We start from the raw sequence: 55,943 nt of genomic DNA on the forward strand, positions 1-55,943 counted from the left end.
TCCGCCCAGGCCGTCCAACAGCGGGRCAGTCAGTCCCACCAGGGCCAGCAAGGGCAGGACGATCGCCAGGATGAGCTGCTCCCCGTTGCGGAGCATTGTCAGTGCTTCGTACTTTCCCTGGAGCAGGATGCGACGAAGCAGCGGGGCAGGAGCGCTGCCGAGGACCCGGCTCATCGGATCTCCCTTCCCGAGATGTCCAAAAATACGTCTTCGAGGCTACGGGCCTCCAGGCTCATGGAGCCGGGCATGATGCCGTGGGCAGCCCACCAAGCCGTCAGCGAGGCAAGGTCTTCCGGGGTCAGCGCGCCGGTTGCGGCATAGCTCCCGGCTCGGGTTTCGCGGACGTCCACGGCGGGGGGCAGCACGCCAGTGAAGTCCAGGCCGGGCCGTGCCTCGAAAAGAAGCGTCCGGACATGTTCCTGGGCGGCGTCCGCACCCAGATTGCGCTGCAGCAGCTGCGCCACCGTGCCCTCCGCGACGTTCCGGCCCGCATCAATGATGTACACATAGTCGGCCAGCCGCTGGGCATCGTCCATAAGGTGGGTCGTCAGGACGATTCCCATCCCGGCATCCCGCAGTTCGGAAATCAATTGGAAAACCAGCTGGCGTGACTGTGGATCCAGGCCCGCACTCGGCTCGTCCAGGAAGAGGACTTCGGGGTTTCCCACCAGGGCAGCGGCAAGTGCCAGCCGCTGCCGCTGGCCGCCGGAGAGGCGCCGGACCGTGGTCCGGCTAAACGTGTCAATGCCTAGGCGCCCGATCAATTCATCAACAGGCCATGGATCCTGGTACATACCGGCGATATGCTTCAGCAGGGGGATGGGACGGGCCGACGGCGGCAACCCGCCGTCCTGCAGCATCACACCCACGCGGGAGCGGAGCGAGGCCCCTGAAATGTCCGGGTCCTGGCCGAGCAAGGAGACCGTACCGCCGGACCGCCGCTGCAATCCCTGCGCGCATTCAATGGTGGTCGTTTTGCCGGCGCCGTTGGCTCCCAGCAGGGCGGTGACCTGTCCGCGTTCGGCGGCCAGGGAGACGCCGCTGACCACCCGGAGCATCTTGCCGTCAAGGGAAGCCAGCGGGCCAACGTCCTTGATGAGTCCGGTAATGGACAGGACGGGAGAATCGGGAGATCGCACCAAAGCATTCTACGGGATGTAGTACGCGCGCCACCCGACGGGATGTGACCGCAGGTCAGCCTCGCCTTACTGGAACAGGGGAGTAAATTACGACATGATTGTGTTGTGTATTCCATGAGCACTCGACTTTCTGCGCCCCGAACCGGGCAAGCCGCGCCCGATGGCGCCGCCGGTTCGCTCCGGCCCGGGATTTCTGCGCCCGCAACAAGGCCGGCGCCGGCGCCGCACACGTTGCCGGCGGACTCGGAAGAGCGTACGCGCGACCGCGTACTGAATGCTGTGCTGGAGCACGGGCCTGTCAGCGCTGCCGAGCTCGGTGACCTGCTGGGATTCACTCCCGCAGCCGTACGCCGCCACTTGGACCACCTGTCCCGCAGCGGAGTCATTGAGGTCAAACGCGTGGCGAGAGCCGGCGCCGGCGCCGGACGCCCGGCCCGCCGCTACGTCCTCAGTTCGCAGGGCCAGTCCAGCCTGGGCGACGACTACCTCGACATTGCCGGCCAGGCCCTCCAGCGCCTGGGCGAAATTGCCGGACCCGACGCCGTCCGTGAGTTCGCCGTCGAGCGTTTTGCCGACATGGAGCGCAGGTACGCGCCGGAGATCGAGGCCGCCGGCCAGGACATCACCGCCCGGGCGCAAGCACTGTCCGCAGCGTTGAGCCGGGACGGGTTCGTTGCCTCCGCAGCGTCCATTGAAGCCAAAGCGCCGCTCCCCGCTGCGCTTTCAAGCGTCCAGCTCTGCCAGGGACACTGCCCCATCCAGCAGCTGGCCACGAAGTTCCCGGTGTTCTGCGACGTCGAAACCGAGGTCTTCTCCCGGCTCGTCGGCGTCGACGTGCGACGACTGTCCACGCTGGCACGCGGCGGACACGTGTGCACCACCCACATACCTACAGGCCGTCCGGCCGCGAAGGGGCCAGCCGGTCCCGGACACACCACGGACAGCCTGGGCGAAGTATCCAACCATCTGCAAGAAAGGCCGTGATGACGGACCAACTATCAGAGAACAAGGTTGCTGAAACTACTGTGATTTCGGAGATTCTGGAGAAGAACCCCGAGCTCCACGGTATTGGCACCTACGAGTACGGCTGGGCCGACAAGAACGATGTCGGAGCCAACGCGCGTCGTGGCATCAACGACGAAGTTGTCCGGGACATTTCGGCCAAGAAGAACGAGCCGGAGTGGATGCTGGATCTCCGCCTCAAGGGCCTGAAGTACTTCGACCGCAAGCCCATGCCCACGTGGGGTGCAGACCTCTCCGGCATCGACTTCGACAACATCAAGTACTTCGTGCGCTCCACCGAGAAGCAGGCCGCCACGTGGGAGGACCTCCCCGAGGACATCCGGAACACCTACGAGAAGCTGGGCATTCCGGAAGCCGAGCGCAGCCGCCTGGTTTCGGGTGTGGCAGCGCAGTACGAATCCGAGGTTGTGTACCACCAGATCCGCGAGGACCTCGAAGCCCAGGGCGTTATCTTCCTGGACACGGACACCGCCCTGCGCGAGCACCCGGAGATCTTCCAGGAGTACTTCGGCACCATCATTCCCGTGGGTGACAACAAGTTCGCGTCGCTCAACACGGCCGTATGGTCCGGCGGATCGTTCGTGTATGTTCCCAAGGGCGTCCACGTGGATATCCCGCTGCAGGCGTACTTCCGCATCAACACGGAAAACATGGGCCAGTTCGAGCGCACGCTGATCATCGCCGACGAGGACTCCTACGTCCACTACATCGAAGGCTGCACGGCGCCGATCTACACCTCGGACTCGCTGCACTCCGCCGTCGTGGAGATCATCGTGAAGAAGGGCGCCCGCGTCCGCTACACGACCATCCAGAACTGGTCCAACAACGTGTACAACCTGGTCACCAAGCGCGCCATCTGCGAAGAGGGCGCCACCATGGAGTGGATCGATGGCAACATCGGCTCCAAGGTCACCATGAAGTACCCGGCCGTCTACCTTGTGGGCGAGCACGCAAAGGGCGAAACGCTGTCCATCGCGTTCGCCGGCGAAGGCCAGCACCAGGACACGGGCTCCAAGATGGTGCACATCGCACCGAACACCAAGAGCTCCATCATCTCCAAGTCGGTGGCCCGCGGCGGCGGCCGCGCCGCCTACCGCGGCCTGGTCCAGATCCGTGAAGGCGCCAAGCATTCGGCCAACACGGTCCGCTGTGACGCCCTGCTGGTGGACACGATCAGCCGTTCGGACACCTACCCGTACATCGACATCCGTGAAGATGACGTCCAGCTGGGTCACGAGGCAACCGTCTCGCGGGTATCCGAAGAGCAGCTCTTCTACCTCATGTCCCGCGGCATGCGCGAAGACGAGGCCATGGCCATGATCGTGCGCGGCTTCATCGAGCCGATCGCCCGCGAGCTGCCGATGGAATACGCCCTCGAGCTGAACCGCCTCATTGAACTCCAGATGGAAGGATCCGTCGGTTAATGACTGCCGAAATTACTACTGAAAAGGCCCGCATCGGAGCGCCTTCCATCGCAGGCTTCACCGAGGAGGGCGAGGGGCTGGTCGCCGCCAAGGTGGACCACACCCACAACCACGGCGTTACCGTGATGTCCTCCCGCGCTGAACGCCTCACCAGCTTCAACGTTGCCGACTTCCCGCTGCCCACGGGCCGCGAGGAGGAATGGCGCTTCAGCCCGGTCCGCGGACTGGCCAACCTGCTCTCCGACACCGCAACGGACCTCGATCCCGTGCCGGCCGCCGGCTACACGGTCGAAGCGCCGGAAGGGTACGTCCGCGCTCCGCTCGCTCCCGGAGCCGCACCCCGCGGAACCGCCCTGGTCCCGGCGGACCGGGCCGCCGTCGTCGCCTCCGCCAACACGGACGAGGCGCTGCATGTGGTCATCCCGGCGGAAGCCGAACCGGCCGAGCCGCTGCGGATCCTGGTCCACGGCGCGGCCGCCGGCCACCGTTCCAACGCGCACTTCGTGCTGGAAGCGGGCGCCAACTCCCGCAGCGTTGTGATCCTGGAACACACCGGTGCCGCCGACCACAACGGCAACCTGGAAGTCATCGTCGGTGAGGGCGCCAAGCTCACCGTGATCTCAGTACAGCTCTGGGAAGACGATGCCAAGCACCTGGCGCAGCACGACGCGCAGGTGGGCAAGGACGCTGTGTACAAGCACATCGCCGTGTCCCTGGGCGGATCCATCGTGCGCCTGAACTCCAACGTCCGTTTCTCGGGCGAGGGTGCCGAGGCCGAGCTGCTGGGCCTGTACTTCGCCGACGCGGGACAGCATCTGGAGCACCGCTCCTTCGTTGACCACAACATGGCCAACTGCAAGTCCAACGTGCTCTACAAGGGCGCCCTGCAGGGTAAGGACGCACACACCGTCTGGGTCGGCGACGTCCTGATCCAGAAGCAGGCCCTGGGCACCGACTCGTACGAGAAGAACCAGAACCTGGTACTGACGGACGGCTGCCGCGCGGACTCGGTCCCGAACCTCGAGATCGAGACCGGTCTGATCGAGGGTGCCGGCCACGCGAGCTCCACCGGGCGTTTCGACGACGAGCACTTGTTCTACCTCATGGCCCGCGGCATCCCCGAGGATGTTGCCCGCCGCCTGGTTGTCCGCGGCTTCCTCAACGAGATCATCCAGAAGATCAAGGTTCCGGCACTCGAAGAGCGCCTGACCGACGCAGTTGAGCGCGAGCTCGCCGCGAGCGAGAACTGAAACAGGCAGGCAGGAACGCATGAGTGAACAACCCAAGGGTGAACTGGTCTGCAATGCCAACGACATCCAGGTGAAACAGGCACTGCGGATCCTGATCGATGACTACCCGGTTGCCATCGTCAAGGATTCAATGGGCGAAATCCACGCCATCGGCGACACCTGCTCGCATGCGGACATTTCGCTGTCCGAAGGGGAAGTGGAAGGCTGTGCCATCGAGTGCTGGGGCCACGGCTCGCAGTTTGACCTGCGCAATGGCCAGCCTCTTCAGCTTCCTGCCTACGATCCCGTGCCCGTCTTCGCCGTTGAGCTTCATGGCGACGACGTCTACGTGGACGTGACCAATGTTCTGAACGGCGCCACGGTCAGCAACTACTGAGCGCCCGGCTTCACAAGACTTACGAACGAAAAGAAAGAAGAGCATGTCAACTCTTGAGATCAAGGACCTGCACGTCAGCATTGAGACGGAGCAGGGCACCAAGGAGATCCTGAAGGGCGTCAGCCTGACCATCAGGACCGGCGAGACGCACGCCATCATGGGCCCCAACGGCTCGGGCAAGTCCACCCTGGCGTCGACGATTGCCGGTCACCCGCGCTACAACGTCACCAGCGGCACCATCACCCTGGACGGCGAAGACGTCCTGGCCATGAGCGTGGACGAGCGCGCCCGCGCCGGCCTGTTCCTGGCCATGCAGTACCCCGTGGAGGTTCCCGGCGTCAGCATGACCAACTTCCTGCGGACCGCCAAGACCGCCATCGACGGCGAAGCGCCCAAGCTGCGCACCTGGACCAAGGACGTCAAGGCCGCCATGGAGAAGCTGCGCATCGACGCCGACTTCACCCAGCGCAACGTCAACGAAGGCTTCTCCGGCGGCGAGAAGAAGCGCGTGGAGATCCTCCAGCTGGAGCTCTTCAAGCCGAAGTTCGCCGTCCTGGACGAGACCGACTCCGGCCTGGACGTCGACGCGCTGAAGGTCGTTTCCGAAGGCGTTAACCGCGCCCACGCCGAGGGCAACATGGGCACCCTGCTCATCACGCACTACACGCGGATCCTGCGCTACATCAAGCCTGAGTTCGTCCACGTATTCGTCGACGGCCAGGTTGTCGAAGAGGGCGGCCCGGAACTTGCCGACCGCCTCGAAGAAGAAGGCTACGACCGTTACGCCAAGGGTGCGGGCGCAGCCACCATCGCTGCAGCCGACGCTGCAGTCCAGGGCTAGTTAGGACAACGCCATGACCGAAATCAAAGCGGCCCGCACGGGCCTCGAAGATGTCGAAGAGGCACTGAAGGACGTCATTGACCCCGAGCTGGGAGTCAACATCGTTGACCTCGGCCTGCTGTACGGCCTGAAGTACTCGGACGACGACGGCGCCCTGCTGATCGACATGACGCTCACCACGGCGGCGTGCCCCCTCACGGACGTCATCGAAGAGCAGGTGGGCAAGGCCCTCGACGGCGTCGTGGACGACTGGCGGCTGAACTGGGTCTGGATGCCGCCATGGGGTCCGGAGCGGATCACCGAAGACGGACGCGACCAGATGCGTGCGCTGGGCTTCAACATCTAGCCAACGGAGCACCCGCTAACAGCACGACGCGCGGCCGGTCACCTTCCCGAAGGGGGAAGGTGACCGGCCGCCGTCGTTTCGTTTCTGTTCAGCCGAAGCGTCCTGTCAGCTAGAGCGTGGCGGCGCTAAAGGTATCGCATTTGTTGATGTCGCCGGTCTGGTAGCCCTGGTAGAACCACTTCTGCCGCTGGGCGCTGGAGCCGTGCGTCCAGGCCTCCGGCGAAACCCGGCCGGTGGCTGCCTTCTGGATGCGGTCGTCACCAACCGCGGACGCGGCGGACAGGGCATCGTTCAGGTCCTGCTGGGTGAGCGGTTCGAGGAAGGGCTGGCCGGTGTTGGGGTCCTTCTGCGTTGTGGCGTAGCGCACCCAGAGTCCGGCGTAGCAGTCTGCCTGTAGTTCGACGCGGACGGCACCGGATTCGGGGCCCTGCGGATCCTGCTGGGCGCGGTCAAGGTTGCCCATGATGTTCTGGACGTGGTGGCCAAATTCGTGCGCCACGACGTACTCCTGGGCCAGCGGACCGCCGGAGGATCCGAAACGGTCCACCAGGTCCTGGAAGAAGCCGGGATCGAAATACGCGGTGGTGTCGGCCGGGCAATAGAACGGCCCCACTTCGGAGGTCGCCCCGCCGCAGCCGGTGTTGGTGGCCTGGCTGAAGATCACCGTGGTGGGACGCGGATACTCCGTGTTGTACTGGGCGAGGTAGGCCGGCCAGAACGCATTGAGGCTGTTTACCGTTCCGGTGATGCGGCAGTCGAGCCGGGCGTCCGCGTCGGCGCCGGTCTGGCAGGCCGGCGCGCTGCCCGTGCTCTGCGGCTCCTGGACTGTGCCAGTCAGGCCTTCCAGCAGTTGCGGGTTGACCCCAAACAGGGCGGCCAGCAGGAGGATGATTCCGCCGCCGATGCCGCCGCCGATCTTGGTTCCGCGGCCCATCCCGCGCCGGTCCTGGACCTGCGACGGGTCCAGCTGAACGTTGTCATTGAAACTCATAAAGTCACAATAGCCGTACCGGCCCCGCCGGGAGCCCTGGACGCCGGTAAAGTTGATCCGATGCCTTTCCTCAACAGACTCCAACGCTGGGCCGATGACCGCCCCGACGACACTGCCGTCGTCGTGGCGGGCCGGCACCTCAGCTGGGGCGCGCTTCGGGACGCCGCCGCGGCCCGGACTGCGGACGCCGGACAGGTCAGCGTCCTGGCCGAGCCGAATTCCGTGGACTTTGCCGTGTCCTATGCCGCCGCGGTGGCAGGCGACCGGCAATGTGCCGTCCTCGACCCCACCTGGCCCGAGCAGCTCAAGGCAGACATCGCGGCCAGGTTGCAAACTGGCGCCACTGCGGAGCCCGGTCCGCCGGCATCCGCGGAACTCTGCGACGGCACTCCGGAATCCGCCTTCCTGATCGGGCTGACCTCCGGGACCACGTCCGTGCCCAAGGCGTTCACGAGGTCCAGGCGGTCCTGGCAGCTTTCCTTCGATGCGTCCATCGAGTTTTTCGGACTGACCCAGGAGGACAAGACCCTCGCCCCGGGACCGCTGGCGGCCAGCCTCAACCTGTACGCGCTCTCCGAATGCCTGTACGCCGGCTCCGAGTTCCACACGCTGGAGTCTTTCGACGTCGGCGACGTTCACTCGGCCATCACCCATGACGGCATCACCCGGCTTGTGCTGGTGCCCACCATGCTCCGGCTGCTCAGTGAACGCGGACTGGCCGGCTGCGTGGACGCTTCCGGCGTCACGTCCATCATCTGCGCCGGGTCCAAGCTGGACGCCCGTACCCTGGAGGCCGCCCGCCGCTGGGCACCCCGGGCCACCATCTTCGAGTACTACGGAGCCTCCGAACTGAGCTTCGTTTCAGGTGCGGGCCTGCGGGCAGGAGCGCCGCTGGACGCGGGCGGAACGGGAATCGGCAAACCTTTCCCCGGCGTCGAGGTCCGGATCCTGGCCGACGACGGCGCGCCGCTTCCGGACGGCAGGGACGGCAACATCTGCGTCCGCAGCGGAATGGTCAGCAACGGCTACCTCTGGGGCGACGACGGGCAGGCACTGCGCTGCTTCGACGGCTGGTACACCGTGGGGGACCAGGGTTACCTGCAGGACGGCGAGCTCCATATCCTGGGCCGCCGCTCGGACATGATCATCACGGCCGGCAAGAACGTCTACCCGCATGAGGTGGAACTGGCCCTCGCGTCCGTCCCTGGCGTTGCGGCCGCCGTCGCGTCAGGCATGGCGGATGACGTCCGCGGCCAGCGGGTGATCGCCGGTGTGGTCCCTTCCCATGGTGGAATCACCGCTACGCAGCTGAAGGCGGGGCTGGACGATGTCCTGCCCAGGGACAAGCGGCCGCTGCAGTATTTTGCCCTCGCGGAACTGCCTGTGACGGACCGCGGCAAAGTCAGCAGGCAGCTGCTGCTCGACTGGATAGAGTGCGGCGACACCAGGGTCCGCCGCCTTGGCTGAGCCAGCCGCAGACCAGCTGCCGCCCCACCGGCAGCCGGTGGTCATCGCGGCCCTCCGGACTCCCGTCCGGAAGGTCAATGGCGCCTTCAAGGAGCTCCGCGCGCATCAGCTCCTAGCCCCCGTGCTTCGGGGCCTCCTGACAGAATCCGGCCTGCCGGACCACGCTGTTTCGGACGTGGTGATCGGCAATGCCGTGGGAGGCGGCGGCAACGTGGCGCGGCTGGCTTCCCTGGAGGCCGGCCTGCCGGTCAGCGTTCCCGGCCTGACCGTGGACCGGCAGTGCGGATCCGGGCTGGACGCCATCGTGCTCGCATCGCGGCTGGTGGCAGCCGGCGGCAATGGCGCCTACCTCGCGGGCGGTGTGGAGAGCATCAGCACCGCGCCGCTGCGCGCGCACAGGTCCGCCGACGGCAGTCCCGATTTTTTCCGGCGGGCCCAGTTCGTCCCGCTCAGCTACGGCGACCCGGACATGGGAAACGCTGCTGAAAACGTGGCAGCCACTTTCGACATCAGCCGGGACCGGCAGGACCGGTTCGCGCTGCGGAGCCACCGCCTGGCGGTGGCGGCAGCAGCGGCAGGACGCTACATCGGCGAGACGGTGCCGCTGCAGGCCGTGTCAGGAACCGTGGCGTACGACGACGGTCCGCGGGCCAGTATGTCGGCCGCCTTGCTCTCGCGGTTCCGGCCGGCGTTCGCAGCGGGCGGCACCGTCACCGCCGGGAATTCCTGTTTCGACGCGGACGCCGCGTCCGCCGTCGTCATCACGTCCCTGCAGCGCGCGCAGGAGCTGGGCGCAGCAGACGGGCTCCTGGTGCTCGGCACCGACACCGCGGGCGTCGACCCCCGTCTTCTGGGCATGGGTGCCGCGACGGCTGCCGGCCGCCTCCTCGCGGAGCGCGGCATTCAGGCCGCCGACATTGACCTGGTGGAATTCAACGAGGCCTTCGCCTCGCAGACGCTCGCCTGCCTGGACGCGCTCGGCATCGACCCGGAGCGGGCAAACCTCGACGGCGGTGCGCTGGCCTTGGGGCACGCGTACGGGGCCTCGGGCGCTGTTCTGGTGACGCGGCTTCTCGCGCAGGCCCGCGCAGGCACCGCGCAGACGCCCGGGAACACTGCGCAGGCGCGCGGGGCCGGACAGCTGGCGCTTGCCATGATCAGCATTGCGGGCGGTATGGGAACTGCTGCCCTCTTCCGGTACGAACGGCTGGACGGTGTCCCGCGCAGCAGCTAGCTGCTTGCCTGCCCGTCGTCGTCATCTGTCCCCGGTTCGCCGAGCCCCCGGGCGGCGAGGGCATCGCCGGTCTGGCGGGCGTAGGCCACAGTTGTGATGAAGACCGGCAGGACCAGTGCCCGCGGGTTGCGTTCGAGGCCGCGTGCCCGGGCCGAATCCCGGACGTCCGAGTATGCCCCGGCGATGAACGGAATGCTGCGGAGCATGATCGCGATGGTGAGGGCGAAGCGTTCGGGATCCGCCCCAAAGCGCCGGAACGGCACCGCAAGGGACACGACGCCGTCAAGGAGCCGTTGCATGGGCGTGGTGGCGGTCAGTATGGAAGCGGCCACCACGCACACCAGGATGTTGAGGACGATCCGGGCCGCGACCGGGCCGCCCAGCTGCCACCACTGGAACAGTCCGACGGCCAGCAACACGGGCAGGATGGGCCGGACAGCCTTGAACAGACGCCTCACGCCGGCACCGCTGGAGAGGAACAGGGCGCACATGAGGACCAGCGCCGCCGCGGCAACCGCCCAGTCCACCACCAGGAACGAGGCCATCCCGCAGCCGACCACCACCAGGAACTTGAGCCAAAGCGGCGCCCGGTGGACCGGCGACGTGCCGGGAACATAATTGACCAGCAGGAAGTCGTGGCCGCTCACGCGGGCTCCGCTTTGTGCGGCGCCACCGAGGCACTGACCCGCGGAGCGGCAGTGTCCACCGGCGGGAGTCCTGCTGCGGACAGCGCCCGGTAGTGGTCGACGGCGGCGTCCGCACCGCCGTCGAACACCACCCGGCCGGATTCCACCACCAGGACACGGTCCATGTCCCGGACCAGTTCGAGGTCGTGCGTGGACATCACGATCTGCTGGCTGAGGCCCGCCAGGGTCCGGCGGAGGAGTTCCCGGTTCCGCAGGTCCAGGAGGGTGGACGGTTCGTCCAGCACCAGTACCGCGGGCTCAACGGCAAGGACAGCGGCCAGGGCCATCAGTTGCCGTTCGCCGCCGGACAGCTCGTAGATGCTTTGGTCGGCCAGCGGCATCAGCCCAAAGCGGTTGAGGATGGCCGCGGCCGCTTCCTGGCGCTCCCGCGGCTGACGGATGGACCGCCGCAGCGAGAGTTCCACGTCCTCCCGGCCGGTGGGCATCACGAGCTGGGACAGCGGGTCCGTGAACACAAAACCGACTGTGCGGCGGACGGCACGCACGGCATGGACGGTATCGTCACCGTCAACGGTCACTGTTCCGTGGCTCGGTGCAACGAGTCCGTTCAGGAGCCGGAGGAGGGTGGACTTCCCCGATCCGTTCGCTCCGATCACGCCGACCCGCTGTTCGGTGAGGTTCAGCGAGATTCCGTCCAGGAGGGTCTTGGGTTGCGGCCGTCCATCCACCGCAACCCGGACGTTGACTCCGTCCAGCAGGATGCTGCCCATGCTAGTTACGGGCTCCGCCCTTTGGGGCCGTGACCGTCCCGGGCTTCCGGACACCGGCGCGGCGGATCAGGAGATCCGGGAACGCCTTGTGCAGGGCGAGTGCGATGGTGACGGCCAGGACGTTCTTGATGATGTCGCCGGGGTAGTAGGCAAGGTCAAGGATGAACGCCTTGGAAAGGTCCAGCTTGCCGTTGACCATCATGCCCAGCACGCCCAGGCCGTGGACCACCACGATGCTTGTGGCCATGGTTGCAGCGAAGAGGAACAGCCCCCGGTGCTTCAGGGTGCGGCGGAGCACGATGGTGGTGAGCCAGCCGACCGCAAGGGCCGCGAACGGAAAGGCGATGATGTAGCCGGCGGAGGGACCGGCGAGGATCCCCAGTCCGCTCCTGCCGCCGCTGAAGATCGGCAGGCCGGCCAGCCCCAGCAGGGTGTACAGGCCGACGGCGGCGAACGCCCGGCCGGGGCCCAACGCCAGCCCGGTCAGCATCACGGCGAGTGTCTGCAGGGTGATGGGGACCCCAAGTCCGCCGACCGGAATGGCCGCAATGAGTGCGGAGCCGGCCACGAGGGCGGCGAAGACGGCGATGAGGCCGAGGTCCGTGGCATTCCAACGGTTCCGGGCCGGTTTGCCGCCCGGTTTACGGCCGGCACCAGCCTGGCTGGTGACGGCGTTGTCTGTCTTGGTCATGGGGAGATCCTGTCGGTGGGTGCAAGTGCTGGGCAACGGGGATAGGGAGGCAGCCTGCACGGGCCGTTTCCCTGCAATTCCGACGATACGTCTCCGGCAGCGGCCCCATTTTGTAGGGGATCCACTAACAGCGTGCGCTGACTCTGGACGTGGTGGCCAATGAAGGCCTGGCGGGGCGCGGGGGCCGGGGTAATCCGGAAGGAGCGGTGCCGGTAGACTGGTAGAGGCCGTTCTCTCGGCCACACTGCCCCGGCCCCGCCCAGACTCCATCCGTTGTGCCGCGGCGTTCCCTGTTGTGAAAGGCCTTAGCTGCATTGATTACCGTCCAGGATCTCGAACTTCGCGCCGGCGCCCGCCTCCTTATGGACCAGGTGAGCTTCCGGATCGACAAGGGGGACAAGATCGGCCTTGTGGGCCGTAACGGTGCAGGCAAGACGACGCTGACCCGGGTTCTCGCCGGCGAGGGACTGCCCGCTGCCGGCAAGGTCACCCGCAGCGGTGAGATCGGTTACCTTCCCCAGGACCCGCGCACGCCGGACATGGAGCAGCTCGCACGCGACCGGATTCTGTCCGTCCGGGGCCTGGACATCGCCGTCGGCAAGCTCCGCCTGGCCCATGAAGAAATGGCCAGCGAGGACGCCGCCGTCCAGCGTAAGGCGATGAACCGCTACGACCGGCTTGAATCCGAGTTCCTGGCGGCCGGGGGTTACGCCGCTGAAGCCGAGGCAGCAGCGATCTGCTCGAACCTCGCCCTCCCGGACCGTCTGCTGAACCAGCCGCTTAAGACGCTCTCCGGCGGTCAGCGTCGCCGCGTGGAGCTCGCCCGCATCCTCTACTCGGATGCCGAGACCATGCTCCTCGATGAGCCCACCAACCACCTCGACGCCGACTCCATCGCCTGGCTGCGCGACTTCCTGAAGAACCACCAGGGCGGCCTGATCGTGATCAGCCACGACACGGAACTGCTCGAAGCCACCGTCAACAAGGTCTTCCTGCTGGACGCCAACCGCGCCCAGATCGACTTCTACAACATGGACTGGAAGCGCTACCTCCAGCAGCGTGAAACCGACGAACGCGCCCGCAAGCGGGAACGCGCCAACGCGGAAAAGAAGGCCCAGGTCCTGTTCGACCAGGCCAACAAGATGCGGGCGAAGGCCACCAAGGCCGTTGCCGCCCAGAACATGGCCAAGCGTGCCGAACGCCTGCTCAGCGGGCTGGAGGCTGTGCGCGAAAACGACCGCGTGGCGGCGCTGCGCTTCCCCGATCCCTCGCCCTGCGGGAAGACCCCGCTCACCGCGGACGGGCTCAGCAAGTCCTATGGCTCGCTCGAAATCTTCACCGACGTGGACCTGGCCATTGACCGCGGCTCCAAGGTTGTCATCCTGGGCCTCAACGGTGCCGGCAAAACCACACTGCTGCGAATGTTGGCCGGCGTCGACAAGCCGGACACCGGCGAAGTGATCGCCGGCCACGGGCTCAAGGTGGGCTACTACGCCCAGGAGCACGAGACGCTCGACGTCGACCGCACGGTCCTGCAGAACATGCGTTCCTCCGCCCCGGACATGAACGACTCCGAGGTCCGCGGCATCCTGGGCTCGTTCCTGTTCTCCGGTGACGACGTCGACAAGCCTGCCGGTGTACTCTCCGGCGGCGAGAAGACCCGGCTCGCCCTGGCCACGATCGTGGCGTCCAGCGCCAACGTGCTGCTTCTCGATGAGCCCACCAACAACCTGGACCCGGCCAGCCGCTCCGAGATCCTGGGTGCCCTGCGCAACTACACCGGCGCAGTCGTGCTGGTGAGCCACGATGAAGGGGCCGTCGAAGCCCTGAACCCTGAGCGCGTTGTCCTGCTTCCCGACGGCGTCGAGGACCACTGGAACGAAGACTACCTGGACCTGATTACGCTGGCTTAGGCCGCTCGTGTCGCAGGCGTCCTGCTTGCGTCCGCTCCGTCCTTGCGTGTGTTACCTGTGCGCTCGGTGATGCCGGCGCCCTAGCGGACGGGCATCTCTTCTGCGCTGGTGATCTTTTGTAGCTCGTTGTAGGTGATGCTGAACATCGAGTGGTGGTCGCCTGCTCCGGCCCAGAGGAGGCTGTGGGCTTTGAGGGACTCGTCCAATAGTGTCCTGATCTTTTCCGGGTGGCCTACCGGGGCTACTCCGCCTACTTCCTGGCCGGTGTGTTCCAGGACGTAGGCGGGGGAGGCGCGGCGGATCTTTCCTGTTCCCAACCGGGCTGCTACCAGCGCCGTGTCCACCCTCGCCGCACCGCTGGCCAGGATCAGCAGGGGAGTGCCGTCGACGTCGAACACCAGGCTGTTGGTGATGGCCGCTACCTCGCAGCCGAGCGTCGCGGCCGCTGAAGCCGCCGTCGGCACTTTTGAGTCGAACACCGTCACGGTGTCCTCGGCGCCAAGAGCGGCGAGGACGCGCTTGACGTTGGCAACCGGGCCGGGAATACCGTCAGGGCTCATCACTCAGTACCCCTGGGCATCCAGGATGGCGTCTTCCTCTTCCTCCGCCGTCGGATGCTTGCGCTTCCGGGGCGCCGGGCGGCGCCGGTTGGCGGCCATGGCGTACTCGGGCGTACCGTCCCCGGCAGCGTCCTGGGCGTCGATCTCAGCGTTGCGTGCCTGCTGGCGCGCCGCGTAGCCGAAGCCAATGAACATCAACACACCGAAGGCGAACCACTGCAATGAGTACGACAGATGTGTTCCTTCCTCCACGGAGGGTTTCGGGAACGGGTAGGGCATGGTGGCGGCGGCCGGTGTTTCGGAGGCAAGCTGCCCGTAGGCACCCGTCAGCACAGGGTAGCCGAGCTGGGCGGCGTAGGCCGGCAGGTCGATGGAGGCGAGCTGCCCGTCGGGTGCGCCGCGCTGAAGCTCAGGCTCACCCGGCTTGAGCCGCACCACAACTGTGACGTCGCCCGACGGCGGCTCCGGAACAGAATCGGGGCGGCCGGGAGTGTCGTTCCCGATGGGGAGCCAGCCGCGGTCCACCACCACCGTCTGGCCGGTGGTAAGCCTGAAGGGAACCACCACCTCGTAGCCGGGCTGGCCGTTGAGCGGCCGGTTGCGCACCACGCGCTGGCCACCGACGTCGTACCGGCCCTTCAACTCCACCTGGGTCCACTCCTTGTCGGCGTCCAGCCGGGAGAACTGCGCTTCGGCTGCCTCGAAGGGCAAGGGAGTGGCCGAATAGTTGGACGTGACCCGGTTGATCTCCGCCAGGGTCTCGGCCCTGCGGTCCATCTGCCAGCGGCCCAGGAACACGCAGGCAGTGGCAAAGATCGCAGCCAGCAGGAGATAACCCAGCCATTTGCTGGAGAAGAGGAAGCGGTACATTCAGGTGTCCCTGCCCGGTGCGGTGGAAAGAGCCAGCGGCAGGGTCTCTTTCCAGAGGCCCCGGGTCTGCAGGTAGTCTTCCAGCCAGAGCCGGTGCTCCTCGCAGGCCAGCCAGGTCTTACGGCGTTCGGGCGTATGGATCTTCGGGTTGTTCCACAGCAACTGCCAGGCAGCCCCGGCCCGGCAGGCCTTCCGTGAACACATGGGTGCAGCCGTCTCGGCAGGCCCGGCGTCGCCGCCGGCCAGGTCAAAAATGTTCATGAAGCTGCCCGTTCCTGGCCGTCGATATCGTCTTCGTCCTCGATGAGTTCGCCCTGGAGAATCGTGGGCCCTTCGTCCGCGACGGCTGCCCGCGTTTCCGGTGCCTCGAGCTCCGCCAGCGGGGCCGCGTCCAACAGGTAATCGCTGTGAATCTCTGCTTTGTCGCTCCCGTTGGCGATGACCACGGCAATCCACGGAAGAAACACCGCGCCGGCAATCGGCAGGACCTTGAACCAGCCATCAACAACGAACACCAGGATCAGGCAAACCATGCGGATGCCCATGGCCACGGCATATTTGATCATCCGTACGCGCATCTCTTCCGAATGCGCAGTGGCGGCATCCGTAATGCTGTGCACCTCGGCGTCACCGGAGACGGCGTCCGGTTCACCGGACGTCGAAGGTCCGGGTCGTTTTGCAAGTGTCACGGCTGATTCATCACGCTCCCAAGGCTTAATCCAATTCTCTCACCCTCACCAGTGCCGCCCAAACGGACGCTAAGATCGGAGGCAGTAAAAATCCCGCCCCTCACCGCGGTGCCCCATGCCGCAGAATCCCGGAGCAAACTTATGACTGAAGCAGCATCGACAGGCCGCAGCGTCCTGATCACCGGCGGCAACCGCGGCATCGGCCTGGCCATTGCCGAGGCCTTCCTGGCCAACGGCGACAAGGTTGCCGTGACCTACCGCAGCGAGTCGGCACTCCCGGAGGGAATCCTGGGCGTCAAGGCCGACGTCACTGATGAGGCGTCCGTGGATGCCGCCTTCGCAGCGGTCGAGGCTGCGCACGGCCCGGTAGAGGTGCTCGTGGCCAACGCCGGTATCACCAAGGACACCCTGCTGATGCGCATGAGCGAGGACGACTTCACCTCGGTGATCGACACCAACCTGACCGGTGCCTTCCGTGTCATCAAGCGGGCCTCCAAAGGAATGATCCGGATGCGCAAGGGCCGGGTTGTGCTGATCTCCTCCGTTTCGGGGCTCTACGGCGCCCCGGGCCAGATCAACTACTCCGCCTCCAAGGCCGGCCTGGTGGGAATTGCCCGCTCGCTGACCCGCGAACTCGGCGGCCGCGGCATCACGGCCAACGTGGTGGCTCCTGGCTTCATCAACACCGACATGACGGCGGAGCTGCCGGAGGCCACCCAGAAGGACTACCTGTCCAAGGTACCGGCGGGGCGCTTCGCCGAAGCCGCCGAAGTGGCGAACGTGGTGCGCTGGATTTCCAGTGATGAAGCGTCCTACATCTCCGGCGCCGTCATCCCCGTTGACGGCGGCCTGGGCATGGGCCACTAACCCTCCGCGTACTCCCTGACCCGCTCCAAACGCCCGGCCATGAAGGGACCTTTTGCCCATTACACGCCCCTGGTGCGGGTGTGTAATGGGCATACCGGCCGGTGCTGCACCCGGGCCGGCCACACACCACGGGGAACAACACTAGGGAGCTATCATGGCCGATCTCAACAAATGGACGCCGTCGGACGTTCTGGAACCCATCCGGCGTTTCCTCGACGGGGACATGACAATGTCGTCAATCCGTGTGGAACAGTTCATGGACGGAAACACGCTCGTGGTGCGGGCAGAGGTGCCCGGCCTCGATCCCGAGAAGGACGTAGACGTCTCGGTGGCAGACGGCATGCTACACATCAAGGCCGAGCGCGAGGAAAAGACCGAGCATAAGAGCAAGACCGGCTACCGCTCGGAGTTCCGGTACGGCTCGTTCGCACGAAGTGTTTCGCTGCCCCCGGGTGCCCGGGAGGAAGACGTGACGGCATCCTACAAGGACGGCGTCCTGGAAGTTCGGGCGCCAGCGCCCGAACAGGCACCGCAGGCAGCCGGCACGCGCAAGATCCAGATCACCACTGAGCCGGGTAACCGCCCTGACGAACCACGGCAGAACCCCGTCTAAACCGTAGCGCGCGGCGGGCCGGACGGAAACGCCTGGACCTCCGCCCGTCAGCCCGCTTCCCTGCGTGCGTCACCCAGCCAGCCGGCCACTTCGTCGTCGAGGTCGGCCATGGAACGAAGTTCCAAGTGGTGCATCCACACGCCGGGGGCCGGGCTGACCACTTCCTTGAAGCGGCCCGACTCTATCCGACGCGGCAGGGCGATGGACAGGACGGCCGGAACCTCCGACTTTATGTACCGGGCGGGCCACCACATGTAGGCAAATCCCCGGCGTCCCTTGAAGGCCACCTGGCTTTTGGTGGCCCTTATGGTCGACGGCGCGTACCCGGCCAGCATGCGCTCCACCTGCCGCAACAACTCCAGCCCCAGCGGGGAACCGCGGAAGACTTCCTCCGGGGTCGAATCCTCGGCGGTGCCGCGGGTCACGGCCTGCCCGCCGATCGGTGGTCCCTCAAGCCCATGGCGGTGAGCCTACGCCGGGAGGCCCGGGGCGGCAATGACCGGAACTAGCCCGGGTCCGCTTCTTTGTTGACGTCAAACAACTGGATTCTCCCCGTCCGCTGGCATGATGGATGGCAGACCCACAGATTTTGGACGTTTGGAACAAAGGAGCTCGAATGGGATTGCTGGACAACAAGACTGCTATTGTGACCGGTTCGTCGAGGGGGATCGGCGCTGACGTCGCCAAGCTCCTCGCAGCCGAAGGTGCCGCCGTCGTGGTGAACTACCGACAGAAGGCCCCGCGGGCCAACAAGGTTGTCGCTGAAATCGAGGCGGCCGGGGGCCGTGCCGCTGCGGTCGGCGCCGACCTCACCACGCAGGAAGGTGTCCAGGCCCTGGCCAGCGCGGCTATGGAGAACTTCGGCTCGCTCGATGTCCTGGTCCTCAACGCTTCCGGCGGGATGGAGTCGGGCATGGAAGAGGGCTATGCCCTGAAGTTGAACCGTGATGCCCAGGTCAACATGCTGAACGCTGCCGTGCCGCTGATGCGTGAAGGCTCCCGCGTGGTCTTCGTGACCAGCCACCAGGCCCACTTCATCGACTCCGTGCCCACGATGCCGGAGTACGAGCCCGTGGCACGCAGCAAGCGCGCCGGCGAGGACGCCCTGCGCGCCCTCATTCCGAACCTTGCGGACAAGGGCATCTCCTTCGTGGTGGTTTCCGGCGACATGATCGAAGGAACCGTTACCGCAACGCTGCTTGACCGGTCCAACCCGGGCGCCATCGAAGCCCGCCGGGCCGAAGCCGGCAAGCTGTATTCGGTTGCCGAGTTCGCCGCGGAGATCGCCAAGATGGTGACTGCCGACGTCGAGACCGGCCACACCGAGTACGCCGGCGGAGCCGATTACTTCGGCAAGAGCACCGGCCAGGCAGGCTGACACCGCCGCCCGGAAGCATGACCGGGCAGCATGAAAGAAGGCCGGGCATCTGCCCGGCCTTCTTGCTGCCACCTCAATCTTTCGTTACCCGGGCGCCACGCCTGTTTGCGCGTGCGTGGCCGTAGCCTTACACCCCGGCGATGTGGCGCACGGCGTCCAGGTAGGGCAGGTTTACCGCCGCATCGGCGGCAGCGCGCACGGCGGGTTTCGCGTTGAAGGCTATGCCGATCCCGGCGGCACTGAGCATGTCCAGGTCGTTGGCCCCGTCACCCACCGCGATCGTGTGCTCCATGGGGATGCCCTCGGCGGCAGCCCACTCGCGGAGGTACTTTTCCTTGGCCGCACGGTCGATCACCGCTCCGAGGACCTTGCCGGTCAACGCGCCGTCGACAATTTCCAACTCATTGGCGATCCAGTAGTCCATCCCGAGGTCCTCCGCAATGGGGCGCAGGATCTGGTTGAACCCGCCCGACACCACTGCCACGGCGTGGCCTGCCGCCTGGAACGCTGCAACCAGATCGGCAGCGCCTTCGCTGAGCTTCACTTCAGCCCGCACGGAATCGACGACGTCGGCCGGCAGCCCGGCGAGGACCGCCACACGCGCATGCAGGCTCTGGGCGAAGTCGAGTTCCCCGCGCATGGCCGCTTCGGTGACCGCCGTCACCTCTTCCTTCTTGCCGGCGTAGGCAGCCAGGAGCTCAATGACCTCCTGCTGGATCAGCGTGGAATCGACATCCATGATGAGGAACTTCCGCGGTGCATCCCGGAGCGACGCCGGGACGATCGCCGTGTCCATTCCGGTGAAGCCGGCAAAAGCCACCTCCTGACGCAGCGCGGCGATCTCGGCCGCCGTGCCGGATTCCACGGAGAAATCCACCGTGCACACCTCAAAGCGGGTGTCGCCGGCACGGGTTTCGGCGGAGAAGGAAGCGCCTGACCAGGTCAGCAGGGACCGGAGCTGCTCCAGTTCCGAAGGGGACAATTTCACGCCGTAGCTGACCGCAGTCACGTTCGAACTCATGGCTGCAATCTTAGCCAGCGCCATCCCGGCGCCCGAATTCGTTTCATCGCGCCTGGTGCAGCGGCCGCCCACGGTGTATCAGTTATCAGTCGCACCCGGTTTTGTCCTAGTGTCTACTCCTATGAGTGATGTTCTTGAAATGGCTGGCGTCAGCGTTGTCCGCGGAGCCAAAACGCTCCTCAACAAAGTGGACTGGCAGGTCAAAGAAGGCGAACGCTGGGTAATCCTCGGCCCCAACGGCGCCGGCAAGACCACTCTGCTCCAGATTGCGGCGGCACGGCTCCACCCCACGAGCGGCATGGCCGGCATCCTGGAAGAAATGCTGGGGGCTGTTGACGTCTTTGAACTCCGGCCCCGCATCGGTCTTTCCTCCGCCGCCCTGGCCAACCAGATTCCCGAGCATGAGAAAGTGCTCAACGTTGTCGTGACTGCTGCCTACGGAGTGACCGGGCGCTGGCGTGAAGGCTACGAAAAAGACGACGAACGGCGTGCGTTCCGGCTCCTGAACGACTGGGGGATGGGCCCGCTGCTCAACCGTCCGTTCGCTTCCCTGTCAGAAGGTGAACGAAAGCGGGTCCAGATCGCCCGGGCCCTGATGACTGACCCCGAGCTGCTCCTCCTGGACGAACCCGCGGCCGGGCTGGACCTTGGCGGCCGTGAAGACCTGGTGCACCGCCTCAGCGAGCTGGCACGCGACGAAACGGCCCCCGCGATTGTTCTGGTGACCCACCACCTGGAAGAGGTCCCGCCGGGCTTCACCCACGCCATGCTGATGCGGGACGCCCAGGTGGTGGCCGCGGGCCCTATCGCGGAGGTCCTGACGTCCGAGCACCTGAGTGAGACGTTCGGGCTGCCCCTCGACGTCACGGTCAACGCGGGACGCTACGCCGCCACCGCCCGCCGCTGACCCGGCAGTCTTCCGAGCGTGGAGTTACTCAACGGCGTCTTCATTTTCTTTGCCGGGCTGTGGGCCGGAACCATCAACAGTGTTGTGGGTTCGGGCACCCTGGTCACCTTCCCGGTGCTTATTGCCCTGGGCATTTCCCCGGTAACTGCCTCCATCAGCAATGCGATGGGCCTGGTGGCGGGCAACGCCGCCGGCGCGTGGGGATACCGCAAGGAACTGGAGGGGCGGGGCAGGCAGCTGCTCCGCCTGCTGCCTGCATCCCTGCTGGGCGGCATCAGCGGGGCCTGGCTGCTGCTGCACCTTCCGGAGAAGGTGTTCCACTACGCGGCACCCGCCCTGATTGTGCTCGCGCTGCTGATGGTGGTCTTCCAGCCCCGGCTCCAGCACTGGGTAAGGAACCGGGAGGCCAACCCGGAGCACGCCATCAGGGACAAACGACACGGCGTGCTGCTGATCGTGCTGGTGTACCTGGCCGGCGTCTACGGCGGCTATTTCGTGGCCGCGCAGGGCATCCTCCTGGTGGGGATCCTGGGCGTATTCATGACGGGAACCATCCAAAACGCCAACGCCATGAAGAACATCCTGGTGCTTGGCGTCAACATCGTGGCAGCGGCGTCCTACCTGCTCTTCGCGTTCGGGCGCATCAACTGGACCGTAGTGGGCATCATTGCGGTGAGCTCGCTCATTGGCGGTGTCATCGGCTCCAAGGTGGGCCGGCGGCTTTCCCCGCCGGTCCTGCGCGGGGTCATCTTTGCGCTCGGTCTCGTGGCGCTGGGCTTCATGATCACGAACCTGTTCAAATGACCGGCACCTACGCCCCCGATGAATTGATTTCCAGTGACTTTCCACTATCTTGAATCCGCTGACGATCCGCGTGTTTCCGACTACACGCGCCTAACGGACGTACACCTTCGCAAGCTCCGGGAGCCCGCCGAGGGCATGTACATCGCGGAGTCGTCGCGTGTGCTCCGGCGTGCCCTGGCGGCCGGTCACCGGCCGCGGTCCTTCTTCCTTGCGGAGAAGTGGCTTGAGGACCTCAGTGACGTCTTCGACCGGTTCCCGGACGTGCCGGTGTACATAGGCAGCGCCGCCCTGCTGGAGGACATCACCGGATTCCACCTGCACCGCGGCGCCATGGCCGCCATGCACCGTCCGTCGCCCGTCCCGCTGCCCGAACTGCTTGCCGGTGCCCGCCGGGTGGCTGTCCTCGAGGACATCGTGGACCACACGAATGTGGGTGCCATCTTCCGGTCCGCGGCCGCTTTGGGCGTGGACGCCGTGCTGGTGTCTCCCCGGTGCGGCGACCCCCTGTACCGGCGCAGTGTCCGCGTGAGCATGGGCACGGTGTTCCAGGTTCCGTGGGCCCGCCTGGAGTCGTGGCCGGGTGATCTTGGCGTCCTCCGGGAGCAGGGTTTCACGGTGGCCGCCCTGGAGCTCACCGGAGACGCCGTGGACCTCGACGAACTCGCAGCACGGAATCCGGACAAGCTCGCGCTGGTTCTCGGCACGGAAGGGGCAGGCATGAGCCCGGACACGCTCTCCGCCGTGGACCTCGCCGTCAAGATTCCCATGCGGGCCGGAGTCGACTCGCTCAACGTTGCGGCTGCTTCCGCCGTCGCGTTCTGGGAACTGCGCCCGAAGGACTGACGCCTGATTCGTGCCGAATCCCTGTTTGGGCTAGGATTGAGTGTTGGTCCGGACACCTGGTGTTTCGGCCGCATCCCATTCATACCTGGCAACTGGCAAAATCCAGTTGCGTGAACGAAGGTCCCATTATGAAGTCTGATATCCACCCGAAGTACGAAGCTGTTGTATTCAACGACCTGGCTTCCGGCGTCAAGTTCCTGACCAAGTCCACCGTGTCTTCCAAGAAGACTATCGAGTGGGAAGACGGAAACACCTACCCGGTCATCGACGTCGAAATCTCCTCCGAGTCCCACCCGTTCTACACGGGCAAGCAGCGCATCATGGACTCCGCAGGCCGCGTCGAGCGCTTCAACGCTCGCTTCAAGGGCTTCGGCGGCAAGAAGTAACATTCTTCTCCCAAGGTCAATTGGAAAAGCCCGCACCGGCAACGGTGCGGGCTTTTGCGTTTCCGGTCACCTGCACGGTGGGGCAGGATGGGATGCATGACATTTCCTCCTGTTGAGAGCCGTCCGGCGGACGGCATGCACGACGACGGCGGCCGGCGCCACGGTGAGTACAAGGTGCCCGGCGGCAAGCTCGTTGTGGTGGATTTCGACGTCGTCGGCGGGCACTTCGCGCATGTTTCCCTCAGTGGTGACTTCTTCCTGGAACCCGACGAAGCGCTGCTGGACATCAACCGCGCCCTGACCGGCCTTCCGGAAACAGCCGCAGCCGCAGATATCTCCACGGCTGTCACCGCGGCCCTGCCCGAGGACGCGGTCCTTTTTGGTTTCTCCGCCGATGCCGTCTCCATCGCCGTCCGCCGGGCGCTGGCGAAGGCGACCGGCTGGGCTGACCACCACTGGAATGTGATCGCCCCGTCAGTGCTGCCGACGCATGTCAATGTCGCCCTGGACGAGGTGCTCACCGAGGAAGTCGGGGCGGGGCGGCGGAATCCCACCCTCCGGTTCTGGGACTGGGAGGAGCCGTCCGTGGTGATCGGCAGCTTCCAGTCGGTCCGCAATGAGGTCCATCCCGAGGGCGTGGCACGGCACGGCATCAGCGTGGTCCGCCGGATCAGCGGCGGGGGAGCGATGTTCATGGAAGCGGGCAACTGCATCACTTATTCGCTGTACCTGCCGCAGACCCTCGTGGACGGCATCAGCTTTGCCGATTCCTACGCGTTCCTGGACGCGTGGGTGATGGCTGCGCTGGAAAAACTGGGAATCAGCGCCTTCTATGTGCCCCTCAACGACATCGCCACGGAGCAGGGCAAAATCGGCGGTGCGGCCCAGAAACGCCTCGCGAACGGCGGCATGCTGCACCACGTCACCATGAGCTACGACATCGACGCCGACAAGATGGTGGAGGTGTTGCGGATCGGCAAGGAAAAGCTCTCGGACAAAGGCACCACCAGCGCCAAGAAGCGGGTGGACCCCCTGCGCCGCCAGACCGGCCTGCCCCGGGCGGACATCGTTCAGGCCATGATGGATGTCTTCAGCGGCCGGTACGGGGCCACACCGTCAGTCCTGACGGACGCCGAACTTGCCGCCGCGCATGATCGAGTGGCGGCCAAGTTCGGCACCGAGGAGTGGCTGCACCGGGTCCCTTAGCAGATCCCCCGGGTCCGGAAGGACTAGGAGGCCTGCCGCAGCGCAGCCGCCTGGGCCGAAAGGGCTCGGTGCAGGTGGCTCCGCTGCTCGACGATGATGCGGCGCAGTGCCCGCGGGGCCTCCGGGTGCCCCTCGAGCCAGCCGTCTGTCAGGACAATCACGGCATTCGTGTCCGGACTGCCGCCGTCCAGGTCCTGCCCTGCGGGGTAAAGCCCGCGGACAATCCGGCTGGCGATCTCGATGCTGCGCTCAGCCCAAACGTCTTCCAGGCATTCGAAATACGGTTCCACGAACGGCTCCAGCAGGCCGTCAGGTGCGGTGTTGAAGCCTGCGATCGTGGCGCTCAGCAGCTGGTTGGAGAGCGCAGTGCCTTTGACGGCGGCCTCCCAGGCAGCGGCTTTGACGGCGGCATCCGGACGGGCTGCGAGTGCCGTGGCATGGCCGGCGCGGCCGGAAGCCGTGGTGTCGCGGGCAAGTTCAGCATCGAGTTCGGCCTCCGTTGCCTGCCCGTTGGCCGCCAGGGCCTGCCACAGGCTCCAGCGCAGCTCCGGGTCGACGGCAAGGCCTTCGAACACCGTTGTACCGTCCAGGATCCCCCTCACGAGGTCAAGGCGGCCTGTTGCCTGCCGGCTGGTGGTGGCGAGGGTCCTCGCCCAGGCCAGCTGGTGGTCCGAACCGGGGCGGGCTGCGCCAAGTTCCCGGGCCGCCACGTCAAGGAAACCGTCCCGGACCGTGGCCCGTTCCGAAGCGGGGACATAGCGGTCGATCGCGGTTGAGGCGTTGCCCAGCACGTTCAGCAGGACACCGATTCCCTGTTCAACAGGGCCGAAGGTTTCCACTGCCGCTACATAGCGGTCCGCCGGTGCCACACCGTCGCGTGCCGCATCCCAGAGTGCAGTCCAGCACAGCGCCCGCGCCATCGGATCCTGCAGGGCGCCGAGGGACGCGCGCGCGGTCGCTTCGGAGCGGGGATCAAGACGCACCTTCACGTAACTGAGGTCGTCATCGTTGACCAGAAGGAGCGCCGGACGTGGTTTGCCCTCCAGTTCAGCCACCACCGTGCCCTGGCCCGTCAGGTCTGTTTCCACGCTGTCCACGCGGACCAGCAGGCCCTCCGCGTCGAAGTCGTAGAGACCGATGCGCAGCCGGTGCGGGCGCAGTTCCTGGCGTCCCGTGGCGGGGTCCACCGCATCCTGGACGAGGGTCACTGAGCCCAGCACGCCGTCGTGCTCTTCGATGGTGGCAGAGACGGTTGAGATCCCCGAGGTCTGCAGCCACTGGCGCGCCCATGATGCCAGGTCCCGGCCGGACGCCTCACCCAGGGCCGCCAGCAGGTCCGCCAGCGTGGTGTTGCCGTACTCGTGCTCGCGGAAGTACCGGCGGGAGCCGGCGATGAATGCCTCGAAGCCGACGTAGGCCACGAGTTGCTTGAGCACGGATGCGCCCTTGGCGTACGTGATGCCGTCAAAGTTCTGCTTGGCGGCCTCGAGGTCGGGAATGTCGGCCACGATGGGGTGGGTGGTGGGCAGCTGGTCCTGGACGTAGGCCCAGGCCTTGCGGTTGTTGGCGAAGTTCACCCACGCCGTATCCCAGTCCGTGGCGCGGTCCACGGCCAGGGTGCCCATGTAGTCGGCAAGGGACTCCTTGAGCCACAGATCGTTCCACCATTTCATGGTCACGAGGTCGCCGAACCACATGTGCGCCATTTCGTGCATGAGGGTGTTGGCCCGGCCCTGGTACTGGGAATCGGCCGCGCGGGACGTAAAAACGTAGTTTTCGGTGAAGGTGACCAGCCCCGGGTTCTCCATGGCCCCGAGGTTGTACTCGGGCACGAAGGCCTGGTCGTATTTGCCCCAGGGGTACGGGTAGTCAAAAAGGTTGTTGAAGAAGCCGAGCCCCTTCTTGGTGAGCTGGAACAGGTGCCCGGTGTCGAAGGACCCGGCCATGGACTTGCGGCAGTACAGGGCCAGCGGGACTTCCAGTGCGGTGCCGTCCTCCAGTGTTCCGCTCCAGTGGTCCAAAGCCTTGAAGTAGGGGCCGGCCAGCACGGTGGTGATGTAGGTGGACATCCGCGGCGTCGGCGCGAAGTCCCAGCGGCTGGTGGCGGGGTCGCTCGTCAGCTGCGTGCGGCCGGCCTCGGCGCCGTTGGAGGCCACCTGCCAGTCGGACGGAGCCATCACGTGGAAGGTAAATTCCGCTTTGAGGTCCGGTTGTTCAAAGTTTGCGAACACCCGCCGCGCATCGGCGGGTTCGTACTGGGTGTAAAGGTAGCACTGGCCGTCCGCGGGGTCGAAGAAGCGGTGCATGCCCTCGCCGGAGGTGCTGTACAGCGCTGTTCCGGTGACGGTCACCTGGTTTTCGGCCTGCAGGTTGTCCAGCCGGATGCGGGATCCGTCCACGACGTCGGCGACGGAAAGCCCTTTTCCGTTCAGGAAGACACTGTGCACGTCGCTGCTGATGAAGTCCAGGAACGTGGATCCGCCGGGTTCCCGGGCCGAGAAGGTGATGACGCTGCGGCTCGTATAGCCCGTCTCCTCCGGGTCCTGCGCCTGGCGGACGTCCAGGGAAACGTCATAGCTGTGGGTGGTGATCAGGGCTGAGCGGGTTGCCGCTTCATCGCGTTGCAGGTTCTCATTCGACACCAAGCTATTGAATCATGGGCCCGGCCGGACCATCCCCGAGGCTGAGCGGGGACGCTGACGAAGCCTTCACCTGACGAAGCCGTTGAACGATCAGTGCGGCTGCATGATGAGCACTGCGGCCCCGAGGCCCAGCGCGGCGATGAGCAGCCATGCCGCGAGGGCTGCCAGCAGTGCCCGGCCGCCGGTATGCAGCAGGGTTTGCACCCGGACCGCGGAGCCGAGGCCGAAGAGCGCCGTGCCCAGCAGCAGTTCCTGCAGGGCGGCCGCTGCCTCCAGCCAGCCGGGGGACAGCCACCCTGTGGAGCGCAAACCCACCATGGCCACGAAACCGATGACGAACAGTGGAACGATCGGCGGCAGCCGGACCTCGGCGCCGTCGGTTTCGGATTCCGGCCCGGCGGCCTGAGTGCGCCCGGCTCCGTTCCGCCCAGCCATACTCCGGGCGGACCCGTTCGCGGCGCGGCCCATGGCCGCCCTCTGGTGGACGCCCCCGGCCGCCACGATCGGGGCCAGGAGGATCACCCGGGTCAGCTTGACGACGACGGCGATCGCCAAGGCGCCGGTTCCTGCGGTCTGCGCGGTGGCCACCACCTGGCCGACGTCGTGCACCGACGCCCCGGTCCAGGCGCCGAACACCTCAGGAGTGAGCTGCAAGGGGTGCAGCAGGAGCGGCATGACGCCGATGGCCAGCGTGCCGCACAGGGTGACCAGCGCTACCGGCAGGACGGTGTCAACGTGGCGGATCCTGCGGACCGCCGCCATCGCACCGATGGCGGAGGCGCCGCAGATCGAGAAACCGGTGGCGATGAGCAGGGATGCATCGCGAGGCAGGCGGAACAGCCGCGATATCCCGTAGGTTCCGGCGAAGCTTGCCAGAACAACGCCGGTGATGAGCAGCAGCGACTGCCAGCCGAGGCCGAGGACATCCATGACGCTGACTTTCAGTCCCAGGAACACGATGCCGGCCCTCATCAGGTGCTTGCCGGCAAAGTCGAGCCCGGGGCGCGCCCGCCCTGCCGCCCATGTTCCCGTGCCCGGAAGGTTCGCGGCGAGCAGGCCCAGTACGACGGCGACGGTCATGGCAGGCAGGACCGGCACCATTGCGTGTACGGTAAAGGCCACCCCGACGGCGAGAACGGCAGTGAGCAGCCCCGGCACGAGGGGTGGGATCCGTGCGGAGATCCGTCCTTGGGGGGCGGCGGGGAATCTGGGCAAGGGCACTCACATACTTTGCCGGAACAGTGCGGAAAAACACGAACCGGAGTGGGTGGCTCCAACACGCCACAATGGGCATCAGTAATGAATTCGAAACAAAAAGGTGGTTGGCTAATGACCATGTCTGACCTATTCCAGGATTACTCCGAGGCCGCCGGCCGCACCGGCGCCTACGACGAGATGTTCACCTCCGGCCAACAAGCCAGGAAGTCCTACGGGCAGGTCGCCGGGGCTCTCCGCGAGCTTTCCCTCACCGATGTCACCGCCCGGGCCGATTCAATGGCCCGCACCTTCCTGGACCGCGGTGTCACGTTCGACTTCGCAGGGGAGGAACGCCCGTTTCCGCTGGATATCGTCCCCCGCGTGATCCCCGCTGACGAATGGACCGTCCTGGAGAAGGGTGTGGCCCAGCGGGTCCGCGCCCTTGAAGCGTTCCTTAACGATGTCTACGACAAGATGACAGTGGTGGCTGACGGCGTCATTCCTCGCCAGCTCGTCACCACCAGCGCGCACTTCCACCGCCAGGTCCACGGCTTCGAGCCGGCCGGCGGCGTCCGCGTCCACATCTCCGGCATCGACGTCGTCCGTGACGCTGCGGGAACCTTCCGGGTGCTCGAAGACAACGTCCGTGTACCGTCCGGCGTCAGCTACGTGCTGGAAAACCGCCGGGCCATGGCCAAGGGCCTGCCTGAAGCATTCGGCCAGCAGCTGATCCGGCCGGTGGAGGAGTACCCGCGCCGCTTGCTTTCCGCGCTGCGCAAGACGGCGCCGTCCGGCGTCGACGACCCCACGGTGGTGGTCCTTACCCCCGGCGTGTTCAACAGCGCATACTTCGAGCACACGCTGCTGGCGGGGCTCATGGGCGTGGAACTCGTGGAGGGCCGGGACCTCATCTGCCGCGGCAACAGGGTGTACATGCGGACCACCGCCGGCGAACAGCGCGTAGACGTCATCTACAAGCGCATCGACGACGACTTCCTCGATCCGCTGCAGTTCCGCGCCGACTCCATGCTGGGCTGCCCCGGCCTGGTGAATGCGGCCCGCGCCGGCGGCGTGACCATCGCCAATGCCGTGGGCAACGGTGTCGCTGACGACAAGCTCGTCTACAGCTACGTGCCGGACCTCATCCGCTACTACCTCAACGAAGAGCCGGTCATCGCCAACGTGGACACCTTCCGGTTGGAGGAGAAGGAAGCGCGGGAGCACGTCCTGGACAGGCTGGATGAGCTGGTGGTCAAGCCGGTGGACGGCTCCGGCGGCAAGGGCCTGGTCATCGGACCCGACGCGTCCAAGGACGAACTCGAAGCGTTGCGCAAGCGCGTCATCGCCGATCCCCGCGGCTGGATTGCCCAGCCCGTCCTGCAGCTGTCTACGGTTCCCACCCTCAGCGGTGATAAGTTTGGCCCTCGGCACGTTGACCTGCGGCCCTTTGCCGTCAACGACGGCGACGACGTCTGGGTGCTTCCCGGCGGGCTGACCCGCGTGGCCCTCAAGGAGGGCTCGCTGATCGTCAACTCCAGCCAGGGCGGCGGTTCCAAGGACACCTGGGTGCTCTCTGACTCCCCGGAGGTTCCGGTCGAAGCCCTGCCACGGCCGTCCATTACCGTCCGGGAGCGGGTTTCGGTGTGGCCGGTCGAAAGCAACTGGCGCGACCGCCAGACGGAGCAGCAGCAGTGAGCCGCCGCCCGCCGGTGCAGCCCGCATCAGTTTTTCCATCTTTGTTCATGCAGATTTCGGACCCGCAGGAGGTAGCCGTAAATGCTTAGCCGTATTGCCGAGTCCCTATTCTGGATCGGCCGCTATGTGGAGCGGGCGGATGGCACCGCCCGCATCCTGGATGTCCACCTTGAGCGGCTCAACCACCTGCCCACGGAGGAGCGGGACAAAGTGGCCCGGGAACTCCTGGCGGTCATGGGAGCCCGGCCCGAGAGTGACGAGTTCGGCCTCGAGGAGCTGCTGCACGCCCTCGCCTACGACAAACAGAGCGCCACGTCGATCGCCGGTTCGCTCGGTGCTGCCCGCGAAAACGCCCGCCGTGCCCGCGAAACGGTTTCCTCCGGGCTGTGGGAAAGCCTGAACACGACGTACTACGGCCTGAACCAGCATCGCAAGGACGTAGTGGGCACCTACCGGTTCTGCCACTGGGTGCTGGAACGCACGGCCATGGTGAGCGGCCTGGCGGACACCACCGTCAGCCACGATGACAGCTGGCTGTTCCTCGCCCTGGGGCGCTCCCTGGAGCGCGCCGACATGACGGCCCGCATGCTCTCCACCCGCGACGTGCTCTCCGCCGGCATGTCCTGGGTGAACATGCTCCGTTGCGCCGGCGCCTACGAGTCCTTCCTCCGGACCCGCCGGGCTGCTTTCGGCGACCAGCATGCCGCCGAATTCCTGCTGCTGGACCGGCTGTTCCCGCGATCCATCGTCTACGCCCTGCGGGACGCGGACGAGTGCCTGGCGAAGCTTGACCCGTCCGCGCAGCGTGTCGGGTTCATTAACGACGCACGCCGGATTGTGGGACAGGCCCGCACTTTCCTGGAGTTCCACCGCACGGACGACCTCATGTCTGAACTGCCGGAGCACATGGAGCGCGTCCAGAAGGCTGTGTCGCAGGCTTCCGACGCAATTTCCCGTAAGTACTTCAATCAGGCGGACGAACTGGCCTGGGTGGGAGAAGTTTCATGACCCGGCTGAGTATCATCCACAAGACCGGCTACAAGTACAACAAGCGCGTAACGCTCTCGTACAACGAAGCCCGCATGACCCCGCTGACGGATCCGCAGCAGGTGGTGCTGGAATCGTCCATGAAGGTTGCGCCGTCGCAGGCCGCTGTCAGCAGCTACCGCGACTACTGGGGTACGCGTGTTACTGCCTTCGACATGCAGATGCCGCACGAGTACCTCGAGGTGGTCGCCACCACCACGGTGGAAGTCCACCGTGTGGAGCGTGTTCCGGCCGAGGGCGACATCGTGTCCTGGGACGTTTTGCAGGCGCCCGAGTCGCTCAACCAGTTCAGCGACTGGATCCCGCAGTCCCGGCTGAGTGGTCCCGGAGACGAAGTCCTCGGCATCATTCCGGGAATCGTCGAGGGCAGGAACCCGCACGGGGCAGCCATGGCCATCTTCGAGTGGATGCGCGGGGAGATGACCTATATGAAGGGCTCCACCGGGGTTACCACCAATGCCGCGCAGGCCTGGGGCCAGCGCCAAGGGGTATGCCAGGACCTGGCGCACCTCGCTGTCGGGGCGCTCCGCAGCTGCGGCATTCCCGCACGGTACGTCTCCGGTTACCTCCACCCGCGTTCGACGGCGGACATCGGCGAAACGGTGGCCGGTCAGTCCCATGCGTGGCTGGAATGGTGGGACGGTGAATGGCGCAGCTGGGACCCGACCAACCACAAGCCGGCCGGTGACTTCCATGTCACCGTGGCACGCGGCCGCGACTACCGGGACGTGCCGCCTCTCAAGGGCATCCTGTCAGGCGGCGGCGGTTCCGCGCTCAACGTGAGCGTGGAAATCACCCGCCTGGCGTAGGCCGGGAGGCCTACTCGTAGCCGGACCGGGTGGCGTCGTCCAGCGGCGTCCACCAAGTCAACGGGGGAGTGACCTTGAAACGCCGGCCTGTGACGATATCCGGGGTAATCCGGACGAAGTGCTCTTTCTTGCCGGCCTGCCAGGGGAAGAGCAGCAGTCCCACCGTGTCGAGAACCTCCTGCTGGTTCTTGACCGGGGCTGCCTGTCCCTTGATCACGACGCTCCAGGCGATACCGGTGTCCGCGTCCACGCCGTCAGCCTCCACAGCGACCGGTGTGTCGCCGGTGGCTGCCTGCAGCTTGGTGCCGTCCGCGGTGCGGAACACCAGAGTTCCGTGGTCCACCTTGTAATTGATGGGAAAAATGTCCGGATGGTCTTCGACCCACACGGCCAGCCGGCCCACTGAGACGCTGCGCAGCAAACGCCAGCATTCATGGTTGTCGAGGTTTTCGACCTCGTGGGGGTGGTCAGCGCCGGGTTTCGGATCAGTGCTCATGACGCCGAGCCTAAGCCAGGGAACCTCCGGAAAGCTAGGGCCCAAGGTCCCCATGACGCAGAAAACGGCAGGCTTCGTCCCACGATGAAAGGCTTAACGGTATTCTGGCCTCACGCCGCCGGAGCGGCCGTACGCGGTCAGGAGTTGGGTTGTGGATATGCATGCCGATGGCGACAGTCCCGAACGATACACGGCTGCCAGCGGCACGAGGATTGAAGACCTGCTTAAGGATTTCGTCGCCCGGGCCGGTGAACTCCTCCAGTTCCAGGAGCGCATGGGCGGCCTGCTTGAGGCCGTCGTGGCTGTCGCGGAGGATTTGAGCCTCGATGCCGTCCTGGAGCGCGTCGTCCAGTCCGCCTGCCAGCTGTTGCGCGCCCGCTACGGGGCATTGGGCGTCATCGGTGACGACCGCGCCCTCAGCCACTTCATCACGGTCGGGATTGACGGCGAGCTGGCCAAGCGGATCGGCCCCCTCCCCACGGGCCATGGCGTCCTGGGATTGTTGATCTCCGATCCGAAGCCGCTGCGGCTCCACGACCTGCGGAGCCACCCCGAGGCCTACGGCTTTCCCGCGCACCATCCGCCCATGCAGTCCTTCCTCGGAGTTCCGGTCCGGGTGCGGGATGTTGTGTTTGGCAACCTGTATCTGACGGAAAAGGAGGGCGGCGGGGACTTCACGGTCGAGGACGAGGAGCTGGCCGTCGCCCTCGCGGCCGCTGCCGGCGTCGCCATCGAGAATGCCCGGCTCTATGACGACGCCCGGCGGCGGGCACAATGGCTTGAGGCCTGCATGGATGTCGCCGGGCTGATGCTGGGGACCGACCCGGCGTCGTCGGCAGGCCTTGGACCCATTGCCGGCCGGGCGCTGCGGGAGTCCGGGTCCCGGCTGGCCCTGATCGTGGAACCCTCGGCGGACGAGGTCGGCCACGTGGTGGCGGGGGCCGACGGCGAAGATGCGGATTTGTTCGCCGGGTTGCCTCTTTGCCTGGATTCCGAAGCGCTCCGGGGGGTGCTTGCCGGCGGCGAGCCGGTGCTCATGGACAATGCCGCAGACGTGCTGGGAGTGCTGGAGGGAACAGTGGCCGGTCCGCTCCTGGCGGTGGCGCTCAGCACCCAGGGCGCCCATCACGGACTGCTCCTCCTCGTCAGGGATGCCGCGGCCGGCCCTTTCGGCCGGACGGACGTGGAGATGGGCGCTGTTTTCGGCTCCCATGTGGCGTTGGCACTTGAACTGGCACGGGTCCACCGGTTGCGGGAAGAACTGCTGGTCTTCACCGACCGGGACCGGATTGCACGCGACCTCCATGACCTCGTGATCCAGCGGCTCTTCGCCGCTGGCCTGAGCGTCCAGAGCCTTAACCGATTCACGAAGGAAGATCTGGCGCTGGAACGCATTCGTGCCATCACCGGGGAACTGGACGAAGCCATCCGCAGCCTCCGCGACACTATCTACTCGCTCAGGACCGGCAAAGGCGATGCCGAACTGCTGAGCGGCCGGCTTCGCAATGTGACGCGGAGTGCCGCCAAGTCCATGCCCTTCGCACCGGGGCTAAACCTGGAAGGGCCGATTGATTCCGTCCTCCCGGACAAGGCCGACCATGTGGTGGCCGTTGTGTCCGAAGGGCTGAGCAACGCCATCCGCCATTCGGGAGCTGATTCGATCGAGGTTTCCGTCTCCGCCCTGGACGGTAGGATGACCGTCCTGGTGACCGATAACGGCAGCGGCTTCAAGGATTCGGTCAAGCGAAACGGACTGAACAACATGGAGGAGCGTGCCAGGATGCTGCACGGCACCTGCACCGTCACCGGGGCCCCGGACACTGGAACCAGCCTGGAGTGGTCGGTTCCGCTTTAGCGCCGGTGCCCGTCGGCGTCGTTGCCGGCGTGGGCAGCGGCTGAATGGGCCCCGCCGGGGTGCCCGGAAGCTGACGGCGCCGGGACGGAGTTGTTGGCAATATACACAGCGGCCTGCGTGCGCCGCTCGAAGCCCAGTTTTGCCAGCAGCGAGGACACGTAGTTCTTGACGGTCTTCTCCGCCAGGAACATTTCCGCGGCAATCTGGCGGTTGGTGAGGCCGCCGCCCACCAGCTCAAGAACGCGCCTTTCCTGGGGGGTGAGGCCGGCAATCCGCGGGTCCACCTGCTGGGGTGCGACGAGGCTTTCCACGATGCTCGCCGCCACGCTGTCGTCGAACAGTGACTCACCGGCAGCCGCTCGGCGCAGTGCCCCGATGAGGTCGGTGCCGCCGATCTCCTTCAGGACGTATCCGCGGGCGCCGGCGAGGACAGCACCGCGAAGGGCCTGCTCATCGTCGAAGCTCGTCAGGATGAGGCAATTCAGGTTGGGGTCCACGGACCGGACGTCGCGGCACACTTCTATGCCCGTCCCGTCCGGAAGCCGGGCATCGAGCACGCTGACATCAGGATGCAGTGCAGGAATGCGCCGCGTTGCCTCGACAGCGGAACCCGAGCTGCCCACTACCTGGAAACCCTCGCCTTCCAGAAGTTCCTGGAGGCCCCGCCTGACCAGTTCGTGATCGTCGAGAATGAACACACGGATGAGGTCAGTGTGTATGTCCTGCGTAGAGGGACCTTGGTCTGCCCGAGGAATCATGGTCCTCCTGTCCGGCGGCCGGAGCTGCCATAATCGGTCCGCAACCGGCTTGCCGGTGCGGTGCAGATCCCATTATCTCTGTCCGGACCCGGTTTCCGTCATCCGGCTCTGCAATTCTCGTTGACGTTGTCACCTGCAACAAGGGTCCTTGGACCCGCCGCGGCCATGACTTTAGGCCCTAGCAACTGCGGGTCGTGGCACACATCCTTGAAGGACACCTGCCTGCCCGCCGGGGTCCTCCCGCGAAAGCCGCCCTCGAAAGGGGAAGACATGAATGAGGCCAAGGACGTCCCTACGATCATTGTTGGAGTCGACGGTTCAGAAGCCTCGGTGGAAGCCCTGAAGCAGGGACAGGGCCTCGCCGACAAACTTGATGCACATCTCGTTGCACTGGCGTGCTGGGACTACCCGCCCGTGTACGACGGCTACGTGGCCATGGGAATCAACGACTTCGACGTGCGTGCCGGGGAGATCCTCCAGGAAACAGTAGCCAAGGCATTCGGGACGGAAACACCGCCGAACGTCGAGACCAAGCTCGTCCAGGGGCATCCGAGGCATACCCTCATTGACGCCAGCCGGGACGCCGACATGCTCGTGGTCGGAAGGCGGGGCCACGGTGGCTTTGGAGGCCTGTTGCTGGGCTCGGTAAGTTCTGCCTGCGTAGCCCACGCCCACTGCCCGGTACTGGTTGTGCACACTCCCGAAAAGCGCTGATGGTCCGTAGCGAAGGGGGCTACTCGAACGCGGCGCGCCGGGGATCGGACAGCCGGGTGTTCCACATATCCGGCTTCTTGACCTTGAACCGTCGGCCAGTGAGTGCTTTGGGCGCCAGCCGAACGTAGTAGTCCTTGTCACCTGGCTGCCACGGCTCCAGGAACAGGGCGTCCACTTCGTCCTTCTCATCCTGGGTTTCGATGAGTTCGGCTTCGCCGCGGGCAACCACGCTCCAGGCCATCTCTTCATGGGCGTCATAGCCGTCGATTTCGAAAGCCACGGGCTTGGCCGTCATGGCTGCCCACAGCTTGGTTCCTCCGGCCGTCCGGAAGACGACAGTGCGGCGCTGGAGCACGAAATTTACCGGGAAGATTTCCGGGTGGCCATCAACAATGAGCGCGATCCTCCCGACCACCTCGGTGTCGAGCATAACCCAGCACTGGTCAATGGACAGCTGGCCCTCGGGCGGCGTCATGGTGTTCATGTAAACCCACGTTACGGTCCCTCCGGCATGCCCATTAGGGCCATAGGGCCCCTAGCGACACCCCGGCAGCGTCTGCTAACGGCCGGGAAGCGCCGGCTACCAGGGGCTCGGCTTGTAGTCCTTGAGGAAGACGCCGTACTGGTCTTCGCCGTTTTCGCCCATGACGATTGGATCGTAGACCCTGGCTGCGCCGTCCACGAGGTCCAGCGGCGCGTGGAAGCCTTCCTCCATGAGCCGTACCTTGGTGAAATGGGGCCGCTCATCCGTAATCCAGCCGGTATCCACCGCGGTCATAAGGATTCCGTCCGAATCCAGCATTTCCTGTGCGCTGGTGCGGGTCATCATGTTCAGCGCCGCTTTGGCCATGTTGGTGTGGGGGTGCCCAGGGCCCTTGTACGCGCGCGAGAACTGCCCTTCCATGGCGGAAACGTTCACGATGTACTTCCGGTGCGCGGTGGAGCGTTTCATGGCGCTACGCAGGCGGCTCACCAGCAGGAAGGGCGCAGTCACGTTGCAGAGCTGCACTTCCAGCATTTCCAGGGGGTCCACCTCGTCCACCACCTGGGTCCAGCTGTTGATAGTGGCCAGGTCCGGAACAAGTCCACCGGCGTCGATGGCCGTGCCGGAGGCTATCCGTTCCAGCGAAGCGGAACCCGTGGAAAGGGCCAGGGATGTGATGGCGTCGCCGGCCAGGACCGGGTGGTCCATCACGCTGCTGGCGAGGGCCAACGGGTGCTTGTCATGGGCGTGGCCGAAGGTCACCAGTTCCGGTCCGCCGTTGGCAGCCTCGAGGGCTGCAGGCAGCGGCTCGTCCTCCGCATCGACCAGGGGCTTGTAGGCGTTGCCTGACCGGCGGACAGTCTGGGCCGCGTTGTTGATGATGATGTCCAGCGGGCCCGCCGCGTCGAGCGAATCGGTCAGGGCCATCACCTGGGAGGGATCCCGAAGGTCGATGCCCACAATCCGCAGCCGGTGGAGCCAGTCACCGCTGTCCTCCATGGCCGCGAAGCGACGCGCCGCATCCTTCGGGAACCGAGTGGTGATGGTGGTGTGGGCGCCGTCCCGGAGCAGCCGCAGGGCGATGTACATGCCGATCTTTGCGCGTCCGCCCGTGAGCAGCGCGCGGCGGCCGGTGAGGTCCGTGCGGGCGTCGCGCTTGCTGTGGCTGAACGCGGCGCACTCGGGGCACAGCTGATGATAGAAGGCATCAACCTGGGTGTAATGGTTCTTGCAGATATAGCACGGGCGGGACCTGATGAGGTGCCCGGCCACCTTGCCCGTGGCAGAGGGCTCCAGCTTGTTCCCGCGGGTTTCGTCATCGATCCGGTCGGGCGCTGCCGTGGCCGTCTGGGCGATCACTGCGCGGTCGGATTCGGCGATCAGGTCGCGCTTGGTGACCCTGCGGTGGCGTTTGACAGCCTTAAACATCTTGCCGGTGGCGCGGCGAACCGAGACGTAGTCCGGGTGCTCCTCGTCGTAGGCATGGATGGTGTTGAGGACCTTGAGGCAGGCCTGGATCTCCTCAGGCGTCAAATCGGGGGTGTTCATTGGTCCAATTTTACAGCCTGGGAAACCTTCGGCCTGCCTCAGGGTTCAGCGGTGGCGGCGTGCGCGCCTAGTCGGTGGTGGATACTCCCACGGCCGCAGCGTGGGCTTCCCCTACTTTGGCCGCGGATTCCCGGGCAGACGGGTAGTTCTCCGTTGCCGCCTTGATGGCGTTGGGGACCAGGTGGAGGTTGGCGGCTGACAGCGCGCGTTCGGCCTCGTCCGGTTCAGGGACCGCCTGCCCCTTGGAAAGCACCGTGATACCCGAGTCCGTGACCTTGAAACCGCGGGCGCGGTCGCGCTCCGGGTCCAGGCCGATCGCCGCACCGGCGGGCACCTTGACGTTCTTGTCGATGATGGCGCGGTTGACCACGGCACCCTCGCCGATCTGGACCTTGTCCATCAGGACCGAGTCCACCACACGGCTCGCCGTTCCCACATAGACGTCGTTGGACAGGACTGATCCTTCCACGATGCCGCCGGAGATCACCACGCCGCTAGCCACGATGGAGTCGAGGGCCGTACCCACGGTGTTGCCCTGACCGCGGACGAACTTTGCCGGTGGGGAGATGCTCTGCCGTGTGTAGATGGGCCATTCCGAGTTGTACAGGTTGAAAACCGGCATGGGTGAAATAAGGTCCATGTGGGCGTCGTAAAAGGAATCGATAGTGCCGACATCGCGCCAGTAAGTGCGGTCGCGTTCGGTGGAGCCGGGAATATCGTTCAGCGTGAAGTCATAAACGCCTGCTTCGCCCTTATTGACGAAGTAAGGGATGATGTCGCCGCCCATATCGTGCTTGGTGTCGAGGCGCTCGGCATCCACGTGCAGGGCGTCCACCAGGGCATCCGCATCGAAAACGTAATTTCCCATGGATGCGAGGAACTGCGTGGGATCTGCCGCCAGTCCGGGGGTTGAGGACGGCTTCTCCACGAAAGCCGCAATTTTCTGGGGATCGTTCTGATCCACCTCGATGACGCCGAACTGATCGGCCATGTTCAGCGGCTGGCGGACTGCGGCCACTGTGGCTTTGGCACCGCTCTTGACGTGCTGATCAACCATCTGCGCGAAGTCCATGCGGTACACGTGGTCGGCGCCAACCACAACCACGATGTCGGGGTTGGCGTCATGAATCAGGTTCAGTGACTGGTAGATCGCGTTGGCGCTGCCGAGGAACCAGCTCTTGCCCACGCGCTGCTGAGCCGGGACGGAGGCGATGTAGTTTCCGAGCTGCGTGGACATTCTCCACGTTTCGGAAATATGCCGGTCAAGGCTGTGGGATTTGTATTGCGTGAGAACAACTATCTGCAGATAGCGGGAATTCACGAGGTTGGATAGCGCGAAGTCGATTAGCCGGTAGCTGCCGGCAAAGGGCACGCCGGGTTTGGCCCTGTCAGCCGTCAGTGGCATGAGCCGGTTGCCCTCGCCGCCTGCGAGGACAATAGCCAGGACTTTCTTATTCAACGGCATGGTGGTCGCTCCTGTACGCCTTCGTAACTTCCCCAAAAAAGTCCGGCACGCCCGGACTCCTTCACACTAGAACAGATACGCCGTAAGGACTACCTTGGGTATCGTGCGAATAGACATTGTGACTAAAGAGTTCCCGCCGGAGATTTACGGCGGCGCCGGGGTCCACGTGGCTGAATTAAGCCGAGTGCTGGCCAAGCATGTGGATTTGCAGGTGCGGGCCTTCGGGGCGCCCCGGGATCCCGACTACCACGGGGCGAAGGTGACGTCCTATTCGGTCCCGGAGGATCTGGGTGCCGCCAACGCCGCCGTCCAGACGCTTGGGGTGGACCTGCGCATCGTGCCGGACATCGCGGGAGCCGACCTTGTGCATTCGCACACCTGGTATGCCAACATGGCGGGCCACCTGGCCTCGCTGCTGCACGGCATCCCGCACGTGCTGAGCGCCCATAGCCTGGAGCCGCTGCGGCCGTGGAAGGCCGAACAGCTCGGCGGCGGTTATGCCTTGTCCTCATGGGTGGAAAAGACCGCCTACGAGGCCGCCGCGGCCATCATCGCCGTATCTGAAGGGATGCGTCAGGACATCCTCCGCAGCTACCCGGACGTCGATCCGGCCAAGGTTCGCGTGGTCCATAACGGCATCGACGTCGAACTCTGGTCCCGCGATGAGGGCGATGACGCCATCCGTGCACTGGGCATCGACCCGGATCTGCCCAGTGTGGTGTTCGTTGGCCGGAACACGCGCCAGAAGGGTGTTCCCTACCTGCTTCGCGCCGCGGCCAAGCTGCCGGCGGGCGTCCAGCTGGTCCTGTGCCTCGGCGCGGCGGACACCCCGGAACTCGCGGCGGAAACTGCCCGCCTGATCGAGGAGCTGCAGAGCCAGCGCAGCGGAGTCGTCCTGATTGAGCGCATGCTTCCCCGCCACGAACTGATTCAGGTACTGAGCCACGCAACTGCCTTTGCCTGCCCGTCCATCTACGAACCGTTGGGGATCGTCAACCTGGAGGCCATGGCCTGCGGCGCCGCCGTCGTGGCCAGCGCCACCGGCGGCATTCCCGAAGTTGTCCAGCATGGCGAAACCGGGCTGCTGGTGGAGCTGGAGCAGGTGACCGACGGCACGGGAACCCCGCTGGATCCGGAGAAGTTCGTCGACGAATTTGCCGCCGCCCTGACTGAAGTGGTGTCGGACCCGGAGCGCGCCCGTGCCATGGGCCGGGCAGGACGCCGCCGGGCGGAGGAGCACTTCTCGTGGGAGTCCATCACGGAAACCACCCTTGAGGTGTACCGCTCGGTTCTGGCCTAGAGCCGAATAGACGACGACGGCGCCGCCCCGCTGAGCGGGTGCGGCGCCGTTGTCGTATCTCAGTACCCGTAAGGCCCGGGGACCTAGCGGCGCGGTGCCTTGGCCTCACGTGCCTGCCTTGCAATGAGGACCTTCTCGTCGACAGGGGCTTTGCCGTCGGCGCGCTGGGTCCGGAAGAACGCGCGTGCCTCGTCCTGCCGGGTCTTTTCGGCGCCGGTCGCAATAGCCGCGCGGAGATGCTCCGGGCCGTATCCGAAGGCATCCACCAGGTCCACGGCGTGCGGGCGGATTTTGACCAGGAGCCGGTTGATGTAGTCGCCCACAGTGCGGGCACGCTGCATCGACAGCCGGCCGTTCATGAGGTACCAGGAGAGGTTCTTCTCGATGAGTGAGAGTCCGAACAGATCCCGGAGCCAGGTCAGCACCCGCTTGGTGCCCGGGTCATTCACATCGGCCAGCGCTTCCGTGAAGGCTTCCCACTGCAGCAGCTCCGCGTGGGCCTGCGCCGCCTCAATCAATTCGTGCTGGTGCTGGTTGAAAGCCGCGGCGGCCTTCTGCTGCGGCAGCTTATTGGTTCCCTTCAGGGCTACCCCCGCCTCGGCAACCATGGTCTGAACCCTGTCCGTCAGCAGCAACCGCTGGGTGTCCTCATCCCGGAGGGCAATGGCCGCCTTCTGCACGGAGCCGGTGTCCGCCATGAATTGCGCAACCTGGCGGAGTCCGGTCCGGTGTACTGCGGCGCCGGCTGCCTGGCTGACCACGTAGCGTGCCAGCACCCCGACGTCGACGTTGCGGAATTCCTTGGCGTAGTCCGCCAGGAGCCGTTTGGCCACCAGCTGAAGGAGCACGGTGTTGTCGCCTTCAAACGTGACATAGACGTCCAGGTCCGCACGGAGGGAGGCGAAACGGTTTTCAATCAGGAAGCCCGCTCCGCCGCAGGCTTCGCGGCACTCCTGCAGGGTATCCAGGGCGTGCCATGTGCTGAGCGGCTTGAGTGCGGCGGCCAGTGTCTCCAGGTCCTGGCGGTCCTCGTCGGTGTCGTGTGCGCCGGAGAAGACGTCGTCGAATTTCTGCAGCAGCTGCTCGTGGGCGAAGCCTGCGGCATAGGTTGTGGCGAGCCGGGTGAACAGCCGCCGCTGATGCCGCTGGTAGTCGAGCAGCACCTCTTCGTCAGTGTGCGAGGAGGCGTTGAACTGGCGGCGCTCAGTGGCGTACTGGATGGCGGTCTTGAGCGCCAGCTTGCTGGCGGCCACCGCGGCGCCGTCCAGGGAGACACGGCCCTGGACGAGGGTGCCCAGCATGGTGAAGAAACGGCGGCCCGGGCTGGCAATGGGGGAGGTGTAGGCCCCGTCGGCAGCAACATTGCCGTACCGGTTGAGCAGGTTGTCCCGCGGAATGCGGACGTCACTGAAGTGCAGCCTGCCGTTGTCGATGCCGTTCAGCCCGCCCTTGACGCCGTCGTCCTCACCACCGATGCCCGGCAGGAACTCCTTGGTCTTCGGATCCCGCAGGTCCACGTAGAAAGCGTGGACCCCGTGGTTCACGCCGTTGGTCACAAGCTGGGCGAACACCACGGCGCCGAGTCCGTCGATGGCTGCGTTGCCGATGTAGTCCTTCCACGCGGCACGGAAGGGCGTGTTGATGACGAATTCCTGCGTGGCCGGGTCAAACGTGGCCGTGGTGGCAATGCTGGCAACATCGGAGCCGTGCCCGGTTTCCGTCATCGCAAAGCAACCGGGGATATCCATGTTCATGATGCCGGGCAGCCACTTGGCATGGTGCTCCTCGGTGCCGAGGTGCATCACAGCCGATCCGAACAGGCCCCACTGGACGCCGGCCTTGATCTGCAGCGACGGATCGGCCGTGACGAGTTCCTCGAACCCGGCGATGTTCCCGCCGTGATCGTCCGAACCACCCAGTGATGCGGGAAAAGCACGGTGGACGGCACCGTTCTCCACCAGGTACTGGAGCTGGCCGAACGTGCGCTTCCGGTGCTCGGTGTGGGTGAGGCCCTCGGTCTTATGCAGTTCGGGACGGCCCGAAAGTTCGCGCGAGTGCCGGCGGATGTGCGCCCACTTGCCCAGGAGCTGCTCGCCCAGCGCAGCGACGTCGACGGCGGGTGCCGCGTCGGCGTGGTGGTGTGCGCTCCCGGCGGGGCGGCGTGCCTGGCCGGCGGCGCGGTCAACTACGTCAGTCATGTCGATTCCTTCTTTGGTTCTGACAATTCACTAAGGGTTTGGATTGTGGGGGTCCAGGGTCTCCAGCTCCGGGGCAATCCCGACGCACAGCCAGGCGGTGATCTGGCGTGCCATGGTTTCCTGGTCAGGTTTGCCGGGCGACTCCGGCGTGGCAAGCCATTGTTCGCCGGCATTCCGGACTAGCCCGATCGCGGCAGTGGGCCAGTAACCGATCACGGCTTCCTTGCCGGTACCAAGATGGGCGCGCATGGGCCGGGCGATCATGTCGCGGACTTCTTCGAAAAAGTGGCCAAGGGCGCCCGTGGCCGCCATGCCCCCGGTGGCCGCGCCGGGTTCGCCTGCCGAGTATGTCGTGACGAAGGTGTAGACGTTGGGACTGGTTTCGGCCATCTGAAGGTAGGCGGACACCATGGCCAGCAGTCCCTCGCGGGGGGTTTGGGCGCTCTGGGCGGCTTCCTGGATGCGGCGCTGCATCTGGCTTATCACCACCTCGCCGACGGCCTGCTGCAGCCCGGCCTTGTCGCCGAAGTACCGGTAGAACACGGACTTGGATGTGCCGGCCGCGGCGGCGATGTCCTCCATGGAAGCGTCGCTGCCGAGCGCATGGACGGCCTTCCGTGCGGATTTGATGAGTTCGCGGCGGCGTTCCTCCCGGTGGGACTGCCAGCGGGCAGCGCGCCCGTCAATTGCGGTGCCTTCGGGGGCGGTGCCCGGCTTTTCACCACCGGGTGAGGTTCCGCCCGCGGCAAAGGCGGGGTCAACAGGAAGGATGTTCACGATACCCAGCGTATCAGGTACGCTGGGTATCGGTAATCAGCGTTGAGCAGAAGGAGACAGCACATGTCCTTTACCGGACAGTCCGCCACAGGACCAGAGGAATCATCCACCGCCGCCGCCGCAACGCCTGGCGGGGGCCTGCTGCGCCAGGCTGTGGTGGTAGGAGGAAACCGGATTCCGTTTGCCCGGACAGGCGGCGCGTATACGAAGTCGTCGAACCAGGACATGCTGACTGCGGCCCTGGATGGCCTGATTGCCCGCTTCGGCCTCGCGGATGAACGAATCGGCGAGGTGGCCGCAGGGGCTGTGCTGAAGCACTCCCGCGACTTCAACCTCACCCGCGAGGCGGTGCTGGGTTCGGCCCTCTCCGCGGAAACCCCCGCCTATGATCTCCAGCAGGCGTGTGCCACGGGACTTGAGACGGTCCTCGGCCTCGCCAACAAAATCAAGCTTGGACAGATCGATTCGGGCATTGCCGGGGGCGTCGACTCCGCATCCGATGCGCCCATCGCTGTAAGCGAGGGCCTGCGAGAGGTCCTGCTGGACCTCAACCGCGCCAAGACCCTGCCCCAGCGGCTCAAGGTCCTGGGCCGCCTTCGTCCCAAGGACCTGGCACCGGACGCACCCAATACAGGGGAGCCGCGGACCGGCCTTTCCATGGGTGAACACCAGGCCCTCACCACCGCGCAATGGAAGATCACGCGTGAGGCCCAGGACCAACTTGCCTACACCAGCCACCGCAACCTCGCAGCCGCCTATGATGCCGGCTTCTTCGACGATCTGCTGACGCCCTACCGCGGGCTGAACCGGGACTCGAACCTGCGTGCCGACACCACCCTTGAAAAGCTTGCCACGCTCAAACCCGTTTTCGGCAGGAACCTGGGTGCGGAGGCAACCATGACCGCAGGAAACTCCACTCCGCTCACTGATGGCGCGTCCACCGTGCTGCTGGCATCGGAAGAGTGGGCGGACGCCCACGAACTCCCGAAGCTCGCAACGGTCGTCGACGGCGAAGCGGCCGCAGTCGACTTCGTCCACGGCAAGGACGGGCTGCTGATGGCGCCGGCTTTCGCGGTTCCCCGCCTGCTGGCCCGCAACGGACTGACGCTGGATGATATCGACTTCTTCGAAATCCATGAAGCCTTCGCCGGTACCGTCCTCAGCACCCTGGCTGCATGGGAAGACGAAGAATTCGGACGGACACGCCTCGGCCTGGACGGTGCCCTCGGCAGCGTCGACCGGTCGAAGCTGAACGTGAACGGTTCATCGCTGGCAGCAGGGCATCCCTTTGCCGCCACCGGGGGGCGCATCGTGGCCTCACTGGCCAAGATGCTCCACGAAAGGGGCCACGTGGACGGCCGTCCGGCCCGTGGCCTGATTTCCATTTGCGCTGCCGGCGGCCAAGGCGTCGTCGCCATTCTTGAAGCATTCTAGGGAGGCCGGCGTGACGGACAAGTACACACAATTCGTATCCCGTGGCATCGGCAAGGATGTTGCCAAAAAGCTCGGCCTGCCGCAGCCGGTGGTCCTCAGGCGCTACCAGCCTGGACAGGCCCTTGTCCCCGGCCCGATCCTGGTCCAGGGCTCCAGCGACGGCGCCGACGAACTGGCGGCCGCCCTCCTGGCCTGGGACCTTGATGTCCGCAGGCATGCGGTGCCCCGGGAGAAGTTGGGCGCGATCGTCCTGGTGCTGGATGAGCTGGACCACGCGGAAGACCTTGAACGGCCGGTCCTCTCGGCGGCAGCGTCCCTCCGGGACCTGGCTCCGAACGCCCGCGTCGTGACGGTCTCCCGGACACCGGCGAGCGCACCCGGGCCCGCGTCCGCAGCAGCGCGCCAAGGAATCGACGGACTGCTGCGGTCCCTTGCCAAAGAACTGCGGGCCGGCGCCACGGCAAACGGCATCATGCTGGCGGACGGAGTAAACACCACGAGCCCTAGCGCCCTTGGTGCCTTGCGCTTCTTCCTGTCCGGCCGGTCGGCCTTCGTGGACGGCCAGTTCCTCACTGTCGCATCGGGGGAAGGGCAGCTCCCCGCCGACCCCGAAAAACCGCTAGCCGGCAAAGTGGCAGTCGTGACCGGGGCAGCACGGGGCATCGGCGCGGCGATTGCCCGAACGCTGCACAGGGACGGTGCCACCGTGGTCGTCGTCGACATCCCCGCAGCCGGCGACCACCTCGCTGCCGTAGCGAACTCGGTCCGCGGGACGGCGCTGCAGCTGGACATCAGCCGGGAGGACGCGGGACACCGGATCATCGAGCACGCGGTGGGCAGGCACGGCCGCCTGGACATCGTGATCCATAACGCGGGCATCACCCGGGACAAGCTCCTGGCCAACATGGACCAGGGCCGCTGGAATTCGGTTCTTGCGGTGAACATCGCGGCCCAGTTGCGCATCAATGACGCGCTGCTGGCGTCCAGGGATTTCCGCGACTCACCGCGGATTGTCTCGGTCGCCTCCACCAGCGGCATTGCGGGCAACCGCGGCCAAACGAACTACGCGGCGTCCAAGGGCGGCGTCATTGGAATGGTGCGCGCTACGGCACCCCTTCTTGCGGAGCGCCATGGATCCATCAACGCCGTGGCGCCAGGCTTCATCGAAACCGAGATGACTGCCCGGATTCCGTTTGCGACCCGGGAAGTAGCCCGGCGCTTGAACTCGCTGCAGCAGGGAGGACAACCCGGAGATGTTGCCGAGGCCATCGCGTTCCTTGCCAGTGATGCCGCAGGCGGCATCACGGGCGAGGTGCTGCGGGTGTGCGGCCAGAACCTGGTGGGCGCATGACCGGTGCCCAGCCTGTAATCCTCGGAGACATGCCCTCGCTGTCCAAGCTCTACGTCAATGCCGCGGCCACCGCCGCCAGGCGGCGGGTGCTTGGTACTGACGCCGGGATTTCACTTCCTCCCTGCGGACATGAGGTCAGGGGAGTGTTGGCAGAGGTGGGCAACCTCACGGCGTTCCAGCACCTGGTGGGCGAGACGGCGAGTGACGTCCTGCCTGCCGGCTTCATTCACGCCCTGGCCTTCCCGGTGGCAATGAGTGTGATGAACCGTGACGATTTTCCGCTGCCGCTGCTGGGAATGGTGCACCTGAAAAACACGGTGGAACAGCACGGAACCATCCTGTTCACGGAGGCGCTGGACATTACATCCTGGGCCGAGAACCTGCGGGGGCACCGCGCCGGCACGCAGGTTGACATCGTCGCGCAGGTCCGGCGAACCGGGGAATCCGAAGTCCTCTGGAAGGGAACCTCCACGTACCTGGCCAAAGGAGTCTTCCTCCCCGGGATCGACAAGCCCTCGGCGCCTCCCGCACCCACGACGTTTTCGGCGCCTGACCCCACGGCACTGTGGCAGCTGGGTGTCGACACCGGACGTGCTTATGCGGCGGTGTCCGGCGATTTCAACCCCATCCACCTCAGTGTGCTCTCAGCCAGGGCTCTGGGCATGCGGCGTTCCATAGCGCACGGCATGTACCTTGCCTCGCGGGCGCTGGCCGACGTCGGCGCCGTGAAGGGGGATTCCTTCCGGTGGGATGTTGCCTTTGAGGGACCGGTGTTCCTGCCGGCGCGTGTGGCGCTGGACATCAGTTCAGTCGATTCCCTGTCCGGTGCTTGGCGGCACTCCGACTACACGGCGTGGAATCCCCGGTCCGGCCGGAGGCACTTCAGCGGGAGCGTATCGGCGCTTTAGGGTCAGGACTGCCCGGCCGTGACCACCCTGAGAATGCGGTGCAGGTTCAGCACGATGGCTTCGGCTGCGCTGGGGGCATCCGGATTCACGTCGTCGGATGCCATCCGCTCAGCGAGTGCGTCCACGGCGGCAGTGGCTTCCTCAAGCAATTCGTTTTGCCGGTCCGGATGTTCGTCTTCCATGGACCTCAGGACCTCGCTCACCGCGGTAAGTGCGTCTGCGAGCGGCTCGCTGTAGGGAAGCGGAATGACGAAGGGAACGTCCTTGTCCCAGATGACATCCGCCAGCACTTCAGTCGTGTCCTGAATGTGGAAGGTCACGCGCTCAAGTCCCCTGAGGTCCTTAAAGTCCCGGTCCAGATCGTGCGGGTGGAGCCGGCGCCGCGGATTGACCTGCCTGCTGGCGTCGGCCTTTTGGACAGCGGCCCGGACTGCACGGGCCGATTGCGCGAGCTCGTCCGATCGCACCGCCCAATCCTCGTGCTCGGGCGGCCACGCTTCCCTCATCGCTTCACCCATGTCCGAGAGCTGCTTGGCCAATGCCCAGCGCAGTTCGGCGAGGCTGAGGGCTGCGGCTTTGAAATGCAAGGGCGGGAAAACCAGCATGTTGACGGCGATACCCACCGCGACTCCTACACCCATCTGCAGGAGGTAGCCGAAGGAGAAATCGTCCGGGTTGTTTCCGCCTACAAGGAGGACCAGGAGGGCCGCCGTCGGAATCCAGTCGCGTCCGGCGCCCAGCCGCGGTAACCCGGCGAGCAGCACGCCCAAGCCTATAACGATGGCCACCGTAACGGGTGAGGGATCGGTGACGCTGACCAGCAGGAAGGCCAGGCCAATTCCCATCCCGAGTCCCACGAGCGTCTGCACGCCCTGCTTCATGGAACCCGATACGTTCTCGTACATTGCTACGAGGGCACCGAGCGGGGCGTAGTAGGGATACTGGGCCGCGGCGCCGGGCATCAGGGGCGCAATGAGGAATGCCAGGCCGGCGGCCAGCCCCGCCTTGGCGGCCAGCTGCAGCCGGGGGCCCGCCAAGGCAACGGCCACACTATCCGTGACGGACTGCCGTATTTTGCCGACCCGCGACGGCGTGGTCTCGTCCTGCTGTTTTGTATTTGCCATTTGGCTTCACCCTAAAGGTGCATCAAAGATGCTACAAATGGACAAACCTACTCGCGGGTAAGTGCCGACAGCCCTGGCTGCCCGGCGGTGGCCGCCGCCTGCCGTGCCGCATGGGCCAGCCGGTGTGCACGGCCCGGCGTTCGGCCCTCCTCCTGCGTCCCGGGAATGTAGCCGAACGCGAGATCGTAGGCGGGGTCGGCAAAGCCCAGCGCTGCATTGGCGCCTTCGTGGCCGAACGCCAGGTGGCTGCCGAAGTTGCGGCTGGGGTGGGGCTTCATGAAGACCACCGCAAAGGCGTTGTCGAGCCCGGACGCGCGGTCCAGCCCCCCACACCTGTTCCTCTGACATGGTGCTGATGGTTGCGGGTGCCAGAAAAGCCGGACCGCCGTCGAGGCCGGTGGTGGCGGCAGCGTAGAGCCGGGCCAGGCCTTCTGCGGATCCCACTCCGCCGGCGCTGCTCATTCCGTGCTTGCGGATGACCCTATGGTTGGGGAGTTCCATGACTGTGCTCACTGCAGCATTGCCGTTGAGGCCTTCAAGGCCCAGCGGGTCCAGCCACGGCTGGCCGGGATCGACGTCGTACAGCACGTCCCGGTAGCGGGGCTCCTGGTCCTCCGGCAGCCCCAGGAAGAAGTCGATGCCGAACGGCCGCCGGATGCGGGAGGCGTACATGTCCTGGAGGCTGCTGCCGGCGACGCGGCGGCAGAGCTCCTCCATGATGATGCCTATGGTCAAAGCGTGGTATCCGAACGTGGTCCCCGGCCGCCACAGCGGTGCCGTCCCGGCGAGCTTCCGGGCGGCTTCCGCCGTCGTGAATTCACTCAGCGCCAGGCCGCCTTCCAGTCCAAGCAACCCGGCCCGGTGGGACAGCGCCTGGCGGACGGTGATCGCCTCTTTGCCGTGGGCAGCGAAGTCCGTCCAGTAGTGCGCTACGGTGCGGTCAAGGTCCAGCAATCCGTCCTGGACCAAGAGGGCGATGACGAAAGCAGCCACGCCTTTGGAACAGGAGTAGGCGCCCGTGATCGAATCTTTCGTCAGGCGGTGGCCGCCCGTCAGGTCCACGACTTTCGTGCCCGCACGGTAGACGGAGACTTGGGCGCTGTACTGCGGGTCGTTCCCGAGGAACGACTCAAACAGGTCCCTGACCGCTTGGAATTCGGGCACGGCAAAACCGGACGAAAGTGGCATGGGACAACCCTAGCGGCGTGCGGATGAAGGTGGCGGTCAGCCTGCGCCGTGTCCCGCGGTAACTTCCTCGCCGCTGCGGACGGGGCCGGGTGCCGTGCCGTCTCCGAACGGGCGGCCCTCCAGTGACTCCCGGCCGTGCGCGGTCAGCCATCCGGAGAGGTCCGGCCCCTGCGGAACGATCCCGGTGGGGTTGATGTCCTCGTGGACGATGTAATAGTGCTGCTTGATCTGCACGAAATCGATGGTGTCGCCGAAGCCGGGCGTCTGGAACAGATCCCGGGCATAGGCCCACAGCGCCGGCATCTCGCTTAACTTTTGCCGGTTGCACTTGAAGTGGCCGTGGTAAACGGCGTCGAAACGGACCAGCGTGGTGAACAGACGCACATCGGCTTCCGTGATGGTGTCTCCCACGAGGTACCGCTGGCCGGTGAGCCGCTCCTCCAGCCAGTCCAGTGCGGTCCAGAGACGGGTGTACGCGGCGTCGTAGGCGTCCTGTGAACCGGCAAAGCCGCAGCGGTAGACACCGTTGTTCACTTCGGTAAACACCCTTTTGTTTACTTCGTCGATCTCCGCCCGGAGGTGCGCAGGATAGAGCACCGGGGCGCCAGGGCGGTGGAATGCCGTCCACTCAGTGGAGAAGTCCAGTGTTATCTGCGGGAAATTGTTGGTGACAACTGCGCCAGAGGGTACGTCCACGATGGCCGGGACGGTGATTCCGCGGGGATAGCCGGGGAACCTCCGGAAATAGGCGTCCTGGATCCGTTCGATGCCGAGGACCGGATCCACACCGCCCGGGTCCAGGTCGAAGGTCCAGGACCGTGAGTCATGCGTGGGACCGGGCTGCCCAAGGGAAATGGCATCCTCAAGCCCCAGCAGCCTGCGGACGATGACCGTCCTGTTGGCCCACGGGCAGGCGCGTGCCGCAATGAGGCGGTAACGCCCTGGCTCAACCGGCCACCCGGGTTCCCCTTTTGTTCCTGACGTGCCGTGACGGGTTATCCGATCCTCGATGTAGTTGGTGTCACGGGTGAATTCCTCACCTCCGGTGACGTAGGAGCCCCGGGTGCTGAACCCGGGGTCGGAGGAATGGTCGGCGGCGGGGCGGGAAGCTGAAGTCATGCTTACACCCTATGGGCTGACGCCGGCGGCCAGCACGTGTGCCATTGGCTGCCAGGCCACCCACCAGGAACCGGCGACGACCGCCCCGAAGAGTAGGATCCAGACGACGGCGGGAACGGACGTTGCCCGGTAGAGGAGATGGGCGTCGGATGTGGTCAGCCTGTCCCGGCGCCGCAGGTGCACATTGGAAAGCTTGGCCAGATCACGGACGGCAGCCACCAGCAGCGCCAGGCCCAGGGCGATGACCACATGCCCGGTGAACTGAGGCGGGACGAAGAGAACCAGGAGTGAGCAGCCCAGGACTGCCGCAAAGGTGATGACCAGCCCGATGGCATTGCGGATGAAGAGGAACGAGCCCAGCAGGATCAGCGTGCCGACGGACATCGCGGCCGGTCCCCAGCCGTTGAAACCGGACCACACCATGGCGGCTCCCACAACGCCCGGCACGGGGTAGCCCCAGAACGTGGACCAAACTGCCGGGAAGCGGCCCCTGCTGTACGTGGTGGTGGTCCCCGAATGGTCCAGGCTCAGCCGGATGCCGCCAAGACGCTGTCCGGTCATCAGGGCAGCAAACGCATGCCCCAGCTCGTGGGTGACGGTGGCCAGAAGCCCGAAGTACCGCCAGGAAGCGCGGGGGAGGGACACCACCGTGGCCACCACCATCACTATCAGCAGTTCCGTTGCCGTCACCTCAGGGAACGGCGCCTGCGCGAATCCCGACATGATCCTCTGCCACAGGGAACCGGCAACATCCGTCAAGGCTTCGGCCCCGCCTTGCCGCCGGCGTGATCGATGCAGTAGGGCGTCCACGGGCGGGCTTCGAGCCTGCCTTCGGCAATAGGTACGCCGCAGGTTTCACAGTAGCCGTACGTGCCGTCCGCGATCCGGGCCAGAGCCGCCTCGACCTGCGCCAGCGTGGCAGTGCTTTGCCGCATCAGCGCGGCAGCCTGGGAGAGCTCAAAGGCGATGGTGGCACCTTCGGGATCATGTTCGTCGTCGACGTTCGAGTTGTGGCGCGCGGCGTTCGCAGATGTGATGTCCTCCCTGAGGGCCGGCAGCAACAACGTTTTCCGGGCACGCTCCGATTCGAGCAGGATCCTGAACCTCTCAACGTCGACCATAGTGTCCAAGGCTAGCCCGCCACGGAGGCCTCGCCTAAAGAGTGGTGAGGCCCTAAGACCCCTTGCCGCGCGTTCATGCCGCCGTAGAGTGAAAGTGCGTGAGTACATGCCCGGCGTGGGGCCGCCCGCCGGACGGCAGGCGCGCACGAGCCCGGGAGGCATCATGAACAATGCGTCGAAGAAGGACCCCGCTGCGGAGGCTGAAGCCCTGGAGGCCGTCGAAAGGCACCACGCGAGCATGCTCAGACGCCTCACGGCGCTCACTGACGCCTTGACGGGCTCCGTGGAAAAGCATGACGCCCCGGCCGAGCATGATGCGCACGATGTGCTGCTGGAGTGGTGCGAGAACGAGCTGGTGCCCCATGCGCTCGCCGAAGAAGGCGCGCTGTACAGCGGGCCGCGGAATTCCGCCGAGGGAAGGCTGCTTGTTGAGGGCATGCTGGCGGAGCACCAGGTGATCGTCTCCCTGGTGGAGGAGCTGCGTGGAGCCCGGGGCGTGGCCGCCGCCGTAGCCGCCGGCGCCATTCAACGCATCTTTGCCCTGCACTTGGACAAGGAGAACCGTCTTCTCATGCCGTTCGTGGCGGCGTCGCCCGGCCTTTCCCTGGCCCAATCCGTGTCCGGGCTGCACGAACTTGTTGGTGAAGGGCACGCACATCCGCCGGGAAGCGTGCATGGCTAACACCGCCGGGCGGGGGTTCGGAAGAAAATAGGTGCGGGTGCTGCCCGTGCTGTAGGCCGGCGAGCCAATAGAGTAAGGCCATGGCGGATGGAACGGGACAGGACCACACAGGAACAACCGACGAACTGCTCCGCAAGCTGGCGGCAGTCCGCGGCGTGAGCACATCTTTCCGCGGCTGGGATGGCATGGAACATCCGGTCGCTGCCAGCACGCTGCACGGCGTACTGGCAGCACTGGGGGACCGGACCGGGACGCCGGAGGAGCTCCACAGCGCTTTGCGCGACGCGGAACTGGAACCGTGGCGGAGGCTGCTGCCGCCGTCGGTCGTTTCCAGGCAGGGACGCGAGATCCACATTTCGGTCCATGTACCGCACGGAACACCGGTCAGTGTCTGGGCGGTCACCGAGGACGGCCACCGAGTGGATGCCGAGCAGCGCGAGGACTGGGAAGAACCGCGGGAGGTGGACGGAGTCCTCAAAGGGCGGGCCGCTTTCGCCGTCCGCAGCGATTTGCCGCTTGGCTGGCATACCCTGCACGCCGATGCTGCCGGGGAGGTGGCGGAATGCGTGCTCATCATTACGCCCGAGCGGCTGGGGACCACCCGCCGCCCGGCGTCCGAACGATACTGGGGCCTGACGGCCCAGCTCTATTCGGTCCGGTCTTCCCGTTCCTGGGGCATCGGGGATTTCTCCGACCTTGTGGACCTTGCCGCAATTGCAGGAAATGACGGAGCGGGTTTTGTCCTGGTAAATCCCCTGCACGCCGGCGAGCCCCGGCCGCCCATCGAAGACTCGCCTTATCTGCCCACCACCCGTCGTTTCTTCAATCCGCTGTACATCCGCGTTGAGGACGTTGCGGAGTACGCATACCTGGACCCTGCGTCCAGGGCCGTCATCGATGGAAATGCGGCGGTGCTTCACGCCGCCAATACGGCCGACGGCCTCCTGGACAGGAACGCCAGCTACCACGCCAAACTTGAAGCGCTTGAACTCATCTTCAAGGTCCGGCGCAGCCCCGCCCGGGTCCGCATGTTCAGAAATTTCTGCGCAGCGGAAGGCAAGGGCCTGGATGACTTCGCCCTGTGGTGCACGCTCGCAGAGCGGCTTTCCCCGACGGCGCCCGAGTGGGCCGGCGAGGCATCGTCGCCGGACACGCCGTACTGCGACACCGTCCGGGAGGAGCATGCAGACCGGCTGGAGTTCTACCGCTGGATGCAGTGGATTTGCGACGAACAGCTGGCCACCGCGCAGCGGACGGCAAAAGCATGCGGAATGGCGATCGGCATCGTCCATGATCTAGCCGTGGGCGTTAAAACGGACGGAGCCGATGCGTGGACGCTCCGCGGCGTCCTCGCCCAAGGTGTCACTGTCGGCGCGCCGCCTGACGTCTTCAACCAGCAGGGCCAGAACTGGACCCAGCCGCCCTGGCACCCCGGACGGCTTGCAGCATCGGGCTACAAGCCGTACCGCGACATGCTGCGGACCGTGCTCCGTCATGCAGGCGGCATCCGCGTCGACCACATCCTGGGCCTATTCCGCCTGTGGTGGATCCCGGAAGGCGCCGGGCCCGACCAGGGCACGTATGTGTACTACGACCACGAAGCACTCATCGGCATCCTGGCCCTCGAGGCCCAGCTGGCAGGGGCTACCGTAGTGGGCGAGGACCTTGGCGTGTTCGAACCCTGGGTGAGGGACTACCTCGCGGAGCGGGGGATCCTCGGCACGTCCATCCTGTGGTTCGAACACAATGAAGCGGGCCCGCTTCCGCCCGAAGAATACCGCCAACACTGCCTGACCAGCGTGAACACCCACGACCTGCCCCCGACCGCGGGTTATCTCGCGGGGGAACATGTCACGCTCCGCGAATCGCTGGGCCTGCTCCTGCGCCCGGTTGAAGAGGAAAGGGCGGAGGCTTTGGCCGAGCAGGAGGCCGTGCTGGCCCTGGTCCGCGAACGGGGGTTGCTTCCGGGTGCGTCAGCGGACGTCCAGCGCACGGTCGAGGCACTGTACGCCTTCACCGCCCTCACGCCGTCTGCCCTGCTGGGTGTTGCCCTGGTGGACGCCGTCGGGGAAACGCGCACACAGAACCAACCCGGAACGGACGCGGAGCACCCCAATTGGCGCGTTCCGCTCGCGGGGCCCGGGGGTCCGGTGCTGATTGACGACCTGCCGGAGAACAGCCGGTTCAATTCCTTGGTAGGAGTGGTCCGGGACGCGCTGAAGTCATCGGGTTAAGCGCCGTGCCCGGGGCCAGCTTCCGCCGGGCCGAGGATCCGGAGGGCCTCCGCTTGCGACGCAAGTTCCTCCGGGCGCACGGTCTGCCCGTGCATAAAGCCTGCGCCAGCCAGCATCTGTCGCAGTACCGAGAGCGTCCGCGGAGTAGTCACGCCGAGGTGCGCCATGGCGTGGCAGTTCGCGCACAGCGGCACGAGATCCGTCACCGGGTCCAGCCGGTAGCTGCTGTCGAGCAGCGATACGGGCGCCGTGTGGTGAACGTCGATGAAGTCCCTGCCGGCGTCGCCATAGGCGATTTCGAAGGAAAAGCCACAGGCTGCACAGAGTGTCCCGTAGTGGGCGATGCAGGCACGCCGCGCCGCCGGATCCCGTTCGTACCGGTTTACCTCAACCTTGCTGACGGCCCAGGCGGGGTAGGTCCCGGGTACAGGCAGCGTCGATCCTGGAGCCGGAGCAGGTCCTTCCAAGCGCCACAGCTCACGGATGCGGGCGTGCACGGACTCTTCAATGGCCTGGCCGTTGCGGACCATGTTCCATGTCAGTTCCGGAAAGGCGGCGCTCAGGACCTCCGGCCCGATCTGGTCGCCACGGGGCAGCAGGGAGTCGAATGCGATCAGCGCAGAAGAAGTCGTGGCAGTTGCGTCGGGTGGCGCGGCGCCGGGCTGCGCGCGGACCACCACGCCGTGCCCGAGCAGGCCCGGCCCATGCCTTCCCTTCAGCAGCAGCCACGCGTCCGCGCCGGCAGCGATGCCGGTGCGGCCGCCAACAGGCCACTCGCCGTGGGCCTGCCCGGCGTCGCTGACCTGCTCGATGACGGACGCGTAGTTCCAGTCGTTCCAGCGGTCAGGGTTCCACACCAGGAAGATGGCTGTCATGCGCCCATTCTGTCAGGGCATTCGGGGTACGGGACCGGTGGTTCCCCGGCGGGGGAGGACATGGTGCTCCAGCACGTAGTCTGCGATCGCCATCGCGGAGGTCGCCGCCGGGGAGGGGGCGTTCCGGAGGAGTGTCACCGGTCCCCGTTCCTCGATCGCGAAGTCGTCGAGGAGGCTGCCGTCCAGTGACCACGCCTGGGCGCGGACGCCGGCGGCGGTCTTTGCCGTGAGGTCGCCCATGCGGAGCTCGGGGATGAACCGTCGTGCCTGCTGGAAATACAGCGGCTTGACCAGGGAGGCGGCGATCTCCTTGGCGCCCATCAGCCAGTGTTTCCTGGCGAGGGCCGGGGCGCCGGGCCACATGACCGACGCCGCAGTGTCCTTGAAGGACACGTTGTTCCAGCCGTAGCCCTCCCGGGCCAAGGCCGGCACGGCGTTCGGCCCGACGTGGATCGTGTCGTAGACGCCGCGGGTGAAGTGCACGCCCAGGAAAGGGAAGCGGGGGTCCGGCACCGGGTAAATCATGCCCCTGACAAAGTGTTGCTTCGCGGCCGACAGGCCCCAGTACTCTCCGCGGAAGGGGAGGATTTTAGGCGCCGGCGAAGCGCCCGCGAGTCCGGCAACCACGTCGGACTGCAGCCCTGCGCAGGCGATCAGTCGATCGAA

The 55,943-nt window shown here is 65.8% G+C and carries 55 protein-coding genes and 1 pseudogene (1 of these 56 running past the window's edge); 28 read left to right on the forward strand and 28 right to left on the reverse strand.

Translation table 11 applies throughout. From position 1 onward, the window contains the following. Positions 1–174 (reverse strand): annotated as a pseudogene (locus TV39_RS10745) (ABC transporter permease); the annotation flags it as partial. Continuing rightward, positions 171–1,139, reverse strand: a complete 969-nt coding sequence (locus tag TV39_RS10750; protein ID WP_043481511.1) for an ABC transporter ATP-binding protein — start codon at positions 1,137–1,139, stop codon at positions 171–173. The gene TV39_RS10750 and the pseudogene TV39_RS10745, both read right to left, overlap by 4 nt. 114 nt (positions 1,140–1,253) lie before the next feature. On the opposite strand from TV39_RS10750, the gene TV39_RS10755 reads away from it, so the two are divergent. Genes TV39_RS10755 through TV39_RS10780 form a run of 6 tightly spaced genes read left to right on the forward strand, consistent with a single transcriptional unit; the run spans position 1,254 to position 6,399 of the window. Continuing rightward, complete coding sequence (locus tag TV39_RS10755) at positions 1,254–2,123, forward strand: helix-turn-helix transcriptional regulator (RefSeq protein ID WP_235347364.1); 870 nt, start codon at positions 1,254–1,256, stop codon at positions 2,121–2,123. Further along, positions 2,123–3,586 carry a Fe-S cluster assembly protein SufB gene (gene sufB / locus TV39_RS10760; protein WP_043481512.1) on the forward strand — a complete coding sequence of 488 codons (1,464 nt, stop codon included), beginning with the start codon at positions 2,123–2,125 and terminating at the stop codon, positions 3,584–3,586. The genes TV39_RS10755 and sufB overlap by 1 nt, the downstream gene beginning before the upstream one ends. After that, positions 3,586–4,836, forward strand: a complete 1,251-nt coding sequence (sufD, locus tag TV39_RS10765; RefSeq protein WP_043481513.1) for a Fe-S cluster assembly protein SufD — start codon at positions 3,586–3,588, stop codon at positions 4,834–4,836. The genes sufB and sufD overlap by 1 nt, the downstream gene beginning before the upstream one ends. A 19-nt stretch (positions 4,837–4,855) precedes the next feature. After that, on the forward strand, positions 4,856–5,212 hold the full coding sequence (locus TV39_RS10770; protein WP_043481516.1) for a non-heme iron oxygenase ferredoxin subunit: 357 nt from the start codon (positions 4,856–4,858) through the stop codon (positions 5,210–5,212). A gap of 43 nt (positions 5,213–5,255) precedes the next feature. After that, positions 5,256–6,053: a Fe-S cluster assembly ATPase SufC gene (gene sufC, locus TV39_RS10775; RefSeq protein ID WP_043481517.1), complete on the forward strand. Its 798-nt coding sequence runs from the start codon at positions 5,256–5,258 to the stop codon at positions 6,051–6,053. 13 nt (positions 6,054–6,066) lie between these two features. Next, complete coding sequence (locus TV39_RS10780; RefSeq protein ID WP_011691953.1) at positions 6,067–6,399, forward strand: metal-sulfur cluster assembly factor; 333 nt, start codon at positions 6,067–6,069, stop codon at positions 6,397–6,399. Positions 6,400–6,508: 109 nt separating this feature from the next. Here the strand turns inward: TV39_RS10780 and ypfJ are convergent, their stop codons facing one another. Further along, a complete protein-coding gene (gene ypfJ, locus TV39_RS10785; protein ID WP_011691954.1) occupies positions 6,509–7,390 on the reverse strand; it encodes a KPN_02809 family neutral zinc metallopeptidase in 882 nt (293 codons plus the stop codon). A 60-nt stretch (positions 7,391–7,450) separates the two neighbouring features. On the opposite strand from ypfJ, the gene TV39_RS10790 reads away from it, so the two are divergent. Both TV39_RS10790 and TV39_RS10795 read left to right on the forward strand, forming a co-directional pair. Further along, entirely contained in the window at positions 7,451–8,857 is a 1,407-nt protein-coding gene (locus tag TV39_RS10790; RefSeq protein WP_043481520.1) for a class I adenylate-forming enzyme family protein, read from the forward strand. Then, positions 8,850–10,091: a thiolase family protein gene (locus tag TV39_RS10795; protein ID WP_043481522.1), complete on the forward strand. Its 1,242-nt coding sequence runs from the start codon at positions 8,850–8,852 to the stop codon at positions 10,089–10,091. The genes TV39_RS10790 and TV39_RS10795 overlap by 8 nt, the downstream gene beginning before the upstream one ends. On the opposite strand, the gene TV39_RS10800 is transcribed toward TV39_RS10795, so the two are convergent. The 3 genes from TV39_RS10800 to TV39_RS10810 are packed head-to-tail and all read right to left on the reverse strand — an operon-like array spanning position 10,088 to position 12,199. Next, positions 10,088–10,738 carry an energy-coupling factor transporter transmembrane component T family protein gene (locus TV39_RS10800; protein ID WP_043481524.1) on the reverse strand — a complete coding sequence of 217 codons (651 nt, stop codon included), beginning with the start codon at positions 10,736–10,738 and terminating at the stop codon, positions 10,088–10,090. The genes TV39_RS10795 and TV39_RS10800 overlap by 4 nt on opposite strands. Further along, positions 10,735–11,508, reverse strand: a complete 774-nt coding sequence (locus tag TV39_RS10805) for an energy-coupling factor ABC transporter ATP-binding protein (protein WP_043481525.1) — start codon at positions 11,506–11,508, stop codon at positions 10,735–10,737. The genes TV39_RS10800 and TV39_RS10805 overlap by 4 nt, the downstream gene beginning before the upstream one ends. 1 nt (position 11,509) lies before the next feature. After that, entirely contained in the window at positions 11,510–12,199 is a 690-nt protein-coding gene (locus TV39_RS10810) for a biotin transporter BioY (protein WP_043481526.1), read from the reverse strand. A gap of 314 nt (positions 12,200–12,513) precedes the next feature. Between TV39_RS10810 and TV39_RS10815 the strand changes: the two genes are divergently transcribed. Continuing rightward, the gene (locus tag TV39_RS10815) at positions 12,514–14,112 is read left to right on the forward strand and encodes an ABC-F family ATP-binding cassette domain-containing protein (protein ID WP_043481529.1); all 1,599 of its coding nucleotides are present in this window, start codon (positions 12,514–12,516) and stop codon (positions 14,110–14,112) included. 80 nt (positions 14,113–14,192) lie between these two features. Here TV39_RS10815 and TV39_RS10820 read toward each other — a convergent pair whose 3' ends face one another. From TV39_RS10820 to TV39_RS10835, 4 genes are read right to left on the reverse strand one after another with little or no spacing between them, the layout of a single operon-like run. Further along, positions 14,193–14,672, reverse strand: coding sequence for a YbaK/EbsC family protein (locus tag TV39_RS10820; protein ID WP_043481531.1), 480 nt, complete (start codon positions 14,670–14,672; stop codon positions 14,193–14,195). Positions 14,673–14,675: 3 nt separating this feature from the next. Continuing rightward, complete coding sequence (locus TV39_RS10825; RefSeq protein ID WP_043481534.1) at positions 14,676–15,542, reverse strand: SURF1 family cytochrome oxidase biogenesis protein; 867 nt, start codon at positions 15,540–15,542, stop codon at positions 14,676–14,678. Further along, complete coding sequence (locus TV39_RS10830; RefSeq protein ID WP_043481536.1) at positions 15,543–15,803, reverse strand: hypothetical protein; 261 nt, start codon at positions 15,801–15,803, stop codon at positions 15,543–15,545. Continuing rightward, positions 15,800–16,231 (reverse strand): DUF3099 domain-containing protein, encoded by a 432-nt coding sequence (locus tag TV39_RS10835; RefSeq protein ID WP_052500563.1) that lies wholly within the window; start codon positions 16,229–16,231, stop codon positions 15,800–15,802. Before TV39_RS10835 ends, TV39_RS10830 begins: the two co-directional genes overlap by 4 nt. A gap of 141 nt (positions 16,232–16,372) precedes the next feature. Between TV39_RS10835 and fabG the strand changes: the two genes are divergently transcribed. Together fabG and TV39_RS10845 are read left to right on the forward strand one after the other, a co-directional pair. Next, entirely contained in the window at positions 16,373–17,098 is a 726-nt protein-coding gene (gene fabG, locus TV39_RS10840) for a 3-oxoacyl-ACP reductase FabG (protein WP_043481540.1), read from the forward strand. A gap of 154 nt (positions 17,099–17,252) precedes the next feature. Next, positions 17,253–17,711 (forward strand): Hsp20/alpha crystallin family protein, encoded by a 459-nt coding sequence (locus TV39_RS10845; RefSeq protein ID WP_043481542.1) that lies wholly within the window; start codon positions 17,253–17,255, stop codon positions 17,709–17,711. A gap of 47 nt (positions 17,712–17,758) precedes the next feature. On the opposite strand, the gene TV39_RS10850 is transcribed toward TV39_RS10845, so the two are convergent. Further along, positions 17,759–18,136, reverse strand: a complete 378-nt coding sequence (locus TV39_RS10850) for a DUF5655 domain-containing protein (protein ID WP_043481544.1) — start codon at positions 18,134–18,136, stop codon at positions 17,759–17,761. A gap of 191 nt (positions 18,137–18,327) precedes the next feature. Between TV39_RS10850 and TV39_RS10855 the strand changes: the two genes are divergently transcribed. Continuing rightward, positions 18,328–19,089 (forward strand): SDR family oxidoreductase, encoded by a 762-nt coding sequence (locus tag TV39_RS10855; protein ID WP_043481547.1) that lies wholly within the window; start codon positions 18,328–18,330, stop codon positions 19,087–19,089. 127 nt (positions 19,090–19,216) lie between these two features. Here TV39_RS10855 and serB read toward each other — a convergent pair whose 3' ends face one another. Then, positions 19,217–20,110: a phosphoserine phosphatase SerB gene (serB, locus tag TV39_RS10860; protein ID WP_043482180.1), complete on the reverse strand. Its 894-nt coding sequence runs from the start codon at positions 20,108–20,110 to the stop codon at positions 19,217–19,219. Between the two features lie 121 nt (positions 20,111–20,231). Here serB and TV39_RS10865 point away from each other — a divergent pair, with 121 nt between their 5' ends. The 5 genes from TV39_RS10865 to TV39_RS10885 all read left to right on the forward strand — a co-directional run bounded on the left by TV39_RS10865 (position 20,232) and on the right by TV39_RS10885 (position 24,256). Then, positions 20,232–21,017, forward strand: a complete 786-nt coding sequence (locus tag TV39_RS10865; protein ID WP_043481550.1) for an ABC transporter ATP-binding protein — start codon at positions 20,232–20,234, stop codon at positions 21,015–21,017. An 18-nt stretch (positions 21,018–21,035) separates the two neighbouring features. Next, on the forward strand, positions 21,036–21,821 hold the full coding sequence (locus TV39_RS10870) for a sulfite exporter TauE/SafE family protein (protein ID WP_043481553.1): 786 nt from the start codon (positions 21,036–21,038) through the stop codon (positions 21,819–21,821). A gap of 33 nt (positions 21,822–21,854) precedes the next feature. Next, positions 21,855–22,664 carry a TrmH family RNA methyltransferase gene (locus TV39_RS10875; protein ID WP_043481554.1) on the forward strand — a complete coding sequence of 270 codons (810 nt, stop codon included), beginning with the start codon at positions 21,855–21,857 and terminating at the stop codon, positions 22,662–22,664. A 128-nt stretch (positions 22,665–22,792) separates the two neighbouring features. Beyond that, entirely contained in the window at positions 22,793–23,050 is a 258-nt protein-coding gene (locus tag TV39_RS10880; RefSeq protein WP_028267311.1) for a type B 50S ribosomal protein L31, read from the forward strand. A 96-nt stretch (positions 23,051–23,146) separates the two neighbouring features. Next, positions 23,147–24,256: a lipoate--protein ligase family protein gene (locus TV39_RS10885; protein ID WP_043481558.1), complete on the forward strand. Its 1,110-nt coding sequence runs from the start codon at positions 23,147–23,149 to the stop codon at positions 24,254–24,256. Positions 24,257–24,279: 23 nt separating this feature from the next. Here TV39_RS10885 and pepN read toward each other — a convergent pair whose 3' ends face one another. Together pepN and TV39_RS10895 are read right to left on the reverse strand one after the other, a co-directional pair. Continuing rightward, the gene (gene pepN / locus TV39_RS10890; RefSeq protein ID WP_043482182.1) at positions 24,280–26,898 is read right to left on the reverse strand and encodes an aminopeptidase N; all 2,619 of its coding nucleotides are present in this window, start codon (positions 26,896–26,898) and stop codon (positions 24,280–24,282) included. 90 nt (positions 26,899–26,988) lie between these two features. Continuing rightward, on the reverse strand, positions 26,989–28,119 hold the full coding sequence (locus TV39_RS10895) for a YeiH family protein (protein WP_442853492.1): 1,131 nt from the start codon (positions 28,117–28,119) through the stop codon (positions 26,989–26,991). Between the two features lie 114 nt (positions 28,120–28,233). Here TV39_RS10895 and TV39_RS10900 point away from each other — a divergent pair, with 114 nt between their 5' ends. The 3 genes from TV39_RS10900 (at position 28,234) to TV39_RS10910 (ending at position 31,646) form a co-directional block, all read left to right on the forward strand. After that, entirely contained in the window at positions 28,234–29,790 is a 1,557-nt protein-coding gene (locus TV39_RS10900; protein ID WP_043482186.1) for a circularly permuted type 2 ATP-grasp protein, read from the forward strand. A gap of 81 nt (positions 29,791–29,871) precedes the next feature. Continuing rightward, entirely contained in the window at positions 29,872–30,798 is a 927-nt protein-coding gene (locus TV39_RS10905) for an alpha-E domain-containing protein (protein ID WP_043481560.1), read from the forward strand. Further along, positions 30,795–31,646, forward strand: coding sequence for a transglutaminase family protein (locus TV39_RS10910; protein WP_043481562.1), 852 nt, complete (start codon positions 30,795–30,797; stop codon positions 31,644–31,646). Before TV39_RS10905 ends, TV39_RS10910 begins: the two co-directional genes overlap by 4 nt. Positions 31,647–31,656: 10 nt before the next feature. Here the strand turns inward: TV39_RS10910 and TV39_RS10915 are convergent, their stop codons facing one another. Then, positions 31,657–32,142, reverse strand: coding sequence for a pyridoxamine 5'-phosphate oxidase family protein (locus TV39_RS10915; RefSeq protein WP_043481563.1), 486 nt, complete (start codon positions 32,140–32,142; stop codon positions 31,657–31,659). A 157-nt stretch (positions 32,143–32,299) separates the two neighbouring features. Here TV39_RS10915 and TV39_RS10920 point away from each other — a divergent pair, with 157 nt between their 5' ends. Next, positions 32,300–33,997, forward strand: a complete 1,698-nt coding sequence (locus TV39_RS10920) for a GAF domain-containing sensor histidine kinase (protein ID WP_043481565.1) — start codon at positions 32,300–32,302, stop codon at positions 33,995–33,997. Here TV39_RS10920 and TV39_RS10925 read toward each other — a convergent pair. Continuing rightward, a complete protein-coding gene (locus TV39_RS10925) occupies positions 33,994–34,755 on the reverse strand; it encodes a response regulator (protein WP_043481566.1) in 762 nt (253 codons plus the stop codon). The two genes, TV39_RS10920 and TV39_RS10925, sit on opposite strands and share 4 nt — an antisense overlap. 270 nt (positions 34,756–35,025) lie before the next feature. Here TV39_RS10925 and TV39_RS10930 point away from each other — a divergent pair, with 270 nt between their 5' ends. Next, positions 35,026–35,469, forward strand: a complete 444-nt coding sequence (locus TV39_RS10930) for a universal stress protein (protein ID WP_043481568.1) — start codon at positions 35,026–35,028, stop codon at positions 35,467–35,469. A gap of 19 nt (positions 35,470–35,488) precedes the next feature. Here the strand turns inward: TV39_RS10930 and TV39_RS10935 are convergent, their stop codons facing one another. From TV39_RS10935 to glgC, 3 genes are all read right to left on the reverse strand, one after another. Then, positions 35,489–35,953, reverse strand: a complete 465-nt coding sequence (locus TV39_RS10935) for a pyridoxamine 5'-phosphate oxidase family protein (RefSeq protein WP_043481570.1) — start codon at positions 35,951–35,953, stop codon at positions 35,489–35,491. 96 nt (positions 35,954–36,049) lie between these two features. Then, on the reverse strand, positions 36,050–37,501 hold the full coding sequence (locus tag TV39_RS10940) for an SDR family NAD(P)-dependent oxidoreductase (protein ID WP_043481571.1): 1,452 nt from the start codon (positions 37,499–37,501) through the stop codon (positions 36,050–36,052). Between the two features lie 67 nt (positions 37,502–37,568). Then, the gene (glgC, locus tag TV39_RS10945) at positions 37,569–38,966 is read right to left on the reverse strand and encodes a glucose-1-phosphate adenylyltransferase (protein WP_043481574.1); all 1,398 of its coding nucleotides are present in this window, start codon (positions 38,964–38,966) and stop codon (positions 37,569–37,571) included. A gap of 103 nt (positions 38,967–39,069) precedes the next feature. Between glgC and glgA the strand changes: the two genes are divergently transcribed. Next, positions 39,070–40,266 (forward strand): glycogen synthase, encoded by a 1,197-nt coding sequence (gene glgA, locus TV39_RS10950; protein ID WP_043482187.1) that lies wholly within the window; start codon positions 39,070–39,072, stop codon positions 40,264–40,266. Positions 40,267–40,349: 83 nt separating this feature from the next. On the opposite strand, the gene TV39_RS10955 is transcribed toward glgA, so the two are convergent. Together TV39_RS10955 and TV39_RS10960 are read right to left on the reverse strand one after the other, a co-directional pair. Continuing rightward, positions 40,350–42,464: an acyl-CoA dehydrogenase family protein gene (locus tag TV39_RS10955; protein ID WP_043481577.1), complete on the reverse strand. Its 2,115-nt coding sequence runs from the start codon at positions 42,462–42,464 to the stop codon at positions 40,350–40,352. A 30-nt stretch (positions 42,465–42,494) separates the two neighbouring features. Then, entirely contained in the window at positions 42,495–43,151 is a 657-nt protein-coding gene (locus tag TV39_RS10960; protein WP_043482189.1) for a TetR/AcrR family transcriptional regulator, read from the reverse strand. Between the two features lie 153 nt (positions 43,152–43,304). Here TV39_RS10960 and TV39_RS10965 point away from each other — a divergent pair, with 153 nt between their 5' ends. The 3 genes from TV39_RS10965 to TV39_RS10975 are packed head-to-tail and all read left to right on the forward strand — an operon-like array spanning position 43,305 to position 46,934. Further along, positions 43,305–44,675, forward strand: coding sequence for an acetyl-CoA C-acetyltransferase (locus TV39_RS10965; RefSeq protein WP_144406391.1), 1,371 nt, complete (start codon positions 43,305–43,307; stop codon positions 44,673–44,675). A gap of 10 nt (positions 44,676–44,685) precedes the next feature. Continuing rightward, on the forward strand, positions 44,686–46,026 hold the full coding sequence (locus tag TV39_RS10970; RefSeq protein WP_043481580.1) for a 3-oxoacyl-ACP reductase: 1,341 nt from the start codon (positions 44,686–44,688) through the stop codon (positions 46,024–46,026). Further along, entirely contained in the window at positions 46,023–46,934 is a 912-nt protein-coding gene (locus TV39_RS10975) for a MaoC family dehydratase (protein ID WP_043481581.1), read from the forward strand. The genes TV39_RS10970 and TV39_RS10975 overlap by 4 nt, the downstream gene beginning before the upstream one ends. Positions 46,935–46,936: 2 nt before the next feature. Here the strand turns inward: TV39_RS10975 and TV39_RS10980 are convergent, their stop codons facing one another. The 5 genes from TV39_RS10980 to TV39_RS11000 are packed head-to-tail and all read right to left on the reverse strand — an operon-like array spanning position 46,937 to position 51,486. Beyond that, the gene (locus TV39_RS10980; RefSeq protein ID WP_043481583.1) at positions 46,937–48,058 is read right to left on the reverse strand and encodes an FUSC family protein; all 1,122 of its coding nucleotides are present in this window, start codon (positions 48,056–48,058) and stop codon (positions 46,937–46,939) included. A gap of 6 nt (positions 48,059–48,064) precedes the next feature. Beyond that, on the reverse strand, positions 48,065–49,246 hold the full coding sequence (locus tag TV39_RS10985; RefSeq protein ID WP_235347365.1) for a serine hydrolase domain-containing protein: 1,182 nt from the start codon (positions 49,244–49,246) through the stop codon (positions 48,065–48,067). A gap of 36 nt (positions 49,247–49,282) precedes the next feature. Continuing rightward, entirely contained in the window at positions 49,283–50,365 is a 1,083-nt protein-coding gene (locus TV39_RS10990) for a glutathione S-transferase family protein (protein WP_043481586.1), read from the reverse strand. Between the two features lie 9 nt (positions 50,366–50,374). Next, positions 50,375–51,124 (reverse strand): M50 family metallopeptidase, encoded by a 750-nt coding sequence (locus tag TV39_RS10995; RefSeq protein WP_082049679.1) that lies wholly within the window; start codon positions 51,122–51,124, stop codon positions 50,375–50,377. Beyond that, positions 51,121–51,486 carry a TraR/DksA family transcriptional regulator gene (locus TV39_RS11000; RefSeq protein WP_043481589.1) on the reverse strand — a complete coding sequence of 122 codons (366 nt, stop codon included), beginning with the start codon at positions 51,484–51,486 and terminating at the stop codon, positions 51,121–51,123. Before TV39_RS11000 ends, TV39_RS10995 begins: the two co-directional genes overlap by 4 nt. 94 nt (positions 51,487–51,580) lie before the next feature. On the opposite strand from TV39_RS11000, the gene TV39_RS11005 reads away from it, so the two are divergent. Then, positions 51,581–52,168, forward strand: a complete 588-nt coding sequence (locus TV39_RS11005; RefSeq protein WP_235347366.1) for a hemerythrin domain-containing protein — start codon at positions 51,581–51,583, stop codon at positions 52,166–52,168. 80 nt (positions 52,169–52,248) lie between these two features. Continuing rightward, a complete protein-coding gene (gene malQ / locus TV39_RS11010) occupies positions 52,249–54,402 on the forward strand; it encodes a 4-alpha-glucanotransferase (RefSeq protein ID WP_043481593.1) in 2,154 nt (717 codons plus the stop codon). Here the strand turns inward: malQ and TV39_RS11015 are convergent. Further along, entirely contained in the window at positions 54,399–55,277 is an 879-nt protein-coding gene (locus TV39_RS11015) for an HNH endonuclease (protein WP_043481595.1), read from the reverse strand. The two genes, malQ and TV39_RS11015, sit on opposite strands and share 4 nt — an antisense overlap. 12 nt (positions 55,278–55,289) lie before the next feature. Next, positions 55,290–55,943, reverse strand: partial view of an L-2-hydroxyglutarate oxidase gene (lhgO, locus tag TV39_RS11020; RefSeq protein WP_043481597.1) — the 3' portion only. The gene runs 576 nt beyond the window's last position; the window shows 654 of its 1,230 coding nt (coding positions 577–1,230); its start codon lies beyond the right edge, outside the window — the gene reads right to left on this strand; its stop codon occupies positions 55,290–55,292.

This window comes from Arthrobacter sp. SPG23, assembly GCF_000876655.1.
GTDB lineage: Bacteria > Actinomycetota > Actinomycetes > Actinomycetales > Micrococcaceae > Arthrobacter.

What these genes read in the sequence shown, in the direction of transcription:
- TV39_RS10940 (WP_043481571.1), bottom strand. Translation starts at nt 37,501, where the DNA reads ATGAACACCCCCGATTTGACGCCTGAGGAGATCCAGGCCTGCCTCAAG.
- sufB (WP_043481512.1), top strand. Translation starts at nt 2,123, where the DNA reads ATGACGGACCAACTATCAGAGAACAAGGTTGCTGAAACTACTGTGATT.
- sufD (WP_043481513.1), top strand. Translation starts at nt 3,586, where the DNA reads ATGACTGCCGAAATTACTACTGAAAAGGCCCGCATCGGAGCGCCTTCC.
- TV39_RS10755 (WP_235347364.1), top strand. Translation starts at nt 1,254, where the DNA reads ATGAGCACTCGACTTTCTGCGCCCCGAACCGGGCAAGCCGCGCCCGAT.
- TV39_RS10910 (WP_043481562.1), top strand. Translation starts at nt 30,795, where the DNA reads ATGACCCGGCTGAGTATCATCCACAAGACCGGCTACAAGTACAACAAG.
- TV39_RS10975 (WP_043481581.1), top strand. Translation starts at nt 46,023, where the DNA reads ATGACCGGTGCCCAGCCTGTAATCCTCGGAGACATGCCCTCGCTGTCC.
- TV39_RS10805 (WP_043481525.1), bottom strand. Translation starts at nt 11,508, where the DNA reads ATGGGCAGCATCCTGCTGGACGGAGTCAACGTCCGGGTTGCGGTGGAT.
- TV39_RS10955 (WP_043481577.1), bottom strand. Translation starts at nt 42,464, where the DNA reads ATGACTGACGTAGTTGACCGCGCCGCCGGCCAGGCACGCCGCCCCGCC.
- fabG (WP_043481540.1), top strand. Translation starts at nt 16,373, where the DNA reads ATGACTGAAGCAGCATCGACAGGCCGCAGCGTCCTGATCACCGGCGGC.
- TV39_RS10885 (WP_043481558.1), top strand. Translation starts at nt 23,147, where the DNA reads ATGACATTTCCTCCTGTTGAGAGCCGTCCGGCGGACGGCATGCACGAC.
- TV39_RS10790 (WP_043481520.1), top strand. Translation starts at nt 7,451, where the DNA reads ATGCCTTTCCTCAACAGACTCCAACGCTGGGCCGATGACCGCCCCGAC.
- TV39_RS11015 (WP_043481595.1), bottom strand. Translation starts at nt 55,277, where the DNA reads ATGACAGCCATCTTCCTGGTGTGGAACCCTGACCGCTGGAACGACTGG.
- TV39_RS10845 (WP_043481542.1), top strand. Translation starts at nt 17,253, where the DNA reads ATGGCCGATCTCAACAAATGGACGCCGTCGGACGTTCTGGAACCCATC.
- TV39_RS10920 (WP_043481565.1), top strand. Translation starts at nt 32,300, where the DNA reads ATGCATGCCGATGGCGACAGTCCCGAACGATACACGGCTGCCAGCGGC.
- TV39_RS11000 (WP_043481589.1), bottom strand. Translation starts at nt 51,486, where the DNA reads ATGGTCGACGTTGAGAGGTTCAGGATCCTGCTCGAATCGGAGCGTGCC.
- TV39_RS10810 (WP_043481526.1), bottom strand. Translation starts at nt 12,199, where the DNA reads ATGACCAAGACAGACAACGCCGTCACCAGCCAGGCTGGTGCCGGCCGT.
- TV39_RS10915 (WP_043481563.1), bottom strand. Translation starts at nt 32,142, where the DNA reads ATGAGCACTGATCCGAAACCCGGCGCTGACCACCCCCACGAGGTCGAA.
- TV39_RS10905 (WP_043481560.1), top strand. Translation starts at nt 29,872, where the DNA reads ATGCTTAGCCGTATTGCCGAGTCCCTATTCTGGATCGGCCGCTATGTG.
- sufC (WP_043481517.1), top strand. Translation starts at nt 5,256, where the DNA reads ATGTCAACTCTTGAGATCAAGGACCTGCACGTCAGCATTGAGACGGAG.
- TV39_RS10880 (WP_028267311.1), top strand. Translation starts at nt 22,793, where the DNA reads ATGAAGTCTGATATCCACCCGAAGTACGAAGCTGTTGTATTCAACGAC.
- TV39_RS10965 (WP_144406391.1), top strand. Translation starts at nt 43,305, where the DNA reads ATGTCCTTTACCGGACAGTCCGCCACAGGACCAGAGGAATCATCCACC.
- TV39_RS10985 (WP_235347365.1), bottom strand. Translation starts at nt 49,246, where the DNA reads ATGCCACTTTCGTCCGGTTTTGCCGTGCCCGAATTCCAAGCGGTCAGG.
- TV39_RS10990 (WP_043481586.1), bottom strand. Translation starts at nt 50,365, where the DNA reads ATGACTTCAGCTTCCCGCCCCGCCGCCGACCATTCCTCCGACCCCGGG.
- malQ (WP_043481593.1), top strand. Translation starts at nt 52,249, where the DNA reads ATGGCGGATGGAACGGGACAGGACCACACAGGAACAACCGACGAACTG.
- TV39_RS10865 (WP_043481550.1), top strand. Translation starts at nt 20,232, where the DNA reads ATGAGTGATGTTCTTGAAATGGCTGGCGTCAGCGTTGTCCGCGGAGCC.
- TV39_RS10830 (WP_043481536.1), bottom strand. Translation starts at nt 15,803, where the DNA reads ATGAACATTTTTGACCTGGCCGGCGGCGACGCCGGGCCTGCCGAGACG.
- TV39_RS10935 (WP_043481570.1), bottom strand. Translation starts at nt 35,953, where the DNA reads ATGAACACCATGACGCCGCCCGAGGGCCAGCTGTCCATTGACCAGTGC.
- ypfJ (WP_011691954.1), bottom strand. Translation starts at nt 7,390, where the DNA reads ATGAGTTTCAATGACAACGTTCAGCTGGACCCGTCGCAGGTCCAGGAC.
- TV39_RS10980 (WP_043481583.1), bottom strand. Translation starts at nt 48,058, where the DNA reads ATGGCAAATACAAAACAGCAGGACGAGACCACGCCGTCGCGGGTCGGC.
- TV39_RS10825 (WP_043481534.1), bottom strand. Translation starts at nt 15,542, where the DNA reads ATGTACCGCTTCCTCTTCTCCAGCAAATGGCTGGGTTATCTCCTGCTG.
- TV39_RS10780 (WP_011691953.1), top strand. Translation starts at nt 6,067, where the DNA reads ATGACCGAAATCAAAGCGGCCCGCACGGGCCTCGAAGATGTCGAAGAG.
- TV39_RS10820 (WP_043481531.1), bottom strand. Translation starts at nt 14,672, where the DNA reads ATGAGCCCTGACGGTATTCCCGGCCCGGTTGCCAACGTCAAGCGCGTC.
- glgC (WP_043481574.1), bottom strand. Translation starts at nt 38,966, where the DNA reads ATGCCGTTGAATAAGAAAGTCCTGGCTATTGTCCTCGCAGGCGGCGAG.
- TV39_RS10770 (WP_043481516.1), top strand. Translation starts at nt 4,856, where the DNA reads ATGAGTGAACAACCCAAGGGTGAACTGGTCTGCAATGCCAACGACATC.
- serB (WP_043482180.1), bottom strand. Translation starts at nt 20,110, where the DNA reads ATGAGTTCGAACGTGACTGCGGTCAGCTACGGCGTGAAATTGTCCCCT.
- TV39_RS10925 (WP_043481566.1), bottom strand. Translation starts at nt 34,755, where the DNA reads ATGATTCCTCGGGCAGACCAAGGTCCCTCTACGCAGGACATACACACT.
- TV39_RS10855 (WP_043481547.1), top strand. Translation starts at nt 18,328, where the DNA reads ATGGGATTGCTGGACAACAAGACTGCTATTGTGACCGGTTCGTCGAGG.
- TV39_RS10900 (WP_043482186.1), top strand. Translation starts at nt 28,234, where the DNA reads ATGTCTGACCTATTCCAGGATTACTCCGAGGCCGCCGGCCGCACCGGC.
- TV39_RS10930 (WP_043481568.1), top strand. Translation starts at nt 35,026, where the DNA reads ATGAATGAGGCCAAGGACGTCCCTACGATCATTGTTGGAGTCGACGGT.